This is a genomic window from Alteromonas sp. ABH4_457, assembly GCF_056160625.1.
On record NZ_JBSWXN010000007.1, the window covers coordinates 1 to 57671 of the forward strand.

Genomic DNA, 57671 nt, shown 5'->3' on the forward strand with positions numbered 1-57671 from the left:
AAGACAAAATTTCTGTCCCCTTCGTCTAGAGGCCTAGGACACCGCCCTTTCACGGCGGTAACAGGGGTTCGAATCCCCTAGGGGACGCCATATAAGAAAGACCAGCAAATGTTGGTCTTTTTTTTGCCTTAAATTTACCTGCCTGAATTCTTCTGCGGAAACTGCACCGGTGATCCTGCCATCATCACAAATTGTTACTTTTTCACATACTTTCCATCCTTTAATCTTGCTAGTCTGATAGTTGATTAATAAAAGGAATTATCGCTATGCAAGGAACGCTTTTCATAAAACGTTTGTCGACGGTCGCGCTTTGTGTGAGTGCGCTTACTTTTCCGGTTATTGCCAGTGCAGACACCCTGATTTCCGATGATGCACTGGACGCCTGGTTTAAGGAAGGTAAGTACGGCCAGGTCATCGCGACGCTGAAAGATGAAAAGAATAAGTCGGCAGAGCGTTTTTCTACTTACATCTCTGCACTGATGAAAACCGATCTGGATGACGCAGAAGAGGCAGCGGAAGATTTTATCAGTGCCTATCCGGAAAATTACCGTGTGTACATGCTCCATGCGAGTGTGATGGGCGCACAGGCAGGAGAGAGTATTTTTTCAGCATTAGGCTATGCCAAAAAAGCCCGTAAGAGTCTGGAGAAAGCTATTGAAGTGGCACCTGACGAAATCCGCACTTATCAGGCTCTTTTCCAGTATCACCTTTTTGTTCCATCCATAGCCGGTGGCGATATGGACACGGCAAAATCACTGGTGGCTGATATAGCAGCACTCGACCCTGATGAAGGACAGATTGCTGAAGCAAAATATTTGCTGGCCGGTGATAAAAAAGAGGAAGGTATTTCGCTCCTTAAAACGCTGATGGAAAAACCTGAAACCCGGGTTTATGCCAGATACGTGCTGGGCGATCAATATATGAGTGATGAAGCTTACCCGCAGGCTTTTGATACCTTGCAGCCTTTGCTGACGCTACGCCTGGAGGCCGCTTCTGTAGAAGATGAGTCTGCATGGGAGGCATACAGCGAGGATCGGTTTAATCAGTTATACGGTCTTTATCGCCTGGGGCAAACAGCGGTGCAGTCTGGTGAATATACCGGTACCGGCATTCAGGCGCTGGAGACTTACCTGAGCGAATTGCCCGAAGCCGGTATCGATACAGATGGCTTGCCATCTCTGAACTGGGCGAATCTCCGTCTGGCTGAATTGTATCTGCATGATAATAATAAGGAGCAGGCAAAACTTACCCTTCAGCGTATCAGCGGCAAAGAAGATGAACGCTTCAGTAAACTGCTTAAGAAACTGCAGATAAAAGTCTGACTGTTATTTCAGGCTGACAGCCCGCCACAGGATGCGTGCCCGGTAATTCTCTTCCGGGCCGGATAACGTGATAAAGTGCATATTCATCTGAATCGCGATAACAGCAACTTTAAATGCCGTGATATCGTGTCAGTCAGAACATTGTTGTTAACAGAAACAAAGGTTGGATATGCAAGATTACCCTATTGGTACCCCCGGAACGCCCTGGTCAGACACAGAGAAAAAACAGTGGCTGGATGCCCAGTCTGTTAAACGTAGCTATAAAGAAGAAGTTATTGACCGGTTGCCCGCGGTACCTGAGAATTATGAAATCACACAGTATGGTGCATTACCTTACGACGAGTCCCGCTATCCGCTTTACGTCATCAAACCAAAGTTATTCGTTAAATCCCTGCCAACCGTACTTATTACTGGTGGTGTTCATGGTTATGAAACCAGCGGCGTACAGGGAGCACTGAAGTTTGCCACAGACCATCTGGCTGAGTGGCAGGACAAATGTAACTTCGTAATTGCACCTTGTGTCAGCCCATGGGGTTACGAAACGATTAACCGCTGGGATCCCCTGGCTGTTGATCCTAACCGCAGTTTCCGTGCGGATTCTCCGGCACCTGAAGCAGCCATGCTGAAAGCGATGGTTGATGCCATCGAAGAGCCGGTTCATATGCACATCGATTTACACGAAACCACTGATACCGATAACTCCGAGTTCCGGCCGGCCCTGGGGGCGCGGGATGGTATCACTCAGGACGTCTGGCAGATCCCGGATGGTTTTTATCTGGTTGCTGACAGCGGGAAGGTTGAGTTGGATTTTCAGAAAGCGGTCATCGAAAAAGTGCGGGGCGTTACACACATCGCACCTGCAGATGAAAATGATAAAATCATCGGGGCAGAGGTGCTTTACGACGGTGTGATCAGCTATGACAAGAAATCCCTGTTTTTGTGCGGAGGCCTGACCGATGCGCCATACGTTACGACAACCGAGGTTTATCCCGACAGTCCTTCAGCCTCTGATGAAATATGTAATGATGCTCAGGTTGCGGCCATCATAGGCGGTCTGGAATATATTCTGGCCGGTTAAGAACAAAATATTCTTTGTTTACACTTCTGGACGTTTGAAAGTATAGACGTCTAAATGTATAGTGTGCTTTCTGACTCAGCGAGGCACACTATGTATACTTTCAAAGCACTGATTTACGACGGAAACCGCCAGCGCATCGTATCTCACGATTGCGATACCAAAGCTGAGTTCGAACAGTACCTGACCCGTGAGTTCGGATGCTACGTGTGTTTGTGGATTGCTCAGGACGTTAAAAACATCGCCAGTTAACCGGCGAACCTCGCAGTATCATCACTTCATATTGTATTACCCCTTACTCAACGGCTTTCATTTCATCTGTGGCAGGATGATTCGCTGCCTTTTCTCTGCTAAACTTCGCGCCCGTTTCTAAACCATACCGGCACAGTGTAAACACATGAGAATCTTACTTGCTCCCATGGAAGGGGTCGTTGACCATCTGATGAGAGACATGCTTACCCGCGTGGGTGGCTTTGATTTGTGTGTGACCGAATTCGTGCGGGTGGTCGATCAAAAGTTACCGCATAAAACCTTCTATAAGCTTTGTCCTGAGTTGCGTAATGGCAGTGTGACACCGTCTGGAGTACCGGTAAGGGTTCAACTACTGGGCCAGCACCCTGAGTGGCTGGCAGAAAATGCGCAAACAGCAGTCGAGCTGGGTTCCCCCGGTGTGGATCTGAACTTCGGATGTCCGGCAAAAACCGTGAACAAAAGCAAGGGCGGGGCAGTGTTGCTGAAAGAAACGGAAACCCTTTACAACATCGTCAAAGCGGTACGGGACGCCGTGCCGGCAAATCAGCCTGTCACGGCGAAAATCCGGCTGGGTTTTGAAGATAAATCTCTGGCCATTGAAAATGCCATTGCTATTACAGAGGCAGGCGCGGACCAGCTTGTCGTGCATGCCCGCACTAAAACCGAGGGTTATAAGCCTCCTGCTTACTGGGACTGGATTGCTAAAATTCGCGCTCACACCAATATTCCGCTGGTTGCTAACGGTGAAATCTGGCATGCCGGTGATGCACTGCGCTGTCAGGAGCAATCCGGCTGTACTGATTTGATGCTGGGGCGCGGCGCACTGGCCATGCCGAATCTGGCGCGGACTATCCGCGGCGAGCAGGCGGTTATGCGCTGGGAAGAAGTGGCGGATTTATTGATTCATTATTCCGGTTATGAGATTTACGGCGATAAGGGACGGTACTATCCCAACCGTATTAAGCAATGGTGTGGTTATCTTAAGCGTCAGTATCCGCAAGCGGAAATCCTGTTCAATGATATCCGTAAATTGCAAAAAGCAGATGAAATTGTCGCTGTACTGCGTCGTCAGTCCTCGCATAGCAGCGTCGCTTAATCTCACCGTATATTGTTTGTTTTCCCGCAATTGTCTAGGTTATTAGTGGGGAGGGCTTTTCGACAGAAACAGCCGCAATACTCATACTAAAAACGTAAACAATAAAAAACGGAAAACATCATGAAACACACACCAACAAAGCTGGCCTTAGCGCTGGCTTGTCTGTGTTCCACTGTTTTAGTCGCTTGTTCCGATAAGCCGGCTGAAAAGGGAGAGCAGGCGCCTCATGTGTCAATCAATACCGATCCTTATCCCGGCACTTACACACCCATAGCCGGAAAGCCCACAGTCATTACCAACGTCACCATCCTCGATGGTGTGGGTAACCGCATTGAAAACGGCATGATTTATTTTGCTGACGGGAAAATTGTAGCGACAGGTGAAACTGTTGAATACCCCGCTGATACGGTTGTTATCGACGGTGACGGAAAGTGGGTTACTCCCGGCATTATCGACAACCACAGCCACCTTGGTGTTTATCCGTCTCCGTCGGTGGGTTCTACGTCTGACGGAAACGAAATGACGAAGCCGGTAACTCCCGGCGTATGGGCTGAGCATTCCGTATGGCCACAGGATCCCGGTTTCGGCCGCGCTCTGGCGGGTGGTGTCACCTCGCTGCAAATACTGCCCGGCTCAGCGAATTTATTTGGCGGCCGTTCAGTGGTACTGAAGAACGTACCAAGCCGGACTATGCAGGATATGAAATTTCCGGATGCCCCCTACGGGATGAAAATGGCCTGCGGTGAAAATCCGAAACGTGTGTATGGTCAGAAAGGCGGCCCGATGACCCGTATGGGCAATGTTAAAGGCTATCGTCAGGCGTGGTCTGACGCCCAGGCTTATATGCGTGAATGGGACAAATATGAAGCGGATTACGATGCAGGGAAAGATCCCAAGGCCCCGAAACGGGATCTGGATTTAGAAACCATGGCCGGCGTGCTTAATGGTGACATTCTTGTGCATATGCATTGCTATCGCGCTGATGAAATGACGGTCATGATGGACATGATGAAGGAATTTAACTATCAGATTTCCTCATTCCACCATGCTGTTGAAGGCTACAAAATTGCCGGCAAGCTGGCAGAAAACAATGTGTGTGCCTCCATGTGGGCCGACTGGTGGGGCTTCAAGCTGGAAGCTTATGACGGGATCCGTGAAAACATTCCGGTGGTACACGCTGCGAAAGCCTGTGCCATTGTACACAGTGACGACGAACTCGGCATTCAGCGCTTAAATCAGGAAGCGGCCAAAGCCTGGTCTGACGGTAAACGTGCCGGCATGGATATCTCTATGGCCGATGCGTGGCAATGGCTGAGCGCCAACCCGGCAAAATCACTGGGAATTTTTGATAAAACCGGCTCTCTGGAAGCAGGAAAAAATGCCGACCTTGTTTTATGGACAGGGAATCCTTTCTCGACTTACACCAAAGCTGAACAGGTCTATATCGACGGTGGTAAGGCTTACGATCTGAAGAGCCCGGACAGCTGGCCGTTAAGCGATTTTGAAGTGGGTCAGGTCGGTGAAGGAGATGTAAAATGAAGCGCTTATTATCACTTGCTGTTGCCGCAACACTCAGTACCGGTGTAATGGCTGAGAATATCGCCATTACAGGGGGGAAAGTACTTACCCAGACAGCACAGGGCACGGTTGAAAACGGCACTGTATTGATTAAAGACGGTAAAATTGAAAAAGTGACAGCCGGCGGCAACGTGCCGGCAGGCTATACCCGTGTGGATGCCAGCGGAAAAGTTGTTACGCCGGGTTTTGTCGGTGCGTTGACATCTCTTGGCCTTGTTGAAGTGTCGTCCTGGGCGGGCGAGGTGGATTCTTCTGCCGGAGCAACGCCTGTCAGCACAACCGGTGCGGCTCTGGATGTCACATACGCGATTAATCCTGACTCCACGCTTATCGACGTAAGCCGTATTGAAGGGGTAACCTCAGCGGCAACGACGGTACAGTACACTGACATGTTATTCCATGGCCAGGGTGCGGTGATCAGTCTTGACGACAACGCAGAGATATTAAAAAACAAAGCCTTTATGGTGGTGAACGTGGACGGTAATTCAGCCGACAGCCACGGCGGCTCAAGGGCTGCATTGTGGGTGACACTGGAAGCGCTGTTTGATGAAGTTAGCAGCACGAAGTCCGTGCCTTCACTGACCTCAAGCTGGGACGGTATTAACGCCCGCGCAGATATCAAAGCGCTCAAAGGTGTTGTCAGCGGTGATGTACCGTTATTCATCGAAGCCGACCGTGCAGCAGATATCCGCCAGGTGCTGGCGTTTAAAAAGCGTCACCCGGCCATGCATCTTGTGTTACTGCATGGAGTGGAAGCCTGGCGTGTTGCTGATGAACTGGCTGAAGCCGGCGTGCCGGTTATTCTTGACCCGCAGCTGAACTTACCGGGTAACTTTGAACAGTTAGGTGCAACGTTACATAACGCGGCAAGACTGGAAGAAGCCGGTGTGAAAGTCGCTATAGGTATGGAAACTCACAATATCCGTCTGGCTGCCCAGCATGCCGGGAATGCTGTTGCCAACGGCCTCAGTTATGAAGGTGGTATCGCCAGTCTTACTTCAGTCCCTGCCGCGATTCTGGGTGTGGACGGTCAGGTTGGTTCACTTGCTCCTGGCAAACGTGCCGATGTGGTGATCTGGAGTGGTGATCCCCTTGAAGTAACAGAAGTGGCAGAGCAGGTCTATATCGAAGGCGAAGCCATTGAAATGTCTTCCCGTCAAACCAAACTTCGTGACCGCTACATGAAACTGACAGAACAACCTGAAGGCGTGACTTCACATTATGTGAAGCCGTAAAGATGTAAAACAAAAAAGAGGATGCCGGGCATCCTCTTTTTTGAACTGGCGGGCTCAGCTCCTGTTCAGAATGAGCGGAGCGAGTTGCTGAGCCATAAACTGTGCAATCATTGGCTGGGCTTCTGCATTAGGATGAATGCCGTCGTTTTGCATCAGTGATTTATCCAGCGCTACCTGTTGCAGGAAAAACGGGATTAAATTTATGTCATTTTCTTCTGCCACCGCATCAAATGCATTGGCGAACATTTGTGTGTAACGACGCCCGTAATTGGTAGGAATTTCCATATCCTGTATGAATACAGTAGCCCCGGACGCTTTTGCCAGCTTAACCATTTTGTTCAGATTGGATTTCGTCTTTGTGACCGGATGACCTTGTAATCCGTCATTACCACCCAATTCTATAAGTACATGTGTTGGCTGATGTTGTTCCAGCAATCTGGGAAGTCTGGCCAGGCCGCCGTCTGTGGTTTCTCCGCTTATCGCGGCGTTTATTACATCGATCTGATGCTGTTCGTCATTCCAGATATTTTGTAACAAACTAACCCAGCCTTCCTGTTGCTTTAAACCATAGCCTGCACTTAGGCTATCACCCAGGACTAACAGTTTGAAATGCGGTGATGTTTGCTGATTTTCTGACGCAGCGTGCAGATGATCTGAAACCACCAACAGCTGTAAAAATAAAAGAGCCCATGCAAAAGCAAAGCGGCGGTATCGTTGTAACAAAAACACGGCAGTGACAACTCCTATGATTAGCACCCGAAATATTACGAAAACAGTATCTACGAGTGAAGGTGAGCTTCAGATCCTTCAACCAATTTCATTCGAAGTCAAGGCAGGTGAGTCTGTTGCCATTGTCGGCGCGTCTGGTTCCGGAAAATCCACTTTACTGAGTCTGCTGGCCGGGCTGGATGAAGTGAGCAGCGGAGAAATCCATCTCGACGGCGCTCCCCTTCATACCATGAACGAAGAGGCGCGGGCACAACTGAGGGGAGAGAAAGTCGGGTTTATTTTCCAGAGCTTTATGCTGGTGCAAAGTCTGACAGCCACCGAGAACGTCATGCTGCCTGCGGAGATTTCAGGGCTAAGTGATGCGAAAGGCCGCGCGAAGAATATTCTGGAGCAAGTGGGCTTGTCCCACCGAGCGCATCATTATCCTAATCAGTTGTCCGGCGGCGAGCAACAACGGGTTGCTATTGCAAGGGCGTTCATCGGCCAGCCGAAAATTCTGTTCGCTGATGAGCCTACTGGTAATCTCGATGCTGCCAACAGTGAAAAAATTGAGCAGCTTTTATTTCAGATGAACCGCGAACTGGGCACGACACTGGTGCTGGTTACCCATGATAATGAGCTGGCACTTCGTTGCTCCCGACAACTGACGATGCAGGCGGGGGATCTGACTGAAACCACGGTGTCAACCGGTCCTGTCGCTGAGGAAGCCTGATATGGGGATGGCATTTAATTTAGCGTGGCGTTTGTTTAAGCATGAGGCACGGCGGGGTGAACTTACCATTATCCTGCTCGCTATTGTGTTATCAGTGGCGTCGGTGTTGTCACTGTCGTTGTTCAGTGAGCGCCTTCAGGGTGCACTGACCGAGCGCTCCGCCAGCTTTATGGCTGCAGACAGTCAGTTACGCGCCTCTCAACCGGTGGAGCCTGCCTGGATTGCACAGGCGCAAACGGACGGACTGGGCACGGCTACACAGGTCGCCACCCGTTCTATGGCATTCGGTGAAGAGCAGATGTCACTGGTGGATTTGCGTGCCGTAGACGGACATTATCCGTTAAAGGGGGAGATTCTGGTGACGGACTCGCCTTTCGGAGAAGCGAAGCCGGCTACAGGTTTGCCCCAACCCGGCGAAGCGTGGATAGATTCACGGTTATTTCAACTGCTGGATGTTGAGCCCGGAGGAACCATTTATGTGGGCGATACCGCATTTACAGTAACGAATGTGCTCTCCGAAATTCCCGATGCCGGTTTCAGCATTTTCTCAACCGACCCCATCGTATTAATCCGTGAAGCCGATTTACCGGCTGCAAATATCACCGGCCCCGGCAGCCGCGTGACATACAAAGCCTATTTTACCGGTGATACGTCACAACTCGACACGTTCTATGAGTGGCTGCGTCCGCAGCTTGATGATGAAATTCACCGCTGGCAGTCTGTTGAAGATGATGAATCCCCGGTCGGTCGCTCGGTGAAGCGTGCCGAACGTTATTTTCTGCTCGCCAGTCTGCTTGCCATCATTCTGGCTGCGGTGTCGATTGCCGTTGCCGCCCAGCGATACAGTCAGCGTCATTTTGACCCTGTAGCCATTATGAAAACACTGGGCGCCAGCAAAACCACAATACGCCGCATTTACACTATGCAAATTTGTTTTATCACCCTGGTAGGCATCGTGATTGGTATTACTGCAGGCGTTATTATTCAGCAGATAGTGGTGACGGCGCTGGCTGATCAGGTAGATGTATCTCTGGATGTGTGGCACTGGCGACCGGTGCTGATTGCTGTATTTACCGGTGTGGTTTGTGCGCTCCTGTTTTCACTGTATCCCTTACTGCGCTTATTTTCAGTGCCTCCGCTGCGGGTACTGCGCCGCGATGTTGGCGCCGGAATGAGCTCAAAATCCCTGCAGTTTTTGGCTGCGGGTGGTGCAATTTTTTTACTGATGTGGACGTACAGCCAGGACTTGAAAATCAGTGCCATTCTGTTTGTATCCGGCATTGCGCTGGTCGCCGGTTTGCTGCTTGTTACGCTGGGTCTTATCCGTGTGGGGCGCAAACTGGGCAGCGGCAGCATGGGGCCGTGGCAGCTGGCGTGGGCCCGTATCCGCAGGCGCTCCATGGATAACAGTGTGCAACTTATCAGTTTCTCCGTGACCTTATTGTTGTTGCTGGTGGTGCTGGTCATGCGCAATGATATGGTCGCGCAATGGCGGGCACAGTTGCCAGAGGGCACGCCTAATTATTTTCTGATCAATATTACCCAAAGTCAGAAACCTCAGTTGCAATCGCATTTTGAGCAGGCGGATGTGGAAGCTTCTGACTTTTATCCCGTTGTACGCGGGCGGTTCGTTGCGGTGAATGATGACCGTGTGAATACGGAAGTCTCGAAAGAAGACAGGGAAGGTCCCCGTGAGGGCAGGGACGGTTTGGGCCGTGAAGCGAATCTGACATGGAGTAACACCCTGCAATTTGGCAATGAAATCGTTGCCGGTGAGTGGCAGGGTAATGCGACGTCTGCGCCGGAGGACGGGATTTATCCTGTATCTGTAGAAGAGGAAGTGGCTGGCAGGCTGGATATCCGGCTCAATGATGTGCTGACATTTAATATCGGCAGTGAAGAGGTGCAGGCGCGGGTAACCAGTTTACGAAAAGTCGACTGGCAAACTATGCAACCCAATTTCTTCTTTGTCTTGTCACCCGAAGCGATGGCGGCGTTTTCACCAACCTATATCACCAGTTTCTTCCTGCCACCGGAAAGAAAGCCGGAACTGACAGAGTTGCTGAAGCCATTCCCGTCCGCCACGTTGTTCGACGTGGATGCCCGTATCAATCAGTTGCGGGATATTGTTGACCAGGTCTCACTGGCCGTTGAGTTTATCCTGATTCTGGTGCTGGCTGCCGGCGCACTGGTGCTGATAGCACAGGTCCAGGCATCCATGGACGAGCGTCAGCAGGAACTGGCTATACTTCGTACTCTGGGAGCGAAAGGCTCGCTGATCCGCCTGAGCGTGGTATATGAATTTGTCATCATCGGCGTCGTGGCCGGGTTTATGGCCGCACTTGCCAATGAGCTCAGTCTCTATTTACTGCAAACACAAATTTTTCAGATGGAAGCATCGTTGCATCCGGAGTTTTGGGTGATTGCTCCGGTGACCGGAGCGATTGTTGTGGGCGTATTGGGGGCACTGGGCTGCTGGCGTTTGCTGTCATTAAATACCACAGCGTTGCTTCGTAAAATGGTGTAACGAGGCTATTGAATTTATTGCGGTACAAAATAGCTGTACCGGCGGTATAAACCGGTTCAGAGAAGAGTGTGTCACTCTCTGAACCGGCTCATTTCCTGATATTTTCCAGTGACTTTCCCGCCAGCTGGCAGGTTTCAGGTATTCATCTTTTCTGCACAGCGTTTTTTTATTTCGTTACAAAATTTACAACAACTCTTTACGTTGCCTGTGATAACTTACGCAATATCGCTGCCGGTCGTTCTGACAATCCGTTCTCCGGCCTGAAAATAATTGCTTCGCAGTGACCACAATCATTACTTTCAACAAAATAAAAATGACACCCAGCCTGACAAAGGATTTCATCTGACAATGAATAAATCATCTGTTTTCGCACTCCTGTTTATTCTTCTTATATGTGCATGGATGGTCTCCGGACTTTTTTCATCAGAGCCCGAAGAGCAAGATCAGACTCAAAGTGAGAGCCAGCCATTTTCTGTGGAAGTGACGGTTTCTGAAGCGCAGGTTACACCAGTTTCGCTGGTGGTTCAGGGGCAAACCGTGCCGGAACGCCTGCTGGAAATTAAAGCCCAGACTGCAGGGCGAATTGAGCAGATTTCGGTAACCGAAGGCGACTCTGTGCGAAAGGGTGATACCTTACTGACCATTGATATGGAAGACAGACTTATTCAGCTTGAGCAGCAGGAAGCCTTGTACGAAGCCCGTAAGAAAACCTATAAGCGTTTATCGCAACTGGCTGATAAGCAGTATCAAAGTGAATCAGAGCTCGACACCGCTCTGGCAAATGTAAAAGCGTCTGAAGCCGCCATTGCGAACATCCGTTCAGATATTAATTTTGTGCGTCCTGTGGCGCCTTTTGACGGCGAAGTCCAGAGCTTGTCTGCAGAAAGCGGAGATGTGGTAAGTATCGGTGATCCCATGCTGGAGCTGGTGGATAACTCGGTACTGGTGGTTGAGATCCAAATCGCACAACAACGGGTGAATGAAGTTAAAAAAGGGCTGCAGGCAGATATTAAGCTTGCCACCGGCGAGCAGGTATCAGGCAAAGTCCGCTTCATTGCGCCTTATGCCAGCAGTGAATCCCGTACCTATCTTGCTGAAATTGGCATACCCAATCCTGACGGAAAACTGAAATCCGGGTCCAGCGCCACAGTTACCCTGCATGTCAATGAAGTGAAGGCCCATTATGTATCTCCTGCAACCTTCACGCTGGATGCCGACGGACGGATTGGCGTGAAGTCGGTTAGTAATGACAACAAAGTGGCGTTTCATCAGGTCTCGTTGCTGCAATCTGACAATGAAGGGGCCTGGGTAACCGGCTTGCCTGATACAGTGCGTCTTATCACCACAGGGCAGGGATTTGTGGATGCCGGTAATGTGGTGAAGCCTGTTGAGAAGGCGGCCAGATAATGAATGCGATTATCGATGCGGCATTTGCCCGCACCCGTACCGTAGCGCTGGTATTCTTTGTGCTCACCATTGCCGGCGCCAGCGCCTATTTTGCTATTCCGAAAGAGTCTGAGCCGGACATCACGATTCCGTTTATTTATGTCTCGGTGGTGTACGACGGTATTGCACCGGAAGACAGCGAACGCCTGCTGGTGAGGCCGCTGGAGAAAGAGCTTCAATCCATTGAAGGCCTTAAAGAAATGAAAGGGACGGCCATTCAGGGCTTTGCCTCGGTGGTGATGGAGTTTGAAGCCGGCTTTGATGCTGACCAGGCGTTGCTTGATGTCAGGGAAAAAGTCGATCTGGCCAAAGCGGAGTTGCCTCCGGGCAGTGAAGAGCCCAGAGTTACCGAAGTGAACCTGTCACTTTTCCCGGTGCTGACTGTCATGTTGTCCGGCGACATTCCTGAACGCACTCTGGTGAACATTGCCCGCCGTCTGCAGGATGAAATTGAAGCTTTATCCGGTGTACTGGAAGTGGATATTGCCGGTGATAGGGAAGAATTACTTGAAGTCATTATCGACCCGGTTGCGCTGGAAACGTACAACCTGTCTTTTCCCGATGTGCTGAATTTTGTCAGTCAGAATAACCAGCTGGTGGCAGCCGGGGCCATTGATGCCAGTGCCGGCCGCATGGTGTTCAAAGTGCCGGGCGTGATTGAGACCATGCAGGACTTGGCTACCTTGCCGGTGAAAAAAGTCGGAAACACCATCGTCACTTTCGATGATGTCGCCACCATCCGCCGTACATTCAAAGATCCCACCAGTTTCGCCCGCTTGCGGGGTGAAAAAGCCATTGCTCTTGAAGTATCAAAGCGAAGCGGCGCAAATATTATCGAAACCATAGCGGACGTACGCAATCTTGTGGAGCTGGCAAGAACGCAGTGGCCGGATACCATCAAAGTAGACTATCTGCAGGACAAATCCGGTGAAATTAAGAGCATGCTGGGTGATCTCGAAAACAACGTGCTGACCGCCATTATTCTGGTGATGATAGTGATTGTTTTTGCCCTGGGTATACGGCCGAGCATCCTGGTTGGCATGGCTATTCCCGGTTCATTTCTGGCGGCCATGACGGTGATATTCTTCTTCGGCATGACCATGAATATGATTGTGCTGTTCAGCCTGATTCTGGTGGTGGGTATGCTGGTTGACGGTGCCATTGTTACCATCGAGCTGGCAGACCGGAAAATTGCTGAAGGTGAGCCACCGAAAACCGCCTTCGCAACGGCTTCCAAACGTATGGCGTGGCCTATCATTGCTTCAACCATCACCACGTTGACCGTATTCTTCCCGCTACTGGTGTGGCCTGGCCTGGTGGGAGAGTTTATGAGCTTCCTGCCGCTGACCGTCATCATTACCTTAACCGCCTCGTTATTTATGGCGCTGATATTTATCCCCGTACTTGGCGGTGTGATTACCCGTAAAGTTAGCGTCGATACCCAGTCTGATACCGTAAAATTTATCCGCATGGCGGAGAAGGGCAACCTGGATGACATTCAGGGCTGGCTGGGCCGTTATCTGCGATTTTTAAAGAACATTGTAAATCATCCCGGCAAGTCCACACTGGCAGCACTGGGTATTATGTTCATGACCTTTGTGCTTTACGGTTTCTTTGGCCGTGGCGTGTTGTTCTTCCCGGACATTGAACCTGAATATCTGCAAATTCAGGTGCAGGCACGGGGTGATTTATCTATTTATGAACGCGACAAACTGGTTAAGAAAGTCGAGACGTTTTTGTTGCAGCAGGACAATCTCGACTCGGTGTACGCCCGCACAATTGGCGGCGGTGGTGGCAACGAGTCGGAAATGCCGGAAGATGTTATCGGCGTTATCCAGCTTGAATTAAGCGACTGGGAAACCCGTCCGCCGGCGTCAGAAATCATGGCTGATATCCGTGAATATGTTGAAACCATCCCCGGCATCAAAGTACAGGTACGGTTGCCCGACATGGGGCCGTCCTCCGGTAAACCGGTGGAAATTGTCCTCAGCGGGATCAGTAATGACAGTCTGATTGAAGGCACGGAACATATTCTTGCCCTAATGGAAGAAACGGGTGGTTTTGTTGATGTTGAAGACTCCCGGCCTCTGCCCAGTGTGGAGTGGCGTTTAAACGTGGACAGAGAGCTGGCAGCCCAGTACAACGTGGATGTCACCCTGCTGGGGAATGTGGTGAAGTTAATCACCAATGGTGCCATGCTGGCGGAATACCGCCCGGATGATGCCGAGGAAGAAGTCGAAATTCGTCTGCGCTTCCCGGAAACCTTCCGCAATATTGAACAGCTCTATCAACTTCGTATTCCTTCTGCCAACGGCTCTGTACCCATTGGTAACTTCGTGACTATTGAGCCTGCACCCAAAACCGGGCGGATAAACCGTCTTGATGGTGCACGAACATATACAATTAAAGCTGAAATTGCGGAAGGTGAGTTGCTGGATCAGAAGCTGAAGCAGATGCGTGAAAAGCTTATCGAATCGCCGTTACCTGCTGACGTTATGTTGTCGTTTAAGGGCGAGGATGAAGACACCCAGGAGTCAATGACATTCCTGAGTAATGCTTTTATCGGATCGATTTTCCTGATGCTGATCATTCTGGTGACCCAGTTCAACAGCTTCTATCAGGCCTTTGTGGTCTTGAGCGCAATTATCTTTTCAACAGCAGGCGTGTTAATTGGCCTGATGGTCACGTCGCAACCCTTCGTGGTGGTTATGAGTGGTATCGGCACCATTGCCCTTGCAGGCATAGTGGTAAACAACAACATCGTTTTAATCGACACCTATAATGCGCTCAAGAGTGAGGGCATGGACGCCAAGGAAGCCATTTTACGCACGGCAGCGCAGCGTGCCAGACCGGTACTGCTGACGTCCGTTACCACTATTCTGGGGTTATTGCCCATGGTGTTTGCGCTGACTATCGATATCGTCGGTCGGAACATTTCTGTGGGAGCACCATCAGCGCAGTGGTGGACAGTGTTGTCGAGTACCATCGCCGGTGGTCTGACATTTGCGACCCTGCTCACACTGCTGCTGACACCGGCACTGTTAATGTTGGGAGAGAAAATAAAATCCCTGACCTCAGCCAGGGATTAGAGCAGCGCCGTTACCAGAACTTTTCGAGGATGTTCTGAACAATGTTCAGGCTCATAACGTGTGCAGCAAAGGCCTGCACACGTACCTGCATTCTGTGAACCGGATAACCGCGAAACACCCACCACTTGCGGGTCGCATTATAGCGGGTCAGAAATTGCTTTTTATGCGCCGGCAGCGGTGTAGTTCCGTAACGCTCCCAGGCTTTATATGCCCCGGTGATATCTGCATAACGCATAAATTTCTGCAACCATAACGGGAAACGTTGCCAACGCAAGCTCGACTGAAAATCAATAATGGCGGGCTTTCCCTGCTCATCAATAAGAATGTTCCCCATGTTCCGTAAGTCCAGATGAACCCGTCCGGCCTCATGCATCCGGTGAATAATTTTTTCCAGTTCGAGGCAAAATGCCGGTGACAGACGGTTTCCCTCAGCACCGAAATCTTTCAGTGTTTGCCCGGCAATATGGCTGTAAGCAATGGTACATTCTCCCGGCCGGAAGCAGAGCGGTGTAATGCCCGGTATGTGTTGTAATGCTGTAATGGCATTGAACTCCTGGCGAACTGATAAACGGCCTATGGTTTTTCTGATAAGCCAGTGCCGCGAAGAAAAGTCTTTGATGATGAGTTGATAATGTTCGTCCTGATATAAATAAACGATAGCGTTAGCAAAGCGTCCTTCATGCAAAACGGACAGGCTGCCGGCAGAAAATGTGTGGCCGGGTATGTGTGCTGACAGAGCACGAAGAATTGCCTGAATCATGTTGAGTGTGTGTTTTTGGTTGACCAGGCAAGTATTTTATCGCTTGTGGTTGCCCGGGCAACTAAATAGAGATTGTAAGCGGATAAGTGCGATAACTGTCAGTTAGTGACACAAATTATGCTGACAACGGGTGAGCATGCTGAAAAATTGCTCCCTTTCAGATTCTGAAAAATCTTTCAGTGCGACATCGTAAATGGCATTAATTTTAGGCGTAGTAAGCGGGAACAGCTGTTCGCCTTTTGCGGTGAGGGCCAGTTTAAATGCGCGGCCGTCGTGAGGGCAGGGTTTACGGCGGATAAGCGCCTTTTCTTCCATACGGCTTAAAATCCGGCTCATCGCACCTTTATCATGATGCATCGCTTCACAGAGTTTTGCCAGCGTATCGGCTCTGCCTTCAGCGATCAGCTTGATAACAGCAAATTGTGAACCGGTAAGGTCAAATTCTTTCAGAGCCTCGTCCAGTCTGCTCATCATCTGATTTCTGACCAGTGCGATTTGTTTGCCGAATTCACCCGCAGCCACAGCCGTTACTCCGTTATGTAAAATACTAAAGACACCGGCAGACTAAACAGGTTCACATCGGGGTGCAAGGCTTTTGATTTTTATACAAAAGCCTTTCGCTGGCCGGTGGCAATATTCCGGCGGATCAGATGCTGCTCTCAGCTTCAGCCATCTTTGTAGTGATAGCTGTAGCCGTTCAGGGCAGGGGCACCGCCAAGGTGAGCATAAAGTACCTTTGAGCCTTCAGGGAAGAAACCTTTTTTAGTCAGGTCGATTAGTCCCTGCATCGATTTTCCTTCATATACCGGGTCGGTGATCATGGCTTCGGTTTTAGCTGCCAGACGTATTGCTTCATTGGTTTCTTCTGACGGAACACCGTAAGCGGGATAGGCATAGTCAGGGTTGATAACAATTTCGTCTTCACGTACTTTGCGGCCAAGGCCCACCAGATCAGCCGTTTTATTAACAATGCTGGTTACCTGATCCCGTGTCTGCTGCAGAGTGCCTGAAGCATCGATGCCAATTACGGTATCTGCACGGTCATGATTGGCAAAGCCTACAATCATGCCGCCCTGGGTAGAACCGGTCACCACACACACCACAATATAATCGAACTTAAAGCCCAGCTCTTTTTCCTGAGCAATCACCTCTTCGGCAAAGCCGATATAGCCTAAAGCACCGTATTTATGTACTGATGCACCGGCCGGAATTGCATAGGGTTTGCCGCCTGCATCTTTTACTGACTGAATCGCTTTATTCCAGCTGTCACGAATGCCGATATCAAAGCCCTCGTCCACAAGGCGGCTGTCAGCCCCCATCAGGCGGGTCATCTGAATATTACCCACGCGGTCATAAACGGCATCGTAGTGGGGCACCCATTTCTCCTGCACAACCACGCACTTCATGCCGATTTTGGCAGCCGTCGCAGCAACCATACGGGTATGGTTAGATTGCACACCACCAATTGAAACCAGCGTATCAGCACCGCTTGCAATGGCGTCCGGAACAATATATTCCAGTTTTCTTAGCTTATTACCACCCATTGCCAGACCTGAATTACAGTCTTCCCGTTTAGCATAGATATCTACTTTTCCTCCCAGGGCTTCAGTCAGCCTGGGCAAATACTCGATTGGCGTTACGCCGAATGTCAGCGGGTAGCGCTCAAAATTACTGATCAATGATTTCATAATCCGGTTTCCTGTTCTTACCGGTAGCCGTTTTAATTCTACGGGCAACCCGGCAGGTGGTTTGTCAGGACAAGCAACAGACTTTGTCCTTTTTGTGCGTTATACTGCACAACATAAAACAAACATAACACCGTGCGCTATAGCGCACAAATAGTTTTTTGCTATGGCCGAACAAGAATTTAAGCAACATATCGCGTTACACCTTAAAACTCTGCGAAAGGACAGAGGACTCAGTCTGGATGCTCTGGCAAAGTTGTCCGGAGTCTCTAAGGCGATGCTGGGACAAATTGAACGTCAGGAATCCAGTCCCACCATTTCAACTCTCTGGAAGATTGCCAGCGGCCTGGATGCATCGTTTTCCGCCTTTTTTGCTTCCGGACCGGATGACAGAGAAAATAGTGATAACTTTCCCCGTGATCCGGACATGAAAGTGAAAGCCATTTTTCCTTATTCAGCAGATACGCGGATAGAAGTCATGGAAGTATGTTTGCTGAATTTTCATGAACAACAGTCTGATCCCCATGCGCCCGGGGTAATTGAACACGTTTATGTAACAGAAGGGGCGTTATCGTTGCATGTGGACGGGGCATGGCATGATTTAAAATGTGGTGGCAGCTTGCGTTTTCATGCCGATCAGCCGCACGTTTATAAGTCCACGGCGCAAACAACCCGTTTTCAAAATATTATCTGCTATCAGGCAGGTAAATCGTCCGGCAAAGACTAAGCTGAGTAACGTCTTTGCCGGGCGGGAGTGCTGGATCAGTTATTTTGCTCTTTATCTTCAGATGCCTCTGCTTCATCCAGATCCGTCACTTCAACACGACCCATGCTGACTTCATGTTTGGTACGCAGTTTCTGCAGAATTTCCAGTTGTGCTTCTGAAAAACGGAAGTTAACCGGCGTTTTCATTATGTTGTCTTCAGCGAGGTAGTTTTGAATTGCTACCGTGTCGCCAAAGGCCTCGCCGGGTTGAGTCGCTACTACGGCATCCAGCATGGCCGCCCCGTTGGTTGCAGCCGACCGGCCGTATTTTCTGCCTTCGCCAATCAGCGCTGCCAGAGTCCAGTCTTCCATTTCGAATTCGACGTCGTCGCGGTTTGCGTATTCATCGAACATGTCACCTTGCAGATAGTCCATTAAATGGCTGATCAGTTTGGCCTGATCGTTGTCAAAGAAAGACATATTGCGCTCGTATAATGCCGACACTTCGCCGTCAAAATACGTACCACGGTTTGAATTAATAAATTCACCGGCATTGTCTTCCAGTTTCCGCCACACTGTTTTGCCGGTGTAAGCAGTACTTCTCAGGCTCGGGCCACCAATATTACCCTGCCAGAGACCATAAATAATCAGCGGATTCCCAAAGTATTTTTCTTTGAGGATCGTAAACTGAATGTCGTCCAGGCTTAACGGAACACCGGCGACGTTGAGTAGTTTTTGCGCCATGATTGAGTCGTCATCACCGTAGTCGAGCACCCGCAGTAAATTGTGCTTCGGATACACTTTCATCATTTCATCGAGCAGGGTGAAATTGTAAAGGTTCAGCCAGTAAGCCAGCTGTTCATTTTTGTTCAGCAGACGTAATGGCACTTCAGCGGGCAGCATTTCAAGGCTTGCGCGAATGTCAGAGATAAATTCAGCTATCAGATCTTTTTCACTTGCGCCTTTGAAGTAGAACCTGTTGCCTTCCAGCGCCGTCAGTCTGTTGATGCGGGTTTTTAACCTGGTACCGACGCCTGCATCCGGACGTGGCGCTTTTTCCCTTGTGGACCAGCCACTTACTGTTACATAAGATGAGAGCAGCGCATTCAAATCATCATAGGCCACTTCCAGAGTAGAATTGGGATCGTCGCCGCGAAATGGCTCAGGAATATTCTCTTCACCGGCGACAGACAGGGTAGAAGTGCCTGCGAGCAGCAAAATCAGCAAGGTGTTGATTGTTTTTTTCATAGTTACATCCTTTTTACTAATTTGGAGTGATAACTATTTACCTCTGAGGCCGGACTGTCAATGCAGTTGTGCGATTAATAACCGGATGTGTGTCACGAAGATGTGACAAAATGTGAATGGCACCAGTCAGCATAATTGCCAGTGACGGGCGCCGGACTCCATGGTTAAGTTTCAGGCGTATATTTGTTGCAAAGCTGCCGGCAGGGCCGGATAGCGAAAATGGAAACCACTTTCCTGCAAACGCTCAGGGATCACATGCTGGCCGGTGATGACCATATCTGCAGCTTCTCCCATCAGTATTTTTAGTACGAATGCCGGGACAATGAAGAAATCCGGCCGGTGAAGCGTTTCCGCCAGAATCCGTGTGAAGACCGCATTGGTCTCCGGTTCCGGAGCAGTAAGATTATAAGGCCCTGAGCAGCGGTGATTTTCGAGGAGGTGTTCAATGGCTGTTACCATGTCATCAATGTGGATCCATGACAGGATTTGTTTGCCGCTCGCAATTTTTCCTCCCACACCTAACTTAACCGGCATTGCCATTTTGGGTAATGCTCCCCGGTCCTTATCGAGCACGACACCGGTGCGTAACAAACACACACGGGTTGCGTCAGAGGCAGCCTGCATGGCGATTTGTTCCCAGCGCTGACAAACCTGATGGGTAAATTCATCATGTACGGTATGGTTATTCTCGGAAACCGGTTTATTTCCCTGACGGCCATAATAGCCGATGGCTGAGCCGGAAATAAAAACAGACGGCGGATGTTCACAGGCTTTCATGCGGGTAACAAGCTGCTGTGTCAGATCCCAGCGACTATGGCAAATACGTTGTTTTTGTAACGGCGTCCAGCGTTTATCTGCAATAGGCTCACCGGCCAGATTCACAACGCCGTCAAACAGACAAAAATCTGCAATATCATGCAAACCTGCAATTACCTCAACATTGTCCGGCAATTGTTTGCGGGCCTGCTCCGGCGACCGGCTTAACACGGTGAATTGATATTTACCTGCTGTTTTATGAATAAACCGGCTGCCAACCAGCCCGGTACCGCCTGTGACAAGTATTTTCACTAATACCTCTTTAAGGTTTGGTGCACGACAACGTCAGAGAGACTGAATCGGCGAAGCGCAGCGCGTGAGGCTTATCCACTTCCACTTCTGCAAACGTTACCCACGGGTGCTCTGCTGCAACGGCAAGCACATCTGAAGTAAGTTTCTCAAGCAGAGAGAAACGGTTGTCTTCCACCAGTTTTATAATCGCTTTCGTCACTGTTTTATAATTCAGAGCATCATCCATGTTGTCAGTATTGGTGGCGTTTATTGCATCGTAATGAATCTTCGCGTTGACCACGACATCCTGTTTATTTTTTATCTCGTCGTCGTTAATACCAATATAGGTGCGCAGGCGCAGGTTTTTGATCCGGATAGTTGCCTGATTCAGCGTCATGATCTCTCTCGTTATTCTGGTTATATCTATCAGCAGTATAATTTGTTAATTTGATAACAGGAATTATCTTTAAAAGACCACTATGGAACTCAAATCTCCCACAGCCAAAGCGATGATAGTACTCGCTTGTCTGGTCGTTGTACTGGCCGGTATCAAGGCCGCCAGCGCCATCATGGTACCTTTCTTCCTGTCGGTATTTATCGCCATTGCATGCAGCCCGCTTATAAATTGGGCCAGTGCTCACCGCATTCCGCGCTGGGCATCCATTACTTTAGTAATACTGATTATTCTGGTTTTCGGATTCCTGCTGGCAGGGCTGGTTGGCCAATCATTAACAGATTTTAAGGAAAACCTGCCCGGTTACCGTAAACAGCTGGACAGCGAGTTTGCCTGGATCATTGACCGGCTGGCTACAATGAACATTCATATTAACCGTGAGCTGTTCACTCAGCACTTTGATCCCGGTACGGCGATGTCTGTGGCAACGAATTTTCTCAGCGGTATGGGAGGCGCATTGTCTAATATGTTCCTTATCCTGCTGACGGTTATTTTTATGCTTTTCGAAGCTGACAGTATGCCTTCACGTTTACATACGGCGCTGGCAGATCCGGAAATGAAGATGAAACATGTGGACCGGTTTATAAAATCGGTGAACAGCTATCTGGCGATTAAAACCGTGGTAAGTCTGGCAACCGGGCTGATCATTGGTATCTGGTTATATATTCTGGATATCGACCACTTTCTTCTCTGGGGTGTGCTAGCTTTTCTGCTCAATTATATCCCGAATATCGGCTCAATTATCGCTGCCATTCCGGCGGTGCTGATTGCACTGGTGCAATACGGGGCGGGCACTGCAGGGCTGGTTGCACTGGCATTCGTGGCGGTAAATACCGTGATGGGAAATATCGTGGAGCCCAGATTGATGGGGCGGGGGATGGGACTGTCTACGCTGGTGGTGTTCCTGTCTCTGGTATTCTGGGGATGGCTGCTGGGCAGTGTCGGAATGTTGTTATCCGTTCCGCTGACCATGGTTGTGAAAATTGCGCTGGAATCCCGTGAGGAAAGCCAGTGGCTGGCATTACTGCTGTCCAGCAACGCAGAGAGGGATGCCAGACAGCTTTAATCAGTGAAATTACCTTTATCAGGCGATTACATTGACCGGTATAATGATGACCGGTACCGCTTTTGAGGTCGGGGTGGCACTTTGCTGCCCCACACTGTTGAAGGGCACCAGCGGGTTCGCTTCCGGATAGTAGGCCGCAACGTTCCCCTGAGGAATGTCGTAGCTGACTGCTTTAAAGCGTGAGATTTTACGGGAGACATCGTCATCCCACACGGTCTCAACATCTATCAGACTGCCTTCACGTATATTCAGCCTGGCTAAATCCTGCGGGTTAATGAACACAATATTACGTTCACCGAAAATGCCTCTGTAACGGTCGTTCATGCCGTAAATCGTGGTGTTGTACTGGTCGTGGCTGCGCAATGTCTGCATGGTGAAAACAGGCGTATCACTGGCTGCGATTTTTGCCATCACGCCTTCGCTGAACAAATTCTCAGGTAAGGCATTGTGGTTAAACAGGGCTTTACCCTCTTTATTCCGCCATTCCCGGTTTGCTGCAGCGTTGTACAAATGAAAGCCGCCTGGTTCGGCTATCTTATCATTCATATTCTCAAACCCGGGGATAACCTTCGCGATAAGGTCGCGGATCAGGCTGTAATCGTCTTTCAACGACAGCCAGTCTGCCGGCGTGTTCTCACCCAGAGTTGCAGCGGCGATACGGCAAATGATCTCTGTTTCCGATTTAAGGTTGTTACTTTGCGGTGGTGTGCTGCCGCTGGAACCGTGAACCATACTGAATGTGTCTTCTACGGTAATCACCTGATTGCCCGTGGCCTGCATATCTATTTCTGTTCTGCCTAAACAGGGCAGCAGCAGGGCGTCCTGTTTAGCGGTAACGTGAGTGCGGTTAAGTTTGGTCGCAATATTCACCAGCAGTTCAGCGTTGCCGGCTGCAGCGGCGGTAAAGGGCGTATCTGCTGCGGCAGCCACCAGGTTTCCGCCAAGACAAATAAGTACTTTGCTGCGCTTTTCATGCAGGGCGCTGAGCATATCAAACACACGGTGTCCGGGTTTTTCCGGCGGATTGAAGCCAAAAGTCTCTTTCATGCGCTGATTAAAATCGGCTTTCGGTGCTTCAAGGATCCCCATCGTACGGTTACCCTGCACATTGCTGTGACCACGCACCGGACTCAGTCCTGCACCGGGTAACCCGAGGGCACCGGTGAGCAGATGCAGAGAAACAATTTCTTTGATGGTATCTACTGAGTAAAGATGCTGGGTAATACCCATCGCCCAGGTAGAAATGGTTTTGCGTGAAGCAGAAAACAGTGCTGCCAGTTCTTCGATTGTACTTTGCGACAGGCCACTTTGTTTTTCTATGCTCTGCCAGCTTGTTGCTTCAACAGCAGTTGCATACGCGTCGTAACCTGAAGTGTGGGAAGTCATAAACTCATGGTCGAGCCTGTCTTTGTGGTGCATCAGAATGGCCTTCGCCATACCTCTGGCAACGGCATAATCTCCGCCAAGTTTCGGTGAAACGTACTTACTGCTTATTTGCACAGTTTCAAGGCCGAGTAACTCTGCGGGTTTTTGCGGGCTGGCAAATTTCTGTAAGCCGACTTCTTTTAAGTTGTTCACCGAAACAATGGTCGCACCCCGTTTTGACGCCGCACGTAAGGCGTTCAGCATGCGCGGATGATTGGTACCGGGGTTTTGTCCGAACACAAACAGGGTGTCAGCTTTTTCAAAATCTTTCAGGACCACCGTGCCTTTGCCTACACCTACCGACTGGTTCAGCGCAATGCCGCTGGCTTCGTGGCACATATTGGAGCAATCGGGAAAATTATTCGTGCCGAATGCACGTCCGAATAATTGATAGACAAAGGAGGCTTCATTACTGGCACGGCCGGATGTATACAACTCAAGTTCATCAGGGCTGCTTAACCCGTTGAGTTTAGCTGCAATGATGTGAAAAGCATCATCCCAGCTTACCGGTTCATAATGGTCTGTTGCTGCATTGTAACGCAGCGGTTCTGTCAGCCGACCCTGACTTTCCAGCCAGTGATCGGATTGTTTATTAAGATACGTCACACTATGTTGTCTGAAAAACTCAGCACCAATGGTCATCTCTGTCGATTCCCATGCCACCGCTTTTGCACCGTTTTCGCAAAATCTGAACGTACCGTCTTTTTCGTCTCCCCAGGCGCATCCCGGGCAGTCAAATCCTTTATGCTTGTTCACCTTGTACAGGTTCAGCATGTTCTGACGAACCTGCTTACTTTTAATCAGTTCGTTCACGGTGGATTTAATTGACGGTAAACCGCCTGCCTTAGTGGATTTAACTGCCATGTTGAACCTCGCGGGAAAAAAATACAGGCTGGTTGTTTCGTGGCAAAAACACCAGATTCAATTTGTGTTGCCTGGCGAAAGACACTGCCAGTGACGTGGGAGAAGAAAAGCTTATCAGTGTGGTAAACCCTGCAATCACAGCTTTCTGGACCAGTTCCACACCACAGCGGCTGGTCACAACAAGATAACCTTCTTCATGGTTTTTTATGCGTTTTCGTACAGCACCGATCACTTTATCTAATGCGTTGTGACGGCCAATATCTTCCCGTCCGAGTACGATGTCATTGCCTGAACCGTAAAGGGCGGCGTGCAGGGCGCCGGTCTTGCGGGCTTTTTCCTGCAGCTTGTCCATAGCATCTCTGAGTGAACCGAAGTCACAGGCCGGCACAGGAGCCCAGCTTGCCGCAGCTTCAAGTTGCGGAAATGCCTGTTCAAGGGCGGTGTGATTACAAATTCCGCAGCCTGCATTGACCCGTGTAAAACGCCGTGATTTTAGCAGGTGCTCCCGGCGGCCGGTAAGGCTGACATTAGCTTCGATGCCGGCTTCGTTGCGCCCGATATGAATATCTTTAATTTCAACCGGCGCAGTAATGATTTGTTCAGTCAGAAAGTAGCCGGTAATGAAGTCTTCGATATCGTCAGGAGAGATCATCATCACCACCAGACTGATGTCATTGACGGAAATCGCCAGCGGCACTTCTTCAACCAGCAGTGATTCATCGTCAGGCAGTCGATGGTTGTCAGCAGAAAGTAAATCCGGTTTCGTCATTAACGCATACAAAATGTTTAATCGGCTAAGATGAGCCATACTAGATGAAAATGCAGGACGGGCACAGTCGTATACTCAATTCGTCACCCTGTATGCATAGATAGCAAGTGTTCTGCAAGGGCTCAAGTCGGTTGCGGTCAAAACAGGGAAACTAACGTCAGGAGAAATTCGTGAAGCAAAAAGCGCTAATTCATGGCATAGCGATGTCAGCCAGTATTCTTATTCTTGCCGCATGTGACAATGGCGGGAAAGAGGAAACCATCGCCGGACACCCTTATCAGTATGACTGTGGCGATGCCGGTACGGTGATTTTTCAGGTGGACGGCAACAATACTGCCATTCTGCAGATTGGCGCAAATGCCATGGTGCTGACGCCCGGTATCAGTGCCTCGGGTGCGAAGTATACGGGTAACAGTGTGGTGTTTTGGAGCAAAGGTAAAGAAGCGACGCTCACCCTCAGTGATGAGGAATATCATTGTGCCCGGATTGAAGGGGAATGAATCAGGCAGTGTGATGACAAGAAAAAGTAGGCAATAAGTATTTAAATTTTCTCAATGCTGAAATAAATAAACCCGCTTTTCCAGGCAGGAACTTAATTAGCGGCTCATAATATTTACAACGTTTTTTCATTTTTTTTATAAAAAGACTGATTTAGTTGCATCTGATTAGCCAGCTCTCCCGTATGGCTAGATGTTCACTCACGAAAAAAGGTTAAATTATGTCCAAGTTTACGCCACTCACTCTTGCCGTCTCCGCGTCGCTGGTTGCCGGTCTTTCTGCCACAGCCCTGGCTTCGAGCCACCGCGAAGCTCCGGCTATTACCCGTGCCCCTACCGTCGATGCTACAGATTTTTATATGTTTAACAGTTACGAATCTGGCAGAGATGGGTATGTCACGTTGATAGCCAATTACATTCCGTTACAGGATGCGTACGGCGGGCCAAACTATTTTTCAATGGATCCGGATGCGGTATATGCAATTCACATTGATAATGATGGCGACGCGATGGAGGACATTACTCTCGCATTTCAGTTCAGTGCCATGCTAGCTGCAGATAATGAAGGCGTTGCTCTGCCGGTTGGTCCTGAAGGCGATCAGAAGATGATTAAAGTGCCTCTGAAAAATATCGGGCCGGTCAGTGCTGACGATCAAAGTAATGCTAACTTTTCTGAGCATTACACAATGACATGGGTGAGTGGTAACGCCCGCACCGGTGAAAGAACATCACTGACACCATCTTCAGCAGCAATGTTTTCTAAACCACTGGACTATATTGGTGATAAAACTTTCACCAGTTCAAGTGAATATGAGCGTTACGCCGGTCAGTATGTTTATGATTTCGCTGTACCGGGCTGCGACAACCCCGGCAAAGTCTTTGTTGGACAGAGAAAAGACCCGTTTGTTGTTAACCTGGGAGATACTTTTGACCTGGTGAATTATGTTCCTGTTGAAGGAGACAGTGCACCCGGTGCAGGTGACGGAGATGGTTTTCCGGGAGGAATCACTCAAAGCGAAGATAATGATGATCTCGCTGACAAGAACGTGACTTCTATCGCTGTTGAAATCCCGGCGGCTTGTATTACCGGAGACGGCAACGGAACAGTGGGCGCATGGACTACAGCCAGCTTGCCACAGGCCAGAATCCTGAACCCAAATGCAACGTTCGAAAAGCCATCAGCTGCTGGTGGAGCGATGACACAGGTATCACGGCTTGGTAGCCCGTTAGTCAATGAACTGGTAATAGGCCTTGGCGATAAAGACAAATTTAACAGTTCACATCCGTCTGCAGACGGACAATTTGCTGATTATGTGACCAATCCGGTATTACCTGAATTGCTTAATATCCTGTTCCGCGATGCAGTGAATAGTACCCTGGGCACAGATCTGGAAACTCTCGCGCCAACTAATTTTCCGCGTAATGATTTAGTCACTGCGTTCCTCACCGGCTTTCCGGGAGTAAATCAGCAAGCTACGGTAACAGCGTCGGAAATGCTGCGTCTGAATACGGGTATTCCGGCAACACCAGCCGGTGAACAGTCAGCCTTTGGCGTTGCCGGTGATGATCTTGCCGGTTTTCCAAACGGCCGGCGTCCGGGTGATGACGTAGTTGATATCGCACTTCGCGTGGTAATGGGGGCATTATGTTATCCCATTCCGGTGAATGGTGAGTCGACTGACTTAGGTCTTTGTACTTCAGAAGATGCAAGTGTTGGAAACGTACCCTTTACCGATGGTGCTCCGGTAGACGCTTCCATGACCATGTCTGGTTTTCCTTATCTTGCAACCCCAATCTCTGGCTCAGCGGAATAAAGGAATCATGATGAAACATCTATATTTAGTCGCAGTCACAGGCATCATCCTCAGCGGCTGCAGCGATGACGATGATACCAATTATGCTCCTGAGGTCATATCAGAAGACTTTACCACCACGGTGGATACATCATTTTCTGATACGCTCACAGCATCTGACGCTAACGGCGATACGCTCGTTTACTCGTTGGACGGATCACCGGCCAACGGTAGTGTGGAAGTCGCTGATAACGGTAGCTTTACATTCACTCCAGATGCTGAATTTACCGGTGAAGACAGTTTTACGTTTACTGTCAGTGACGGTGTCAATGACCCCGTGAGCGGTACAATTGGTATTATTGTTGAAGCGGAGAACGTGATGGTCTCTACCTATGTCCGTTCCGCATTCAGTCAGCCGGCAACCGGAACCCCGCTTCCTGTAAATGGCAGGGTGTTTGAAAACGATTCGGATGATCCCGCAGCGTTCGATGATCTATTGACGGATTACTGATAACCGCGAGGCCAGGGACGGCCTGTTGTCACGGGGAAAAATATTGAAAATCTTCTTTTGCACACTAGTTGCTACCTTTGTCGTTTGGGCGGGACAAACATCTGCAGTCCGCGCAGATATTTTCTATCCGGATGACAGTACTGTGATAGCAAGTTGGGAAGCCGGGCCGGAAGAAAAGCCAGAGCTATCTTCGTTAAAAAAATCACTGGATGAAGCGAGATCACTCAACGGTTCAGGATTAGCGCTTCGACGCATAATTCGTTTAACAAATGCAGTAATCAGCTCAGGAAACTTTGAGCCGGAAATGTTGTTGTTTAAGGCAAGATTACAGCAACACCAACATGCTTTCATTGATGCTGCTTCAACAATCAGGCAGTACACTGAGAAATACGGAAAAACACCTTCTGCGCAGTTATTACAAGCGACTATTGCAATCAATCTTGGAAAATCTGATGAGGCTGAAGCTGCCTGCCGGTCTCTTGCCGGAACCGGAGAACCTGCCTTGTCTGCAATTTGTTTACTGGATATACGCTCGCAGCAATCTCCCGATTTAGATGATTACAAAAAGCTTGAACAGTTACATCAATATTCCGGTGTGGCCACATCCGCACCACTTGATGGTTGGCTCAGAGAAATTCTGGCTTCTTTGGCGCTTGAACTTAACCGCCCGGAAGAGGCCAGTGCATGGCTTGATAATGTCGATTTTAATCAGGTTCCGTTGAGTCGTGTTGCGCTTTGGGCTGATATTCAGCTTGCCCTGGGTCAACCGGATAGAGTTCTCAACACGCTATCACCCATTATTAATGATCCGGATAATGTAGATGATGCAATTATGCTCAGACTTGCGCAGGCAGAAAAACTAAGTAAACACGGAACGCTGTGGACGCAAGCTATGGCACATCGTGTGGCTATGCGCGCCTGGCGTGACGATGGCGTTCATGCGGCGCAACTTGCACAATATTATCTTGATATACAACCTGATCCCCTGAAAGCTCTGAAGTATGCGCGTCTGAATTGGGAGCTCGGGAAAACCCGGGCCGATAAGATACTATTGGAACGCGCCGTTGACAGCCAGATTGAATCAGAAGAAAAATAACCGGAGCAGGCATGTTTTTGTTGTCGTTTTATCGCGTTAGTGATTTTGTTACCAACCGTGCATTCGGGTTGATGATTTTGTCATTCCTGATGATAACCGTTCCGGAGGGGGGGAAAGCCCATGAACTCAGCAACGGATATATTACTTTGAACGGAGATAATACACAGAAGTTTAGCGGGCGACTTTCTCTTATGCCATTTGATCTCGAGATTGAGATGAAACTGGATGAGAATTTTGATGGCAAACTCGTCTGGCATGAAGTAAAAGAAGCTCAACCTGATCTGCATGCCTACGCAGCTGCTGTTTTGCAATTTACTCAGGGTAGTGCAGCCTGTTCGCCGGTATTTCATGAAGTAGCAATGGAATTAATATCTGGCGAAGCCCTGATAGCTATTCCATTCACAATCGACTGCCCCTACGACACCGATGTTTCAGTGGATTATCAGGGGATATTTGAGCAGGATGACACTCATCAAACATTGTTCAGTGCGGCTATAGGTGGAGAAAGTCATACTGATGTGTTTACGAATGAACACAGGCAAGTGACACTGTCAGCTGCGTCCGGCGCTTCCGTGTGGCAAACCATCACTACTTTTGTGTATCAGGGCATTATTCATATCTGGATTGGTATTGACCATATTTTGTTTCTGTTAGCTACTTTGCTGACTGTCAATCTGGTAAGAAAAAACAATCGATGGCAGGGCGAATTGAGTAAAGTTATAGTACTTAAATCTACGTTCTGGCTTGTAACTGCATTTACCGTTGCCCATTCTGTTACGTTGACAACGACTGCCCTTGGCTGGTATCACCCTCCCGGTCGCTGGGTGGAATTTGGTATTGCAATATCAGTGATGCTGACGGCAATCAATAACATCTGGCCTGTTATACACCGGCTGACCATTGTTACTTTCGCTTTCGGGTTAATTCACGGGATGGGCTTCGCAAGTGTGTTCGGGGAACTGCAAGCTGATGCACAGAGTCCTTTGCTAGCTATTGCTTCATTTAATATTGGTGTAGAGCTCGGTCAACTCGTCGTCGTATTATTACTGCTGCCATTGCTTCTGGCATTAAGACATATGCGATTGTATGCCTCTGCTGTCATGCCTTTAGCTTCATCAGCTATTGCTCTGATTGCGCTCAACTGGGCAGTTCAGCGGTTTTGAGTTTTGTTAATACCTGTCACTCCCGCATCCTGAAAAAAAGCCCCGACAAAGTCAGGGCTTCTTAACTGGCTTAAGAACCGTTAGTTAAACGTTCTTAACCGCTACGTCTGCTTCAAACTTAGGCTTAACAGCCAGGTCTTCTGAAGGCGGAGCAAACTTGGTCAGGTCGATGCCTGCAACAGCCTGCTTGTACTCTTCAGTAGTCGGGAAGCGACCCAGTACTGTAGATAGCACTACCAGCGGCGTTGAGCCCAGCAGTGATTCGCCTTTCTTCTCGCTTGTATCAGCAACAACACGGCCCTGGAACAAACGGGTAGATGTAGCAATTACAGTGTCACCAGGTTCCGCTTTTTCCTGGTTACCCATACACAGGTTACATCCCGGACGCTCAAGGTACAGAATGTTTTCGTACATAGTACGTGCTGCTTCTTTTGGCTTGGCATCGTCGAATTCGAAACCGGCGTATTTCGCCAGGATTTCCCAGTCGCCTTCTGCTTTCAGCTCATCAACAATGTTGTACGTTGGCGGAGCAACAACCAGCGGTGCTTTAAAGCTCACAGAGCCGTTCAGCTTCTCCAGGTTACGCAGCATTTGTGCAATGATTTGCATGTCGCCTTTGTGAACCATACAGGAACCTACGAAGCCCAGATCAACTGGCTTGCCGTCGTAGTAAGAAACCGGACGGATAACGTCGTGGGTGTAACGCTTAGACACGTCTTCGTTGTTTACGTCCGGGTCAGCGATCATTGGCTCATCGATTTGGTCCAGGTCAACAACGACTTCTGCGTAGTACTTAGCATTGTCATCCGGTGCCAGTGCAGGCTCTTCGCCAGACTTGATTTCAGCAATACGCTTGTCTGCCAGGTCGATAAGACCTTGCAGCATATTCGCTTCGTTATCCATGCCCTTGTTGATCATGATCTGGATACGGCTCTTCGCCAGTTCCAGTGATGCAATCATAGTCTCGTTGTCAGAGATACAGATTGAAGCTTTCGCCTTCATCTCAGCAGTCCAGTCAGTGAACGTAAATGCCTGGTCAGCCAGCAGGGTACCGATTTGAACCTCGATAACACGGCCCTGGAACACGTTTTCACCGGAGAATTGCTTCAGCATTTGCGCCTGAGTAGCGTGAACCACATCACGGAAGTCCATGTGTTCTTTCATGCTACCTTTAAAGGTTACTTTTACAGACTGTGGAATTGGCATTGCTGCTTCACCCGTTGCCAGTGCCAGTGCAACAGTACCTGAGTCAGCACCGAAAGCGACACCTTTGGACATACGGGTATGTGAGTCACCACCAATGATGATTGCGCGGTCGTCTACAGTGATGTCGTTAAGCACTTTGTGAATAACGTCAGTCATTGAGTGGTAAACGCCTTTAGGGTCGCGGGCTGTGATAACACCAAAGTTGTTCATGAAAGACATCAGCTTAGGAATGTTAGCCTGAGCTTTCTTATCCCATACTGATGCAGTGTGACAGCCAGATTGATACGCACCGTCAACCAGCGGAGAAATCGTTGATGCAGCCATCGATTCCAGTTCCTGACAGGTCATCGGGCCTGTGGTGTCCTGCGAACCAACGATGTTAACTTTTACACGTACATCTGAACCGGCATGCAGAGGAGAATCTGAATTCACACCTACCGCGTTACGGTTAAAGATTTTCTCAACAGCAGTCAGACCCTGACCTTCATGAGAGATTTCTTTTGCAGCTGCATAGACTTCCGGTGCTTTAACACCCAGCGTTTCTGCCGCGAAAGTTTGTAACTTCTTACCAAATACAACCGCGTAAGAACCACCGGCTTTCATGAACTCCATTTTTTGAGGAGTGAATGAAGCAGAAACGTCAGCCAGTTCTTCAGAACCGTTGTACAGTTTCTTCGCTTTGGTATCGATGGTCAGTACAGTACCGGTCGCAACAGAATATGCTTCTTCCAGCACAGGGTCGCCATTTGCGTCACGAACCACTTCGCCGTTTTCGTCAGTTTTCTTAACCCAGTTTTTAAGGTCAAGACCGATACCACCGGTTACGTCAACGGTAGTCAGGAAGATAGGTGCAATACCGTTAGTACCTGCAACGATTGGTGCTTTGTTGACGAAAGGAATGTAAGGGCTGGTAGGCTCACCGGCCCACAGAGCCACGTTGTTAACACCGGACATACGTGAAGAACCTACACCCATGGTGCCTTTTTCAGCAATCAACATGACTTTAGCGTTAGGGTGCTTTTTACCCAGCTCAACGATTTCCTGTTGTGCTTCAGGCGTAATCATACACTGGCCGTGCAGTTCACGGTCGGCACGGGAGTGCGCCTGGTTACCCGGAGAAAGCAGGTCAGTAGAGATATCACCTTCAGCAGCGATGTAGGTAACAACTTCAATTTTTTCCGGTACATCAGGAAGCTTGGTGAAAAATTCTGCTTTCGCGTAGCTTTCCAGAATCTCTTTAACGATTGGGTTGCCTGCTTTATAAGCCGCTTCAAGACGCCCGGTGTCTGCGTCGTACATATAAACCTGTGTTTTCAGCACTTCTGCTGCTGGTTTGGCAACTGATTCGTCATCAGATAACGCCAGGTCCAGTAATACTTCTACAGAAGGACCACCTTTCATGTGAGAAAGCAGTTCAAGTGCAAACTCAGGTGTGATTTCTTCTACTTTTTCTTCGCCAAGAACAATTTCTTTCAGGAATTGTGCTTTAACACCAGCCGCGCTTGTGGTGCCGGGCAGGGTGTTATAGATAAAGAATTTTAAAGAGTCTTCACGGTGCTCATTTGCTGTGTCTTTGATTTGAGCAATGATTTCTGACAGCAGATCAGCACTGTCTATTGGCTTCGGGTTAAGACCTAGTTCCGTTTTACGGGTTTCGATCTCTGCCAGATATTCTGAATACAAACTCATAATTTTCTCTCGGTCTTGGTTCACTCGGGCGTAGAATTAAGACGGTCTTAGCTATACGCGTATAAAAATGAGGGACATATTAACTGATTTTTAGTGATTACGTAATGACAGAAAGTGACCAGGGGGTGTCATGCAACATGCTTATGTAAAACAGATGTTGCATGTCGATTTTTGGTTTCTTTGTTTATGATTTGCGATTTATAAATTAATTATAAAAATCATTGGTTTATAGAATTCAGATAAATGTGATTTACGGTGACGCGTCAGATTGGTTTTACCATTGAGGATAAATTATAGTGTTGCATTTATGGTAAGCATTCATGAGGGTTATGGTTGTACCAGATTAAAAAGTAAACATAACGCACAACAAACTGTAATTACACAGGAAATGACAATGTTACCGCTGCGCCGCCAAGCGTACTGTCTGCAATATCCAGTCTCCCTTCATAAATAGCAACGAGATCGGCAACGACAGCCATGCCAATCCCCTGGCCTTCCGAATAGGTGTCCAGACGCTCGCCCCGTTCAAGCAGCGCGTCTTTCTGATCCGGGGGGATGCCAGGCCCGTCATCTTCTATACAGATATGACTCCAGCCCTCTTCCTGCTCAAGGGTGAGAAGTACCGTTGTGCTGGCTGCTTTACAGGCGTTATCCAAAAGGTTGCCCATCATTTCCATCAGGTCGGTTTCATCGCCCTTGAACTGACAACCTTTATCACCTGCCATGTTTATGTTAAGTGAACGGTCACGATGCACTTTTTCCATTGCATTAAGAAGTTTTTGTGCCAGCGGTGCTACCGTGACACTGGCTTGCCAGCCGGCTTTGGCTGCTGCGGCCCGTTTCAGCTGGCGTTGGATGATATTGTTGATTTGCGTAAGTGAGTCATGGGCATCATCGGGAAGATTATTGGTGCCCATAGCAACAGCCAGCGGCGTTTTCAGGCTGTGAGCCAAATCACCGAGACTATTCTTATAGCGACTGCGTTGCTGGGCTTCTGCTTCAAGCAGCCGGTTAATGCTGTTTTTCAGCGGGGTAAACTCTTTAGGATAACGGCGGGTGAGTGCACCCTGGCGTCCGCTGGCTGTCAGCCGTATTTCATTAATCAGTTCCCGCACAGGATTCAGCACGAAAGTAATGCCCGCGATAATCAATGCAAGGAGTCCGGCAGCGAGCAGGAGCAACCATTTCCACAATGTACCGGTGAATGCGTCACGCTCAAGATTGAATTCCTGACGGCTGTTCATAATGTAAAAATGAACCGGTTCGAAGCTGTCGGCGGCCGCGAATTCTGCTGTAAACGCATAGCTGAAATAGCTGCCGGTGTTACTGAGTGCCCCCCGGTCTTCGGTGATAAATTCTTCATCGCCGGTTGCGGGAGCGGGCAGGGTAGCGATCACCTCATTGTGCAACGCTGAAGCTGATTTCCAGACCACTTTATTGCGGAAAACGATAATGCCTATGTAGCCTGAATCCGGCAAATTAAGCTGCTCTTCGTACAATAGTTCCGGCATGTAAGGCACATCACCGTCCAGTTCAAAGGCAGAGACCAGTGCCAGGTTCATCAGCTTTAATTCGTTGTGCTTCGCCTGGGTGAGACTTTCCGTATAGGCTTTGTCCAGTGTCAGCACGGTCACCGGAATAAAAATAGCCAGCGCAAGCAGTGCCAGAAGAGCACTGCGAAGACGAAGAGACAGACGGGTCATAGATCTCTGTTCAGGCGGTAGCCGCGGCCACGAAGTGTTTCAATAGGTTTCAGTGTGCCGTCAGGATCAAGTTTCTTCCTCAGACGTCCTACAAATACCTCAATCACGTTACTGTCTAAATCGAAGTCCTGATCGTAAATGTGTTCTGTCAGTTCTGTTTTCGACACAATCTTCTGCGGATTCAGCATCAGGTATTCCATGACCTTGTACTCGTACGCCGTGAGGTCCAGGCGGACGTCGTTCAGAGTAATTTCTTCGGCAACTGTGTCCAGGCATACCGGACCAAACTGAATAGACGGATTTGCCTGACCGGAAGCGCGGCGGATCAAAGCTTTTACTCTGGCCAGTAATTCTTCATTGTGAAATGGCTTGGTGAGGTAGTCATCAGCACCTGCATCCAGACCTTCTACCTTTTCCTGCCAGCGGTCTCTGGCGGTCAGGATCAGCACCGGTGTACGAACATCATTCTGACGGGCTTTACGGATCACGTCGAATCCGTCAATACCCGGCAGTCCGATATCAATGACAGCTAAATCGTAATTATATTCCTGAAGCTGATATAAGGCGTTATTACCATTGTCTGCGAGGTCCACGCTGTAGCCGTTTTGCTGTAGCAAAGCATCTAACTGGGTTAGCAGACGACTGTCGTCTTCGGCAATTAATAAGCGCATTTGTCTTAATTATCCTTGTCCGTTGCCGGCTGAACTTTGCCGGTTTTCTTATCTACATCCACCGACACCACACGTCCATTTTTTTTCAGCACTTTTACACGGTATTTTGTACGGGTCTGCTCGACCCGCAACACACGACCTTTTTCATGTTGTTGTGCTTTTGTCGCGGCCTGACTGCGATCTATCTGTTGCGCCTGCTCCTGAACGGCAGCGGCCTGCTGCGATAGCGGAGCTATGAGCAGTAACACAGTCAGAAACAGGGTTTTAACGATATTCATACAGCCTCAGGATGGTGCTCAGGACACGGTGTCCGGCATTCTCTAATTTTCGTATCCTAGCATAACCGTTATAAATGAACATTGGCTGAATCGAATCTGACTTTTGTTAATTGCTGCAAATTCATTAATTTAAAATTTCTAAATCCCGCAATAAAAAAACGGGAGCCGCCGGCTCCCGTTTTTGTTGCCGTAACCGGTTACGGCAATACTTTCTTGTAGGGTTTTACCACTACGTTGTCATAGACGCCGGCTTCCACATACGGGTCGGCTTCAGCCCAGGCTTGCGCGGTTTCCAGAGAGTCAAATTCAGCGACAACCAGAGAACCGGTGAACCCGGCAGGACCGGGATCTTCACTGTCAATAGCAGGGAAGGGGCCGGCAATCAGCAAGCGGCCTTCGTCTTTTAACGCATTCAGACGTGCCAGGTGAGCAGGGCGGGCGGCCAGACGCTTTTCCAGACTGTTTTCCACGTCGGTTGCACAAATCATATAGAACATCGTATTTCTTCCCTTATTTTTCCGTAGCGGCTTTCATGCCGGTAACAAAGGCATCAAGTGCGCTGAGCATGGCCGGCACATCATCCAAATGTTTGGCGATGATGTTCACGGTGGCTGAACCACTGATTGCGCCCGCAGCGCCGGCTTTGATGGCTGTCGACACCTGCTCCGGTGTTGAAATACCAAAGCCAAGAATTGGCGGTGCACATGCATAATCCGATAATTTGGCAATTAATGACTCTGCCGGAATATCTGCGGCGGTTTCAACGCCGGTTACACCAGCACGGCCTAATAAGTAAGTGTAGCCGCGTGAGTGTTCACCAATCTGCGATAACGTTTCTTCTGTTGCATTAGGCGGCGCGATAAGAATTTGGGCAACGCCGGTTTCATTGGCTACAGATATAAAGGGTTTTGCTTCGCGAAGCGGTACATCCGCCACCAGAATTGAATCAACACCGGCATCGTGTGCCTGCTGATAAAAAGCTTTGATCCCTTTGGCCATCACCAGGTTGCTGTATAACAACAATCCCATGGGCACATCGGGATATTTTGCTCTTACGCGGGACAGCATCTCAAAGCAGGCATCCGGTGTAACGCCGTTGCCAAGTGCACGAATACTTGCAGCCTGAATGGTCGGGCCATCAGCAATGGGATCTGAGTAGGGAATACCCAGTTCAAGAGCGTCTGCGCCACTTTCAATCAACTGACAGATAATTTTTTCAGACGTGTCGATATCCGGATCGCCAATCATGACGAAAGGAACAAACGCACCGCGATTACCGGCGTTCAGCCGGCCAAACATATCACTATAGCGATCCATTAAAATCTTCTCCCAGAATCTTGATCACGTGTCCAAGGTCTTTGTCGCCGCGACCCGATAAATTCACCACGATAATGGTTTCTTCTTCTGCCTCGTCCGCCATGTTGAGCGCATGGGCCAGCGCGTGGGAAGACTCAAGCGCCGGTATGATACCTTCTTTGCGGGCTAGCAACTGGAAGGCATTCAGCGCTTCTTCATCAGTAACTGCAACATATTCAGCGCGGCCGGTATCCGCAAGATAGGCATGCTGAGGACCAACAGCAGGGTAGTCCAGACCGGCAGACACAGAGTAGCTTTCTTCAATCTGGCCTTGCTTGTCCTGCATAATAAACGTGTATGCACCGTGCAGAATGCCTTTCGAACCGGTACAAATGGTGGCACCGTGTTCTTTGGTGTGCAGGCCTTTACCTGCAGGCTCGACACCGATTAGCTTCACAGAAGGTTCGTCGATGAAGTCAGCAAACATGCCGATAGCATTCGAGCCGCCGCCAACACAGGCAACCACGGCATCCGGTAATCTGCCTTCTTTTTCCATGATCTGCGCACGGGTTTCTTCACCAATCATGCGGTGGAATTCACGTACGATATGGGGGAACGGGTGAGGGCCGGCCGCGGTACCCAGCAGGTAGTGCGCATTATCGTAATTGGCAGACCAGTCACGAAGTGCTTCGTTAACCGCATCTTTCAGTGTGCCTGAACCAGCATTCACTGGAATGACTTCCGCACCCATCAAACGCATACGGAACACGTTTGGTGCCTGACGCTCAACATCTTTCGCACCCATGTAAATGCGGCATTTCAGACCCAACAGTGCACAGGCAAGTGCTGTCGCCGTACCGTGCTGACCTGCACCGGTTTCGGCAATGACTTCGGTTTTGCCCATACGCTTAGTCAGCAATGCCTGACCCAGTACCTGGTTGGTTTTGTGCGCACCGCCATGCAGTAAATCTTCACGCTTCAGATACAGCTTAACCTTGGGATTTGTTACCAGATTGCGCGTCAGGGTCATCGCCGTAGGACGACCTGCATAATCTTTTAACAGTGCCGAAAACTCTTCCTGAAATGCCGGATCTTCTTTGGCATCAATAAATTCTTTCTCGAGTTGGTCTAGCGCGGGAATAAGCAACTCGGGCACGTACATGCCCCCGAAATCCCCGAATTTTGAATCAAGTTGGTTCATGAATAATCCTGTTGATCATCAATTAATAGCGTCGTGCTGTTGCGAACAGCGCCGCCAGCTTTTCAGCAGATTTTTGTGCCGGAGCATCTTCTACTCCGGAATTTACGTCTATGGTGCCCGCGCCGGTTCCGAGCGCAGCGACCAGGTTCCCGACATGAATGCCGCCGGCAACGATGAGTTTTTTCTTGTCTGTCACATTGTCCAGCAGTGACCAGTCAAACGACTGTCCTGTTCCGCCTTTTTCCGAACCTACCTGACAATCCAGCAGTACACGGTCAGTTTCGGTTTCGCCTGGCAAATCGCTGAGGTGCGGCGGTAAGTCGCCGGATATGCCAACCGCCTGCCAAATCTGGTATTCAGCAGGCAATGCCGCCCGTAATGTCTGGCGGAAAGCCGCATCTTCGCTGCCGTGTAACTGAACGGCAAACAGGTTAAGTGAACGGGCAGCGCTAACAATGTCATCCACAGGCTGGTCGACAAATACGCCCACATAACGGCCCGGCACTGTCTCAATAATCGTGCGCGCCTGTTCTGGTGTTACACAACGTTTAGACTTTTCTGCGAAGATAAGACCGCCATAGTTGGCGCCGCCGTCAAATGCAGCTTTAGCATCTTCTACACGGGACAGGCCGCATATTTTGATGTCGCCGTAAATGAGGGCACGCACCGCTTCGGGTAAATCTTTTTGAGCCATCAGCGCACTGCCGACCAGGAAGCCCTGGCATAGCGGCGCTAAGCGGCGTACATCCTGGTGGGTGTAAATGCCGGACTCAGAAATCACAACGAAATCATGAGTTGCCTTGTCCAGCATGGGGATCAGTTTTTCGCTGGTGGCGAGGTCGGTGGACAGATCCCGCAGATCACGGTTATTAATGCCGATGATTTTCGCTTCCAGCGCGATGGCGCGGTGCATTTCTTCTTCGTTACTGACTTCGGTAAGAATATCCAGCGCCAGGCTGTCAGCCAGGCTGGCGAGAGTGCGGTAAGTGTCGTCGTCCAGCACGCTCAGCATCAGCAAAATAGCATCAGCGTTATAATGACGGGCCAGATAAACCTGATACTCGTTCACAAAGAAATCTTTGTTCAGCACCGGTTGCGACACCCGCTCAGTCACATAAGCCAGATAGTCATAGCTGCCCTGAAAATACTTTTCATCAGTCAGCACTGAAATGCCTGCTGCGTAAGGTTTATAAGCGGCAAGAATTTCGTCGAGGTCGAATACAGGGCGAATGAGCCCTTTTGACGGCGATGCCTTTTTACATTCAAAAATAAAACCGGCATCCGGCTGACTTAATGCATCGAACAAGCTTTTATTTGATGGTGTCAGTGAATCTTTAAACGTGGTTAACGGCATTGCTGCCATACGTGCTTCTAACTCCACACGTTTATCGGCGACGATGCGTTCTAACACATTACTCATCGTTACTGCTCTCCTGATGACTGATTTTTGCCACGGCGTTAAGCGTGGTTAACGGTTTGCCCTGTTTCATGGCTTCCATGGCCATTTCCGCACCGTCTTTGAATGTGGTCACGGTGTCGGTAAGTTTCAACAGCGCGCCGCAATTCATTGCAATGGCGGCCCGGTGTGCTTCCTGACCTTCGCCGGCCAGAGCGGCTTCCACCATTTTGCGGTTTTCATCAGGTTCACCGCCGGCTATGGCCTCAAGAGGGTATGAAGGTAAACCGAAGTCTGAAGGCGTCACGGTCAGTGTGCGTAAATCACCATGCTCTAAGTCGATGATATGAGATTCGCCGTGCAGAGCCAGTTCGTCCAGTCCGTCGCCATGAACAATCATGGCCCGGTGCTGGCCGAGCAGCATCAACGTGCGGGCATACGGCTCAAGAAGCTCCGGAGAATATACACCGAATAAACCATGGGTAGGGCTGGCAGGGTTTGCCAGCGGACCCAGAATGTTGAAAATGGTGCGGGTTTTCAGTGCCGCGCGGATGGGCGCAGCGTGACGCATACCGGAATGATAAACCGGTGCGAACAAGAAGCAGAAGTTCGCATCGTCCAGACATTGTCTTGCTGTCTCCGGGCTGATTTCCAGATTAATACCGAACTGTCTGAATATATCCGCAGAGCCGGATTTACTGGAGACACTGCGGTTACCGTGTTTGGCGACTTTTACGCCGCAACTGGCGGCTACCACACCCGCCGCACTGGAAATATTAATGGTGTTATGTCCGTCACCACCGGTGCCGACGATATCCGCAAACGGATAGTCCGGCGTGGGGAAAGGCAGCGCGTTTGACACCATGGCACTGGCAGCTCCGGCGATTTCATTGGGTGATTCGCCGTTCAGCTTTAAGGCGGTAAGCACGGTTGCCAAAATCAGATCAGGTTGTTCGCCATGCATAATGCTGTTAAATAAAGCAAAAGACTGCGCCTGACTCAGATGCTCTTTAGCAAATAACAGGTCCAGCAGGGGAGAGGCATCATACATGTTCCAACTCCTTGTCGGTTAAATAGTGAATACTTTGCAGTAGTAAACGGCTTCCGTCTGCGGTGAGAATTGACTCCGGGTGAAACTGGAAACCAAGCATTTTGTCTTCGGGGTGATAGACCGCCATGGTGGTGTCACCAAAACTGGCAATGGTTTCTAACCCTGCCGGTAATGATGTAGCCACAAGAGAATGATAACGGGCCACATGCAGCGGGTTAGCCAGACCTGAAAACATGGCCTCGCCGGAGTGACTGATGGGCGATGATTTGCCGTGCATTACCTCTCTGGCCCGGTCGACCACGCCGCCGTAATGACTCACGATAGCCTGGTGACCTAAGCATATACCCAATACCGGAAAAACACCCTGTACCTTTTTAATCAGTGCGGGCATGCAACCGGCTTCATGGGGCGCGCCCGGACCCGGCGACAATAACAGCAATACCGGCGCTTTTTCTGCTTCCTGCTGCATGCGGGAGAACAACATGTCTGCATCTACCGTGTTACGGTACACAATGATGTGTAAATCCAGTGCCCGTAGCTCGTCAACCAGGTTATAGGTGAAGGAGTCTACATTATCGAGCAGAAAAACGGTGATTTTATCTTTCATGATCAGGCTCCCTGTTTCAAAGAGCGGCGAACCGCGTTGATGACAGCCTGCGCTTTGGTGCGGGTTTCATTGGCTTCAGACTGGGGATCTGAGTCGTAAACCACACCGGCGCCTGCCTGAATATAGGCACGGTCGTTTTTCACAAACGCTGAGCGGATAACAATACAGGTATCCATATCGCCGTTCCCGTTTAAGTAGCCCACAGCGCCGCCATAGCTTCCCCGACGTTTCTTCTCAACCTGGCGGATTAATTTGGCCGCACTGACCTTTGGTGCGCCGACCAGGGTGCCCATGTTCATGCAGGCCTGATAAGCATGCAGCGCATCCAGATCGGTTCGTAACTGACCCACGACCCGGGAAACCAGGTGCATCACGTGAGAGTAGCGGTCTACTTTCAGCAGGTCTTTCACAAAACGCGTGCCCGGACGGCTTACTTTCGCCACATCGTTACGGGCCAGGTCGACTAACATAATGTGTTCGGCTTTCTCTTTGTCATCTTCACGCAAATTCAGTTCAATGCGGCTGTCCAAATCCGGATCGATTTCACCATTCGCCCGTTTGCCTCTGGGGCGGGTACCGGCGATGGGGTAAATTTCCACCTGATTCGATGATTTCTCGTATTTGATTGCCGACTCAGGTGACGCGCCGAATATAGTAAAGTCTGCATCCTGCATATAAAACATATAAGGACTTGGATTACTGATTTTTAATTGAGCGTATGCGGTTAACGGGTCAGGACAAGGTAAGGAGAAAGTGCGGGAAGGTACAACCTGGAAAATGTCACCGGAAAGGATATTGGCTTTTAAGTCGACAACGTCCTGCTTATAGGTTTCATCGTCTTTGTCGACATCCACATCCATAGCATCCTGAGCCCCGGGCGGGATAGTGGCAGTACTCGCAGGTATATCTGTGAGTCTGGCCTGCAGCCGCTCCAGTCGCTGTGCCACATCAAAATAACTTTGCGCCACGTTAGGGCCGCTGAATACGCTGCCGATTAAACGGGTCTGGCGGGTTTGATGATCGACAGTGAGTAAGGTCTCTGCCAGATAGAATACATAGTCCGGACAGTCATTTTCGCCATCGGGTACATCAGGTAAGTTTTCGAATGTGGCCAGCAGATCATAAGCAAATACACCACCCAGAAAGACGGCGTGGGGATGCTGCCGGATTGGCGTGATTTTCTGAACCAGTAACCGCAGTGCGTCGAATACGCTGGCCGCTTTCAGCCGGCTGTCTTCATCCAGGGCATTATCCGCAGCGTGGCAGGTGAGCGTTACCGTTACTCCGTCTCTGACAACACTGGTATTGTCCGGGCGCTGTGCTTCAATCAGCGGTAATACAGATTCGCCGTTGGGGGTCAGTGCAGTGCAGATAACCTGATTACCTTTGCACACAAGGCGCATCGCGGCATCTACCATCAGCAGGCTTTGCAAGTCGTCCTTGCTGTCAATTTCTGCTGATTCTAACAACAGTGCATTTGATTTTCCGGCACAAAGGTGGGCAAAGGCGGCTAACGGATCGTTCAGGTAGGTACCTGACTGTTCGATTGTTTCCACTTTGCCGGGCTGGGTGCCCAGTTCAGCTAAACTCATTGTCGCATTTTCTCCAACTGCGATTAAAAAAAAAGGCCCGTTAAACGGGCCTTTATTGTGTTCTTTTACGCACTCACGCGTACACCGCCCGTTACTTCAGGGAGTGCCACCACCAAACTGCTTTTACTAAAGTGCTGATTGATAATTGATTACGCATGATTTCTCTGTCATAAACTTCGATAGGCATCGAAGGCGTTAGTACGTATAATATGCCCTATAGAAGAAAACAAAAACGAAGTTGTGTCAACCGTAAATTTGCATAAGACATTGAAAATCGATCTACATAGTCATACAAAATTTTCCGACGGCCATTTAACGCCGGAAGAGCTGGTGCTCCGCGCGCACACCATGCAGGTGGATGTGCTGGCCATTACCGACCATGATACCCTCGCCGGTTTACCGCTTGCCCAACAAACTCAGGCAAAGCAAAAGCGTGTGATGGCGATCATTAACGGCGTTGAAATCTCCACCGCCTGGCATGGGTTCGATATTCATATCGTCGGCTTAAATGTGGATGTGGAAGATGCATCACTCAACAGCTTTCTGGCTGAGCAAAGTACAATACGCAAGGAACGTGCGGTTAAAATTGGTGAAAAGCTGCAAAAATGCGGTTTTGACGGTGTGCTTGAAAAGGCGCTGAATCTTGCCGGTGTGGGGCAGGTGACCCGTGCACACTTCGCACGCGTATTAGTTAATGAATATGGTGTTGCGACCATGGATGCCGCCTTTAAAAAGTATCTTGGAAAAGGGAAACGGGCCGCCGTTAAGGCTGTGTGGCCCGGCATGGAGCAAGCCATATCTCATATTCGTGCTGCCGGTGGTCAGGCTGTACTTGCTCATCCCGCCCACTATGACATAACGGCAAAATGGTTGCGCCGTCTGGTCAATGATTTTGCACATCACGGTGGACAGGCCATCGAAACGGCTTTTCCCGGTATTAATCCTGACAAGCAAAAGCTTATCAACGAGCTTGCCAGCGAGCACAATCTTTTGGCTTCGGCGGGTTCTGATTTTCACTTCCCGTCCAGGTGGACAGAATTGGGGCGTAATTTAGGTATCGCTTCTCACCTCAAGCCAGTCTGGCATGACTGGGCACTGCCCGCCCATCAGTAACAGGACATTGTAATGAGTCAATTTTTCTATATTCATCCTGAAAATCCACAGCAGCGATTGTTAAATCAGGCTGTGGAGTTAATCCGGCAGGGCGAGGTAGTGGTGTATCCCACTGATTCCGGCTACGCCATTGGCTGCCAGATGGAAGACAAAAAAGCGTTGGAACGCCTTTGTCAGATAAGGCAAATCGAGCACGACCACAACTTCACTCTGATGTGCCGTGATATGTCCGAATTATCGTTTTATGCCAAAGTGGATAACACCGCCTTCCGGCAAATTAAAAACAACACACCGGGCCCGTATACCTTCATTTTCAAAGCCACCCGTGAGGTACCCCGCCGGTTACAAAACCCGAAGCGGAAGACCATCGGGATCCGTGTACCGGATAACGTGATTGCACTCAAGTTGCTGGAAACTCTTAATGAACCGCTGATGTCCACATCGCTGATCCTGCCGGGTAAAGAAATGGCAGAGTCTGATCCCGATGAAATCCGCGACAGGCTGGAAAAACAGGTAGGATTGATTATTCATGGCGGGTATCTTGGTGAAGATCCCACCACCATTGTCGATTTCTCTGAAGGCAATGCGGAAGTGATCAGGGAAGGCAGTGGCGACCCGTCACCGTTCCTGTAAAACAATCATAGCACGGACGAACAGCACGTAAGATGACAGACGAACAAACGCCGGCGGCAGTAAGCGACCCCGTTCAGCAACCTTTGCCACTGGCGTTTATCAATGGTGAAGCGGTCATTGAAAAGCCGTCAGATCTGTACATTCCCCCCGATGCACTGGAAGTCATTCTGGAAACCTTTGAAGGCCCGCTGGACCTTCTTTTGTACCTTATCCGCAAACAAAAATTCGAAATCGTAACCTTACCCGTGGCAGACATTACGGCGCAGTACATGGAATATGTGGAGGTTATGAAAACATTGAAGCTGGAATTAGCTGCCGAATATTTGCTGATGGCAGCGATTCTGGCTGAAATTAAATCCCGGTTACTGCTACCAAGGCGAAGCGATGAACCGGAAGATGAAGAAGACCCGCGAGCGGAGCTGATCCGCCGGTTAAGAGAATACGAAGCCGTTAAAGAAGCTGCACAATCATTGGATGAACAGCCCCGTATGGAGCGTGATGTGTTTGCAGTGAAGGCTGATGTGGCTCTGAGTGTGCAACCGGTGCGGATAGAGCCGGATGTGTCACTGCAGGAGCTTGTGCTGGCATTCAGCCATGCCATGAAGCGGGCTGCTGCATTTGAACATCATACAATTGAGCGGGAGGCGCTGAGTACCCGTGAGCGCATGAGCCAGATTCTGGCTATGGTAAACAGTGAGACCTACACACCGCTGGATGCGTTATTCACGCCGGAAGAAGGCAGAGCAGGTGTGGTGGTGTCTTTTCTGGCGATTCTGGAATTAGTAAAAGAACAGCTTTTATTGTGCGTTCAGACAGGACCATTTGCCAGAATTCATGTAAAATTGGGCCGTCATGAAGAAGATTAATAAAGTCCAGCTTAAGCAACTGGTCGAGGCCGCACTGTTTGTTGCCGATGCGCCAATGACTAAACTGGCACTGCGAGAGTCTGTGCTGGCTGAATTTACAGTCAGTGAACGGGCGCTGAACGAGGTGCTCAAAGAGCTGGTGCTGGACTATCAGCCCAGAGGGATTCAACTGGTTGAAGTGGCCAGCGGATATCGTTTTCAGTCACTGGACAGCTTAAGCCCCTGGCTGAGCCGCATGTGGCAGGAGAACGCGCCCCGTTATTCACGTGCAATGCTGGAAACACTGGCGTTAATTGCTTACCGTCAACCCATAACCCGCGGCGAAATTGAAGCGGTACGCGGGGTGGCAGTCAGCAGTAATATTATCCGTACCCTGACAGAAAGAGACTGGATCAAAGTGGTAGGGCACAAAGAAGTGCCGGGCAGACCGTCGTTATATGCCACTACCAGACAGTTTCTGGATTATTTTTCGTTAAAGTCGTTGGCCGATTTACCCGGATCTGAGGTTTTTGAAGGGCTTGAAGACAACGAACAGCCGCCTGCGACGGCTACACTAGAGGCACCGTCTGACGACGACCGTGCGATTGAAACCGCTGAACAAAAGCGAGAAGAAAATGAGTGAAAAGTTGCAAAAAGTCCTGGCTAACCAGGGACTGGGCTCCCGCCGTGAAATGGAACGGTGGATAGAAGCCGGAAGGGTATCGGTAGATGGCAAAATTGCGACACTGGGCGACCGTGTTGAACCCGGCCAGCAAATCCGTGTAGACGGTCATCTGTTATCCCGTCAGGCAGAAAAACCGGTATGCCGTGTATTAATGTATAACAAGCCGGAAGGTGAATTATGCAGCCGTCACGATCCTGAAGGCCGCCCCACAGTATTTGACCGTCTGCCAGCTATCCGCGTGGGACGCTGGATTGCCGTAGGACGGCTGGATATCAATACCAGTGGCCTGTTGTTATTCACCAATGACGGTGAACTGGCAAACCGCTTAATGCACCCTAAATGTGAAGTTGAACGTGAGTATGCTGTACGCGTATTCGGTGAAGTGTCCGGTAAAACGCTGAACACGCTGACCAAAGGGGTTGAACTGGAAGATGGTCTGGCGCGGTTTACTGAAATCAAAGCCCGTTCTAAGCCTGCCGGTGAAGAAGAGAGTATGAACCGCTGGTACAACGTGACGTTGTCTGAAGGCCGTAACCGCGAGGTACGTCGCTTGTGGGAGTCTCAGGAAATGCAGGTCAGCCGTCTCGTTCGCGTGCGCTACGGACCGGTGGAGCTGCAAAAGCGTTTACCGCAGGGGGCCTGGGTAGAGTTGCCGCTGGAGCAGTTAAATGCCCTTCGTAAACTGGTGCAACTGGACGATGAAACACAAACGCTGGTGGATGTAAGACAGGGTAAACTTGATCATGCCCGCCTTACCCGTATGCGCCGCTCGGTGAAAAAACACCGTACACGGCAGTCTCATCAACGTAATCAGTCAGCCAGCTCTGACTGACTGGAAGGGCGTTTCTTTAAACAGGTACGCCCGTTATCAATACCGTGCCGGCGGGCAACCTGAGCAATCAGCCCGCGGTGCGTTTTGAGAAATTCATCTAATTTTTCCAGCATCGCCGGATACTGCTCACTGGAAATCCGCAGGCTCTCTTTCTTATCCTGAATATGTTCTGATGCCACAATGCGTTTACCTGACAGCTTCAGTGCTGCAGTTGCATCATTCAGCAGTTCGCTGTCTGTGATAATGGCATCAACCTCACCGTCAACCAGCGCCTTTACCAGGTGTGTCGGCTCAGAGAATGACACTATTTTTGTGTAGCCTTTACGTTCCTGTTCTAACCAGTCACTGGAAACCGGCTGATCTTCAATAATACCCAGTGCAGTCACGTCGGGGATTCGCATCCATTGATTCTCAGGCAACACACGGGTGATTTCACAAATACCGACCACAGGCTGGCTGTAAAATAGCGTGCCGTCTGTGGCAGACCAGCGGGGGTGATCCGGAAAGCGGAAATCAATCATGTTTTCTTTAAACCACTGATCGTAAGCGTCGCCCTGAAGGGGCACATATTCCAGTTCAAAGCCCTCTTCAAGAGCAAATGCTGTCATCACCGCATCGAGCACCGGGTGATATTTGCCACCGTTTACCGGGTGGACCTGTCTGCCTGAACTGTCTTCGACACCTACAAAGAAAGTATCTTTCGCCGCAAAAGCATGACCTGAAAGCAATACGGCAGCGAGAAGAGTGATAGCGCGTCGCATCGTATTCGTCCTGTTCACTTAAACTTTAGTCGTAACACAAGCCTATCAATGCAATTGCCTTTGCACGATAAGACCGTTGGCATGCAAGTATTAAAACCAATACCTGAAGAAAGTGAAGTAATCTGTATTCAATGTCTTAGCGTAGACAAGGTGAATTCATAATACAGGAGAAGATAATGCAATCGATGCCTCAATTAGGTGTAGGTACGTTTCGTTTAGAAGGAGAGGTAGCAAGAAAAACGGTTTCAGATGCGCTTTCCACCGGCTTCCGCCATATCGATACCGCCCAGTTTTATGGCAACGAAGAAGAAATCGGCAATGCAATTCAAACTGCCGGTCTTCCCCGTGAAGAACTGTTCGTGACCACCAAGGTATGGCACGACCATCTTGATAAGGGTCACTTCATTCCGTCTGTGCATGAAAGTCTGAACAAACTGAAAATGGCCTATGTTGACCTGCTGCTCATCCACTGGCCGTCACCCAATGATCATATTCCCATGGAGTCATATTTGGCGTCACTGAAGCAGGCTAAGGAAGAAGGTTTAACGCGCCATATCGGTGTGTCTAATTTCACCATGGCACAAATCGACAAAGCGGTTGAGATTCTGGGAGAGGGCGAGATACTCACTAACCAGATAGAGCTTCACCCGTTTATGCAAAACCGTCAGGTGGTTGAACATTGTATGCAGGCTGGTATTTCCACTACCGCCTATATGCCCTTCGCGGTGGGCGAAGTCATGAAAAATGATGAACTCAAAGCCATTGCTGACGCGCACGGAGCCAATCCTGCACAGGTTGTACTGGCGTGGATGGAAGTAAAAGGTATCCATGCCATCCCTTCATCAACGAATAAGGACCATTTGCAGGCGAACTTCGATTATACCGCTGTCAAGCTGTCAGAAGATGATGTGGCGCGCATTGATGAGCTGGACAACGGCGAACGTATCGTGGATCCGGATTTCGCGCCGCAGTGGGATTAATATCCTTTTACATTTAACCACCCGTAATTGTCATAAAGGGTTTGCCGGCTGCACTTTCATCACCATATAGTGGATAGGATGTATACGCCTGATGACGTGCAGTCAGGTAAGTAATGCAACATTAATACAAGGACAAACGTGCTACCGGATAATAAACAGCAGCAGCTCCGGCGTGCAAAACGCATCGCGCTTTTCTGGCTGGTGGGAGCTGCGTTTGTCTTTATTCTTGCGACGCTGGCAGAGTACCGGCAGTGGATAACGCCATGGCCCGCCTGGGCCGGGCTCATTAAGATGGCATCAGAAGCTGCGCTGGTTGGCGGGCTGGCTGACTGGTTTGCCGTCAGCGCATTGTTCAGGCCTATTCCGGCCAGATTTCCAATCCCTCACACGAATATCGTAGCGAATAACAAAGCGGCGGTTGCCGGTAATTTGTCCCGCTTTGTGAAGGAAAAATTCTTCAATGAAGTCGCTATCGAAAAACTGGTCAATGATGCCCGTCCTGCTCAGGGAATGGCAAGATGGTTGCGTGAGCCTCAAAACGCAGACCGTCTGAGTCGCTTCGCCGCGCGCTCGCTGGTGGGGATCATTAACACGCTGGATGATAAACCCGTTCAGGACATGATGGTAAGCGGAGTGAAGCGGGCTCTGCTGAAAATGGATCTTTCGCCTCTCGCGGCCGGCACGTTACGGGTTCTGACCCGTGATAAGCGCCATCAGGAGGTGCTGGATCAATTGCTTTATAAAATCGCAGAGCTTGCTCACCGGCCTGACAGTCAGATGTTTATTGCTGAAAAGCTGCATAGCTGGCTGAAAACAGAGTACCGGCGACTGGAGAAAATACTGCCAACCACCTGGTTGAGCGAGCAGGGCGCTGACATCGCTTCCAAAGCCATTGTGAGCATTCTGGCGGATATTGCCAACGACAGCGAACACCCGGTACGCAAGAGTTTCGACCGCCAGCTGGAGGACTTCACGGCGAGGATGGAAACCGACCCTGCAATGACAGAGAAGCTGGAAAATATCCGTACCCAATTGCTGAATAACGATACCCTTCAGCAGTACCTGTTTCAGGTGTGGGGCGACGTGAAACGCTGGTTAATCGATGATGTTGCAGCCACAGACGGCAAGTTCACAGACCGTTTATCCCATGCACTGCAGGAAGCAGGTAAATCGGTGGCAAACGATGAGCAACTGGCCAACGCTATCGATGTACACATCGCAGAAGCAGCCAGAGCGATGGCGCCGGAGCTCGCAGATTTTCTTACTGACCATATCCGTAAAACCATTCTGGCATGGGATGACAACCAGATGGCGGAACAAATTGAACTGAACATCGGTAAAGATCTGCAAAAAGTGCGTATTAACGGTACGTTGGTGGGCGGGCTGATTGGTGCCTGTCTGTTTTTAATTGAACATGCTATCAGTCTTTTATAACCGGTACGTAGCCGTCTTCCTTTTGAATTTTGTGTACTATCGTGTGACACTTTTTCTTCTCCATTTCTATTTATAAAAAACGAAAACAACATGAGAAAACGAATTCTTCCGGCGTTACTGCTGGTGTTGCCGCTTATGCATGTCAGCGCAGACGCAGAGCAGGTCAGAGCCCGTGATCTTGGCATCGCGCCTGGTGTACTTGCGACCGGAAAACTGAACAGTATTACCGATGTCGCAGGCGTACGGGTGGGGCAGGTAACCCTTCATAACGGAAAAGACGTTCACACCGGTGTGACAGCCATTATTCCGGCAGAGGGTAATTTACGGCAACGTAAGGTACCGGCTGCGGTATACGTGGGTAATGGTTACGGCAAAATGACCGGGATCAGTCAAATCCGGGAATTGGGAGAAATTGAAACACCCGTTGTGCTTACCAATACACTGAATGTGGCTGAAGGTATTGCTGGTGTAGTGGAATGGACGCTGGCACAACCGGGGAATGAAGACGTGGCATCGGTGAATGCTGTCGTAGGTGAAACAAACGACGGATTTCTTAACGACATCCGCCGCAGAACCGTAACGAAAGCTGATGTGATTCAGGCTATCAATACAGCGCAAAGTGGCCCGGTTGCAGAGGGAAATAATGGTGCCGGTAGCGGTACCCGCGCCTTCGGGTGGAAAGGCGGAATTGGTACAAGCAGCCGTTTGCTGCCTGCATCACTGGGGGGATACACGGTCGGTGTGCTGGTACAGAGTAACTTTGGCGGCATCCTGAATATTGACGGCCTGAAAGCCGGGGAAGCGCTAAATCAGCACTACCTGTATAAAGAAATGAATAACGATACCGCTGCTGACGGCTCTATCATGATAGTGGTTGCAACAGACGCACCGCTGGACGACCGCAATCTGGAAAGGCTGGCAAAGCGGGCCATGGCCGGTGTTGCGCGAACCGGTGCCAGCCTGACAAACGGCTCCGGCGATTATGTTATAGCCTTTTCTAACGCAGATGCATTACGTCGTGACGAGCAGTCGCCGGCGCATTCATCCACCGTGATGGCGAACAGTCAGTTGTCACCTTTATTCGAGGCGGTGATTGAAGCAACGCAGGAAGCCATTTATAACAGTCTGCTGATGGCTGAGGACGTGGAGGGTTTTCACGGGAGTGTAAAAGCCCTGCCGGTAGACAAAATCCGCTCTATGTTACCGGCCGAACACGGGAGAACAGAGTCATCTGATACGTTGAGAGTGGCTACTTTTAACGTAAGTATGGAGTCGACGAATTACCCTTCTTCAGGGCTTCCGCCCGGTGATGACGTGCTTAAAAAGGTGTTGTCAGATGGCAATAATCCGCAGGTCAAAAATATTGCTGAGATCATTCAGCGCACCGCGCCGGATATTATTTTGCTTAATGAGTTTGATTACATCAAATCGCAGAGCGATGGTGTGCGGGCTTTTATTCAAAATTATCTGAATGTCAGTCAGCACGGGCAATCTGCTATCGATTACCCGTACGTTTATCTCGCGCCGGTGAACACCGGTGAGCCGTCTCCTTTCGATCTGGATAACGATGGTAAAGCCACCGGAACAGGCGGTGATGCGTGGGGATTTGGCTTGTATCCCGGTCAGTACGGCATGGTTGTATTGTCGAAATATCCCGTCGTGCATGATCAGGTGCACAGCTTGCAGACATTTAAGTGGAAAGATATGCCCGGTGCTCAGAAGCCCGTTGACCCGGCCACAGATACTCCCTGGTATAACCAAGAGGAATGGGCTGAGTTCCGTTTAAGCTCCAAGTCTCACTGGGATATACCCGTTAACGTTAATGGCCGCATTGTGCATGTACTTGCTATGCATCCCACACCGCCTAATTTCGATGGTGATGAGGATCGTAACGGTAAGCGGAACCATGATGAAATCAGGCTGATGGCTGACTATCTGTCTCCGGATAAAGGCGAATATATTACTGATGATGAGGGTAAACAATCCGGCCTGCCGGAAAACACCCGTTTCGTACTGGCGGGCGATTTCAACGCTGCCGATGCGGGTGGTAAACACCGGCCCGGCGTCATAGAACAGCTTATTGATAACCGGTATGTGAACGGCAATGTTATCCCGGAAAGTGAGGGTGGCCGTGAACATTCAACAGAGCCTTACAGCCGCAGGTTCACTGCACACTGGGGGGCAAGGGCAGATTACGTTTTACCGTCAAGATATGGTTTTGAAGTGACCGGTAGCGGTGTTTTCTGGCCCGAAAAAGCCAGCCCGTTGTACCGTCTGGTGAAAGATCGTGAAGCGAGTTCTGATCACCGCCTGGTCTGGCTGGACGTGACGTTAACCGGTAAGTGATTAAGCAGGCCGGACAGTTGTATTTCTGTCCGGCCTGCAATGATTAGCTGCGGTTGCTGTTGTTACGTCTAATTACTTTGCTTTCCAGCGCAGGATTAGCAAGCTCAAGTACAACGGCGCGCTCTAAAATGATATTGCCGTTAACAACCACATCTTCCGTGATTGAAAGCACCGGTTGTTCGGATTTTTTCTTCATCCAGCCATTTTCAGTTTCTTCAAATACGATGTCGCCGTAGATACGGGTATTGCCTGACAAGGTGACATTACCATTTTGCGTTGTGACTGAGCCTTTTATCTCGCCATCCGGCACCGTAATATCGCCATTCACTGTTTCCAAATCGCCTTCCACCAGACTATTCACAGAAAGCCCGATATTGCCATTTACCGTAGACATATCACCAAACACATTCAGGTTTTTACCGGCATTAATATCGCCGTTAACCGTACTCGCTTCATTGATTGCAGCGTTATCTGCAATACTGATATTGCCGTTCACCGTACTGACATCTTCAGCAACAGTAAATGTTTGCAAAGTCACGTCTCCGTTAACGGAAGACACATCGCCTGCATGACGGCCTTCATAGATGGTTACCGATCCCAGTACACTGCTTACATCGCCGCCATCGTGATAATCACCGTTCCCACCGACATTGATTACACAGCCTGATAGCGTGACAGCACATAAAAGTGATAAAGCAATAATTGAGCGATTCCTGTTTAGCATTCTATTTTCCGTTTTGTAGTGATGTGTGTCCGGTATGGCGTTAATACTCCCGTTTTTTGCCGGGAAGCATTCACTTAACAATGAGCAATAACCGCACACGAATGAGTGTAAAAAGTATGACAAGTTCAGCAATTGCTGAGCCAAAAGTGATTATGTATTTAAAATCAGTGGGTTATGGATTTTTGGCGTGCAGGGGAAGGGGAGAGCGTATCCGGGAGTAGTACGGAACACCACATTTTGGTGTTCCGGACCAAAAATGCTTACTGATCGAGCGGGGTATTAAAATCTTCTGACAGTTCGAAGTCACCTTCTACGGTGGTTAGCACATTACCGTCGAAATTAAGTACCAGTTGCTTCTGGAAATCTTCACCGCGTTTGGACATACCGCGCTTCATATCGTACACGTAATACCATGTGCTCTTATCAAAAGAGTCTTCAACAACAGGGTGGCCAAGAACATAAACAACCTGCTCTTTGGTCATGCCAACACGCAGCTTTTTAACGTCACGTTCGTCCAGAAAGTTGCCCTGTGGCACATCAATCCGGTAGATCCAGTTGTTACAGGCAGTGGTGAAAAATACAGCGGTTAACAAAATAGCGATTTGATACAACTTCATGCGTGAGCTTGTCCAGTTATGCTTTGATTATAGTGACAGGCATTACCTTTGCCGGCAAACCAGTGTCAGAATGCGGCTGTCGCAAAATAATGCGCGACAGCATGCTACCCAATCACCTATGACCAATCAACCGCTTATTAGTTCGATTCTGCACTTTCTAACAGTTCTCTGGCATTTGCCAGTGCTGATTCGGTTACCTTATCACCGGCAAGTAACCGGGCCAGTTCGTCTATCCGGTCCTGCTTCGTTAATGGCAACATCTGTGTTTCTGTTGTACTACCATCACTGAACTTGGTCACAAACAACTGGTTATGGGCCTGTGCAGCAACCTGAGGTAAGTGCGTAACACACATGACCTGACTCACTTTACCCAGCCGGCGTAACAAACCACCTACAATGGCGGCGGTAGGGCCGCTGATCCCTGTATCGACCTCATCAAAAATCATGGTCGGTGTTGCGTGTTTGTCGCTGGTCAATACCTGAATGGCAAGCCCGATACGCGACAGCTCACCGCCCGACACCACTTTTTCCAGTTTATCTGCCGGTTGGCCGGGGTTTGTGGACACCAGGAAAGTCACATCATCCAGACCTGACGCTACAGGCGTTTTGTCTTCCTGATAATCGACAGCAATATCGATGACCGCATGAGGCATATTCATCTGACGGATTTGCCCCTGAATCGCTTCTGCCAGCTTAACCGAAGCAACATGCCTTGATGCCGAAAGTGCCTCACAGGCCTGACGGTAAGCGTCTTTAGCTTCAACGACCTCATGCTGCAAATCTTCCAGACGATTCTCATCCTGCTCCAAACCGGCAAATTCTGCCGCCAGTGCCTGGTGATGCCCGAACAGTTCTTCAGGCATCACGGCATGCTTTCGTGCCAGCTCCATGGCTTTACTGTAACGGGATTCCACCTGTTGCAGCCGCAGAGGATCTATTTCAAGGTCATCGCAATAGCTGCGTAATTCTCTGGCCGCTTCTTCTACCTGAATAGAGGCATCGTTCAGCAAGGCAATAATCGGCGTCAGGGCGCTGTCGTGTTCTTCCAGCTCAGACAGACGGTCAAGACCATTTTGGATAATGGATAACGCGTTACCCTCATCATTCTCATACAGGTTATAAAAACTCGTTTGCGCCTGTTCCAGCAATGTCTGGCCGTTACTCAACCTGCGGTGCTCAATTTCCAGTTCGGTAAATTCGCCGTCTTCAATAGCAAACTCATCCAGTTCCTGTACCTGATAGGCCAGCAGTTGCTGACGGTCAGCACGTTGTTGTGCCTGTGTTTCCAGGTTTTTCAGTTCCGACTGTTTTTGTTTCCACAAGCGGTAGTTATCTGACACGGCGCTCAGCAAGGCAGGATGCGCGGCATACTGATCAACTAGTTTTCGCTGATAATCGTCTTTCAAAAGCTGAAGATGAGTATTCTGGCCATGGATAGCAATGAGGTACTGGCCGAACTGTTTCAGCTGTTGCAGCGATACCGGTGTGCCGTTAATGAACGCTTTCGATCTGCCTTCGCGGGAAATGACACGGCGTACAAAGCAGCTGTCGTCATCTTCATCCAGCAATTCCTGCTCATCCAGCCAGGCCAGTGCAGCTTTATGGCCTTTCAGATTAAAATGGGCAACGATTTCTGCTTTAGGCGCGTCTTTACGCACCGCGCCGGCATCGGCCCGCTCACCCAGACAAAGGCTGAGTGCATCAATAGCAATAGATTTACCCGCACCGGTTTCACCGGTGATGGCCGTCATACCAGACTCAAGATTGACAGATAATTGCTTAACAACAGCGAAATTTTTGATCGACAGATTAACCAGCATGTGTTCACCGCAGTATGTTTATACAGTATGTGTAAATATATACAGTATTTTGGCTGTGTAAAGTAAAGTTTTTTCTACGTTGAAAACGCCCGGGTAAATTGCTTTATTATAATTTTTATTAAAAACCTGCGCACAAGGCATTACAGGCTGGCAAACTCAAACAATGGAAGCAAGAAACGGATTACCGCAAACGTTCGCTGGCTGAGAGGGCCATGTGGCGATATAAATCCCTGACCGGTGACAAGCTTCGTTTGCGGGATTATGACGCGCAGGTGGGTGAAGTCATGGCCCGGGTGGCAGTGTTGAATAAAATGGCCTCGTTAGGGATGTCCTTGAGCCAGATGATCCGCTCAGTGAACTGGGGTTAAGGGGAAATCTGTCCTAAATAACTGTTCTTAAGTGTAGATCACCCCATAGGGGGAACTCAGTGTGATTTCTGCGATCAGATCAATCGCCAAAAAGAAATTATCGAGAACCACACTGAGCATGAACAGAATATCATTGATTGACCGGGCTGAGCGACGCCGTTTAGAAAAAATCGTCCAATGCAGTAAGGATAAACGCTTTAGTCGTCGGGCAAATGCGGTGCTTTTGGTACACAAGGGCCAATCCCGTAAGCGTGTTGCGTTATTACTGAGTGCTGCACGTTCATCAGTCAGTCGCTGGTGTAAGTGGTATGAAGAATCAGGAATAGAAGGTTTAAAAGATGCTGAGCATGGCAAACCGGCTTATTTGCCTGGTGACGCGATAGTCAAACTCTTGTTTCTGTTGATTCACTGGACACCTCAGGAGCTGGGCTATCAGCGTAGCCGTTGGAGTTCGGAATTGCTGGCTAAAGTGATTTACGAAAATACTGGCATTCGTATACATAGCTCGACGTTGAGACGGTGGATGCCAGAACTTGGCATCGTTTGGCGCAGAGCAGCCCCGACTTTACGGATCCGCGATCCACACAAGGAAGAGAAACTTGCTGCGATTAAAGCAGCGCTTGATAAGTGTTCTGCTGAGCACCCTGTGTTTTATGAAGATGAAGTGGATATTCACCTGAATCCGAAGATAGGTGCTGACTGGGGATTTAGAGGACAACAGCGGTTAGTCCCAACGCCAGGACAAAATGAGAAATATTATCTGGCCGGTGCGCTTAACGCGGGTACAGGTAAAGTGCTTTATGTTGGTCGTCATTCAAAATGTTCAGAGATATTTATCCGCCTAATGAGGCACCTAAGAAGAACATACAGAAAGGCGAAGACAATAACGCTGATCGTGGACAATTACATCATTCACAAAAGTAAGAAAACACAGGCATGGCTGAAGCAAAATCCCAAGTTTATTCTGTTGTTCCAGCCAGTCTACAGCCCCTGGGTTAATAAGATTGAAAAGTTGTGGCATGCCTTGCATGAAACTATCACTCGCAATCATAAGTGCACGGAAATGTGGCAACTACTCAAAAGGGTACGGCGGTTTATGGAGACCGCATCACCATTCCCTGGCAATGACCACGGGATGGCAAAGGTGTAGCAGACTTCGGATCAGTTATTTAGAAGATGATTTGATCAACAAGGCTAGGGTTGAAAGCCCTAGCCTTGTTTCTCATTTGCACTCTGCTGTAGTGATTTTGGCTCAACCGGAGCAGTAATATTCAGTTTCAACTCAATTTCTTCAAGCGACAGCTGTTTGGTTTCCGGTACTTTTCGCCAAATGAAGATAAACCCGAGTAAACAAATAATGCCATAAATCAAAAAGCTCCCTTGTGCTTCAAAAGTATGATTAATCAATGGAAAAGTGTAAGTTAAAACAAACGAAGCAAACCAAAGAGTAAAAGTACCGATAGCCATAGCTACGCCACGAACCCGATTAGGAAAAAGCTCAGCTAGTAATACCCAGGTAACAGGTGCCAATGTCATCGCATATATTGCAATTGCACACAGTACCAGCAGCAGAACAGGCAAACCTAAAGTGCCTGTTTGATAAGCCAGTGCAATCAAGGCATAAATAATCGTCAAACCAATTGAACCGAATAACATGAGTTTACGTCGCCCTAGACGGT

General features: G+C 49.4%; 52 protein-coding genes and 1 tRNA gene (1 of these 53 running past the window's edge). 28 read left to right on the top strand and 25 right to left on the bottom strand.

The window, feature by feature from the left end:
- Positions 1-14 precede the first annotated feature (14 nt).
- From ACXAGR_RS17810 to ACXAGR_RS17840, 7 genes are all read left to right on the top strand, one after another.
- Positions 15-90 (top strand) — tRNA-Glu (locus tag ACXAGR_RS17810).
- 176 nt (positions 91-266) lie between these two features.
- Positions 267-1322: a tetratricopeptide repeat protein gene (locus ACXAGR_RS17815; protein ID WP_474851662.1), complete on the top strand. Its 1056-nt coding sequence runs from the start codon at positions 267-269 to the stop codon at positions 1320-1322.
- A gap of 169 nt (positions 1323-1491) precedes the next feature.
- A complete protein-coding gene (locus ACXAGR_RS17820) occupies positions 1492-2400 on the top strand; it encodes a M14 family metallopeptidase (RefSeq protein WP_474851664.1) in 909 nt (302 codons plus the stop codon).
- Between the two features lie 90 nt (positions 2401-2490).
- Positions 2491-2649, top strand: coding sequence for a hypothetical protein (locus ACXAGR_RS17825; protein WP_161599130.1), 159 nt, complete (start codon positions 2491-2493; stop codon positions 2647-2649).
- Positions 2650-2794: 145 nt separating this feature from the next.
- A complete protein-coding gene (dusC, locus tag ACXAGR_RS17830; protein ID WP_474851666.1) occupies positions 2795-3745 on the top strand; it encodes a tRNA dihydrouridine(16) synthase DusC in 951 nt (316 codons plus the stop codon).
- Positions 3746-3862: 117 nt separating this feature from the next.
- Positions 3863-5284, top strand: coding sequence for an amidohydrolase (locus tag ACXAGR_RS17835; protein ID WP_474852134.1), 1422 nt, complete (start codon positions 3863-3865; stop codon positions 5282-5284).
- Positions 5281-6558, top strand: coding sequence for an amidohydrolase family protein (locus tag ACXAGR_RS17840; RefSeq protein WP_474851667.1), 1278 nt, complete (start codon positions 5281-5283; stop codon positions 6556-6558). Before ACXAGR_RS17835 ends, ACXAGR_RS17840 begins: the two co-directional genes overlap by 4 nt.
- A gap of 54 nt (positions 6559-6612) precedes the next feature.
- Here ACXAGR_RS17840 and ACXAGR_RS17845 read toward each other — a convergent pair whose 3' ends face one another.
- Positions 6613-7281 (bottom strand): arylesterase, encoded by a 669-nt coding sequence (locus tag ACXAGR_RS17845; RefSeq protein ID WP_474852136.1) that lies wholly within the window; start codon positions 7279-7281, stop codon positions 6613-6615.
- 22 nt (positions 7282-7303) lie between these two features.
- Between ACXAGR_RS17845 and ACXAGR_RS17850 the strand changes: the two genes are divergently transcribed.
- From ACXAGR_RS17850 to ACXAGR_RS17865, 4 genes are all read left to right on the top strand, one after another.
- Positions 7304-7999, top strand: a complete 696-nt coding sequence (locus ACXAGR_RS17850; RefSeq protein ID WP_474851669.1) for an ABC transporter ATP-binding protein — start codon at positions 7304-7306, stop codon at positions 7997-7999.
- 1 nt (position 8000) lies between these two features.
- Positions 8001-10526 (top strand): ABC transporter permease, encoded by a 2526-nt coding sequence (locus tag ACXAGR_RS17855; protein WP_474851671.1) that lies wholly within the window; start codon positions 8001-8003, stop codon positions 10524-10526.
- A gap of 348 nt (positions 10527-10874) precedes the next feature.
- Complete coding sequence (locus ACXAGR_RS17860) at positions 10875-11933, top strand: efflux RND transporter periplasmic adaptor subunit (RefSeq protein ID WP_474851673.1); 1059 nt, start codon at positions 10875-10877, stop codon at positions 11931-11933.
- A complete protein-coding gene (locus ACXAGR_RS17865; RefSeq protein ID WP_474851675.1) occupies positions 11933-15061 on the top strand; it encodes an efflux RND transporter permease subunit in 3129 nt (1042 codons plus the stop codon). The genes ACXAGR_RS17860 and ACXAGR_RS17865 overlap by 1 nt, the downstream gene beginning before the upstream one ends.
- A gap of 10 nt (positions 15062-15071) precedes the next feature.
- Here ACXAGR_RS17865 and ACXAGR_RS17870 read toward each other — a convergent pair whose 3' ends face one another.
- The 3 genes from ACXAGR_RS17870 to ACXAGR_RS17880 all read right to left on the bottom strand — a co-directional run bounded on the left by ACXAGR_RS17870 (position 15072) and on the right by ACXAGR_RS17880 (position 17509).
- The gene (locus ACXAGR_RS17870) at positions 15072-15821 is read right to left on the bottom strand and encodes a BUD32 family EKC/KEOPS complex subunit (RefSeq protein ID WP_474851676.1); all 750 of its coding nucleotides are present in this window, start codon (positions 15819-15821) and stop codon (positions 15072-15074) included.
- Between the two features lie 102 nt (positions 15822-15923).
- The gene (locus ACXAGR_RS17875; protein ID WP_474845403.1) at positions 15924-16343 is read right to left on the bottom strand and encodes a MarR family winged helix-turn-helix transcriptional regulator; all 420 of its coding nucleotides are present in this window, start codon (positions 16341-16343) and stop codon (positions 15924-15926) included.
- 143 nt (positions 16344-16486) lie between these two features.
- Positions 16487-17509 carry a 1-aminocyclopropane-1-carboxylate deaminase gene (locus ACXAGR_RS17880; protein WP_474851678.1) on the bottom strand — a complete coding sequence of 341 codons (1023 nt, stop codon included), beginning with the start codon at positions 17507-17509 and terminating at the stop codon, positions 16487-16489.
- 163 nt (positions 17510-17672) lie between these two features.
- Between ACXAGR_RS17880 and ACXAGR_RS17885 the strand changes: the two genes are divergently transcribed.
- Complete coding sequence (locus tag ACXAGR_RS17885) at positions 17673-18233, top strand: helix-turn-helix domain-containing protein (protein ID WP_474845405.1); 561 nt, start codon at positions 17673-17675, stop codon at positions 18231-18233.
- Positions 18234-18268: 35 nt separating this feature from the next.
- Here ACXAGR_RS17885 and ACXAGR_RS17890 read toward each other — a convergent pair whose 3' ends face one another.
- The 3 genes from ACXAGR_RS17890 to folX form a co-directional block, all read right to left on the bottom strand.
- The gene (locus ACXAGR_RS17890; RefSeq protein WP_474845407.1) at positions 18269-19459 is read right to left on the bottom strand and encodes a DUF547 domain-containing protein; all 1191 of its coding nucleotides are present in this window, start codon (positions 19457-19459) and stop codon (positions 18269-18271) included.
- 171 nt (positions 19460-19630) lie between these two features.
- Positions 19631-20527 carry a TIGR01777 family oxidoreductase gene (locus ACXAGR_RS17895; RefSeq protein ID WP_474851680.1) on the bottom strand — a complete coding sequence of 299 codons (897 nt, stop codon included), beginning with the start codon at positions 20525-20527 and terminating at the stop codon, positions 19631-19633.
- A 10-nt stretch (positions 20528-20537) separates the two neighbouring features.
- Entirely contained in the window at positions 20538-20903 is a 366-nt protein-coding gene (gene folX / locus ACXAGR_RS17900) for a dihydroneopterin triphosphate 2'-epimerase (RefSeq protein ID WP_119500882.1), read from the bottom strand.
- An 82-nt stretch (positions 20904-20985) separates the two neighbouring features.
- On the opposite strand from folX, the gene ACXAGR_RS17905 reads away from it, so the two are divergent.
- Positions 20986-22026 carry an AI-2E family transporter gene (locus ACXAGR_RS17905; protein ID WP_474851682.1) on the top strand — a complete coding sequence of 347 codons (1041 nt, stop codon included), beginning with the start codon at positions 20986-20988 and terminating at the stop codon, positions 22024-22026.
- Positions 22027-22044: 18 nt separating this feature from the next.
- Here the strand turns inward: ACXAGR_RS17905 and ACXAGR_RS17910 are convergent, their stop codons facing one another.
- Together ACXAGR_RS17910 and fdhD are read right to left on the bottom strand one after the other, a co-directional pair.
- Positions 22045-24315: an FdhF/YdeP family oxidoreductase gene (locus tag ACXAGR_RS17910; protein ID WP_474851684.1), complete on the bottom strand. Its 2271-nt coding sequence runs from the start codon at positions 24313-24315 to the stop codon at positions 22045-22047.
- Positions 24305-25084 (bottom strand): formate dehydrogenase accessory sulfurtransferase FdhD, encoded by a 780-nt coding sequence (gene fdhD, locus ACXAGR_RS17915; RefSeq protein WP_474851686.1) that lies wholly within the window; start codon positions 25082-25084, stop codon positions 24305-24307. Before fdhD ends, ACXAGR_RS17910 begins: the two co-directional genes overlap by 11 nt.
- 170 nt (positions 25085-25254) lie before the next feature.
- On the opposite strand from fdhD, the gene ACXAGR_RS17920 reads away from it, so the two are divergent.
- The 5 genes from ACXAGR_RS17920 (at position 25255) to ACXAGR_RS17940 (ending at position 30144) form a co-directional block, all read left to right on the top strand.
- Positions 25255-25584, top strand: a complete 330-nt coding sequence (locus ACXAGR_RS17920) for an MliC family protein (RefSeq protein ID WP_474851688.1) — start codon at positions 25255-25257, stop codon at positions 25582-25584.
- A gap of 218 nt (positions 25585-25802) precedes the next feature.
- Positions 25803-27395: a DUF4331 domain-containing protein gene (locus ACXAGR_RS17925; protein WP_474851690.1), complete on the top strand. Its 1593-nt coding sequence runs from the start codon at positions 25803-25805 to the stop codon at positions 27393-27395.
- Between the two features lie 7 nt (positions 27396-27402).
- Positions 27403-27885, top strand: a complete 483-nt coding sequence (locus ACXAGR_RS17930; protein ID WP_474851692.1) for an Ig-like domain-containing protein — start codon at positions 27403-27405, stop codon at positions 27883-27885.
- A gap of 43 nt (positions 27886-27928) precedes the next feature.
- A complete protein-coding gene (locus tag ACXAGR_RS17935; protein ID WP_474851694.1) occupies positions 27929-28981 on the top strand; it encodes a hypothetical protein in 1053 nt (350 codons plus the stop codon).
- 11 nt (positions 28982-28992) lie between these two features.
- Positions 28993-30144, top strand: a complete 1152-nt coding sequence (locus ACXAGR_RS17940) for a HupE/UreJ family protein (RefSeq protein ID WP_474851696.1) — start codon at positions 28993-28995, stop codon at positions 30142-30144.
- Positions 30145-30228: 84 nt separating this feature from the next.
- Here the strand turns inward: ACXAGR_RS17940 and ACXAGR_RS17945 are convergent, their stop codons facing one another.
- The 11 genes from ACXAGR_RS17945 to ACXAGR_RS17995 all read right to left on the bottom strand — a co-directional run bounded on the left by ACXAGR_RS17945 (position 30229) and on the right by ACXAGR_RS17995 (position 42834).
- Positions 30229-33039, bottom strand: a complete 2811-nt coding sequence (locus ACXAGR_RS17945; RefSeq protein ID WP_474851698.1) for a bifunctional aconitate hydratase 2/2-methylisocitrate dehydratase — start codon at positions 33037-33039, stop codon at positions 30229-30231.
- Between the two features lie 377 nt (positions 33040-33416).
- Positions 33417-34742, bottom strand: coding sequence for an ATP-binding protein (locus tag ACXAGR_RS17950; RefSeq protein WP_474851700.1), 1326 nt, complete (start codon positions 34740-34742; stop codon positions 33417-33419).
- A complete protein-coding gene (locus ACXAGR_RS17955) occupies positions 34739-35413 on the bottom strand; it encodes a response regulator transcription factor (RefSeq protein ID WP_303574633.1) in 675 nt (224 codons plus the stop codon). The genes ACXAGR_RS17950 and ACXAGR_RS17955 overlap by 4 nt, the downstream gene beginning before the upstream one ends.
- A gap of 5 nt (positions 35414-35418) precedes the next feature.
- A complete protein-coding gene (locus ACXAGR_RS17960; RefSeq protein ID WP_474851702.1) occupies positions 35419-35691 on the bottom strand; it encodes a PepSY domain-containing protein in 273 nt (90 codons plus the stop codon).
- A gap of 197 nt (positions 35692-35888) precedes the next feature.
- Positions 35889-36188 (bottom strand): YciI family protein, encoded by a 300-nt coding sequence (locus tag ACXAGR_RS17965; RefSeq protein ID WP_474851704.1) that lies wholly within the window; start codon positions 36186-36188, stop codon positions 35889-35891.
- A 13-nt stretch (positions 36189-36201) separates the two neighbouring features.
- Positions 36202-37008, bottom strand: a complete 807-nt coding sequence (trpA, locus tag ACXAGR_RS17970; RefSeq protein ID WP_474851705.1) for a tryptophan synthase subunit alpha — start codon at positions 37006-37008, stop codon at positions 36202-36204.
- On the bottom strand, positions 36995-38188 hold the full coding sequence (trpB, locus tag ACXAGR_RS17975; protein WP_474851707.1) for a tryptophan synthase subunit beta: 1194 nt from the start codon (positions 38186-38188) through the stop codon (positions 36995-36997). Before trpB ends, trpA begins: the two co-directional genes overlap by 14 nt.
- A 22-nt stretch (positions 38189-38210) precedes the next feature.
- On the bottom strand, positions 38211-39608 hold the full coding sequence (gene trpCF, locus ACXAGR_RS17980; RefSeq protein ID WP_474851709.1) for a bifunctional indole-3-glycerol-phosphate synthase TrpC/phosphoribosylanthranilate isomerase TrpF: 1398 nt from the start codon (positions 39606-39608) through the stop codon (positions 38211-38213).
- Positions 39601-40635 carry an anthranilate phosphoribosyltransferase gene (gene trpD / locus ACXAGR_RS17985; protein ID WP_474851711.1) on the bottom strand — a complete coding sequence of 345 codons (1035 nt, stop codon included), beginning with the start codon at positions 40633-40635 and terminating at the stop codon, positions 39601-39603. The genes trpCF and trpD overlap by 8 nt, the downstream gene beginning before the upstream one ends.
- Positions 40628-41242, bottom strand: coding sequence for an aminodeoxychorismate/anthranilate synthase component II (locus ACXAGR_RS17990; protein ID WP_119500897.1), 615 nt, complete (start codon positions 41240-41242; stop codon positions 40628-40630). The genes trpD and ACXAGR_RS17990 overlap by 8 nt, the downstream gene beginning before the upstream one ends.
- A 2-nt stretch (positions 41243-41244) precedes the next feature.
- A complete protein-coding gene (locus tag ACXAGR_RS17995) occupies positions 41245-42834 on the bottom strand; it encodes an anthranilate synthase component 1 (RefSeq protein ID WP_474851713.1) in 1590 nt (529 codons plus the stop codon).
- A 267-nt stretch (positions 42835-43101) separates the two neighbouring features.
- On the opposite strand from ACXAGR_RS17995, the gene ACXAGR_RS18000 reads away from it, so the two are divergent.
- Genes ACXAGR_RS18000 through rluB form a run of 5 tightly spaced genes read left to right on the top strand, consistent with a single transcriptional unit; the run spans position 43102 to position 46942 of the window.
- Complete coding sequence (locus ACXAGR_RS18000) at positions 43102-43947, top strand: PHP domain-containing protein (RefSeq protein WP_474851715.1); 846 nt, start codon at positions 43102-43104, stop codon at positions 43945-43947.
- A gap of 12 nt (positions 43948-43959) precedes the next feature.
- The gene (locus tag ACXAGR_RS18005) at positions 43960-44580 is read left to right on the top strand and encodes an L-threonylcarbamoyladenylate synthase (protein WP_303574622.1); all 621 of its coding nucleotides are present in this window, start codon (positions 43960-43962) and stop codon (positions 44578-44580) included.
- 32 nt (positions 44581-44612) lie between these two features.
- Complete coding sequence (locus tag ACXAGR_RS18010; RefSeq protein ID WP_303574621.1) at positions 44613-45446, top strand: segregation and condensation protein A; 834 nt, start codon at positions 44613-44615, stop codon at positions 45444-45446.
- Positions 45433-46068, top strand: a complete 636-nt coding sequence (gene scpB, locus ACXAGR_RS18015) for an SMC-Scp complex subunit ScpB (RefSeq protein ID WP_119500901.1) — start codon at positions 45433-45435, stop codon at positions 46066-46068. Before ACXAGR_RS18010 ends, scpB begins: the two co-directional genes overlap by 14 nt.
- Positions 46061-46942 (top strand): 23S rRNA pseudouridine(2605) synthase RluB, encoded by an 882-nt coding sequence (gene rluB / locus ACXAGR_RS18020; protein ID WP_474845441.1) that lies wholly within the window; start codon positions 46061-46063, stop codon positions 46940-46942. The genes scpB and rluB overlap by 8 nt, the downstream gene beginning before the upstream one ends.
- On the opposite strand, the gene ACXAGR_RS18025 is transcribed toward rluB, so the two are convergent.
- Positions 46921-47703, bottom strand: a complete 783-nt coding sequence (locus ACXAGR_RS18025) for a type 2 periplasmic-binding domain-containing protein (protein ID WP_474851717.1) — start codon at positions 47701-47703, stop codon at positions 46921-46923. The two genes, rluB and ACXAGR_RS18025, sit on opposite strands and share 22 nt — an antisense overlap.
- Before the next feature lie 176 nt (positions 47704-47879).
- On the opposite strand from ACXAGR_RS18025, the gene dkgB reads away from it, so the two are divergent.
- From dkgB to ACXAGR_RS18040, 3 genes are all read left to right on the top strand, one after another.
- Complete coding sequence (dkgB, locus tag ACXAGR_RS18030; RefSeq protein ID WP_474851719.1) at positions 47880-48683, top strand: 2,5-didehydrogluconate reductase DkgB; 804 nt, start codon at positions 47880-47882, stop codon at positions 48681-48683.
- A 138-nt stretch (positions 48684-48821) separates the two neighbouring features.
- Positions 48822-50117, top strand: coding sequence for a DUF445 domain-containing protein (locus tag ACXAGR_RS18035; protein ID WP_474851721.1), 1296 nt, complete (start codon positions 48822-48824; stop codon positions 50115-50117).
- A gap of 90 nt (positions 50118-50207) precedes the next feature.
- On the top strand, positions 50208-52463 hold the full coding sequence (locus ACXAGR_RS18040; protein ID WP_474851723.1) for a P1 family peptidase: 2256 nt from the start codon (positions 50208-50210) through the stop codon (positions 52461-52463).
- A gap of 43 nt (positions 52464-52506) precedes the next feature.
- Here the strand turns inward: ACXAGR_RS18040 and ACXAGR_RS18045 are convergent, their stop codons facing one another.
- The 3 genes from ACXAGR_RS18045 to recN all read right to left on the bottom strand — a co-directional run bounded on the left by ACXAGR_RS18045 (position 52507) and on the right by recN (position 55624).
- Entirely contained in the window at positions 52507-53187 is a 681-nt protein-coding gene (locus tag ACXAGR_RS18045) for a DUF4097 family beta strand repeat-containing protein (RefSeq protein WP_474851725.1), read from the bottom strand.
- 260 nt (positions 53188-53447) lie between these two features.
- Positions 53448-53804, bottom strand: coding sequence for an outer membrane protein assembly factor BamE (locus ACXAGR_RS18050; protein WP_119500908.1), 357 nt, complete (start codon positions 53802-53804; stop codon positions 53448-53450).
- 137 nt (positions 53805-53941) lie between these two features.
- Positions 53942-55624, bottom strand: coding sequence for a DNA repair protein RecN (gene recN, locus ACXAGR_RS18055; protein ID WP_474851727.1), 1683 nt, complete (start codon positions 55622-55624; stop codon positions 53942-53944).
- Between the two features lie 212 nt (positions 55625-55836).
- Here recN and ACXAGR_RS18060 point away from each other — a divergent pair, with 212 nt between their 5' ends.
- Positions 55837-55992, top strand: a complete 156-nt coding sequence (locus tag ACXAGR_RS18060) for a hypothetical protein (RefSeq protein WP_474851729.1) — start codon at positions 55837-55839, stop codon at positions 55990-55992.
- A gap of 118 nt (positions 55993-56110) precedes the next feature.
- A complete protein-coding gene (locus tag ACXAGR_RS18065) occupies positions 56111-57142 on the top strand; it encodes an IS630 family transposase (RefSeq protein ID WP_474852137.1) in 1032 nt (343 codons plus the stop codon).
- A 59-nt stretch (positions 57143-57201) separates the two neighbouring features.
- Here ACXAGR_RS18065 and ACXAGR_RS18070 read toward each other — a convergent pair whose 3' ends face one another.
- A protein-coding gene (locus tag ACXAGR_RS18070; protein WP_474851731.1) for a sugar porter family MFS transporter crosses the window boundary here: on the bottom strand, positions 57202-57671 show its end. The gene runs 970 nt beyond the window's last position; only the last 470 of its 1440 coding nucleotides appear in the window; the start codon falls outside the window, past its right edge — the gene reads right to left on this strand; the stop codon is at positions 57202-57204.

What these genes read in the sequence shown, in the direction of transcription:
- ACXAGR_RS17815 (WP_474851662.1), top strand. Translation starts at nt 267, where the DNA reads ATGCAAGGAACGCTTTTCATAAAACGTTTGTCGACGGTCGCGCTTTGT.
- ACXAGR_RS17820 (WP_474851664.1), top strand. Translation starts at nt 1,492, where the DNA reads ATGCAAGATTACCCTATTGGTACCCCCGGAACGCCCTGGTCAGACACA.
- ACXAGR_RS17825 (WP_161599130.1), top strand. Translation starts at nt 2,491, where the DNA reads ATGTATACTTTCAAAGCACTGATTTACGACGGAAACCGCCAGCGCATC.
- dusC (WP_474851666.1), top strand. Translation starts at nt 2,795, where the DNA reads ATGAGAATCTTACTTGCTCCCATGGAAGGGGTCGTTGACCATCTGATG.
- ACXAGR_RS17840 (WP_474851667.1), top strand. Translation starts at nt 5,281, where the DNA reads ATGAAGCGCTTATTATCACTTGCTGTTGCCGCAACACTCAGTACCGGT.
- ACXAGR_RS17850 (WP_474851669.1), top strand. Translation starts at nt 7,304, where the DNA reads ATGATTAGCACCCGAAATATTACGAAAACAGTATCTACGAGTGAAGGT.
- ACXAGR_RS17855 (WP_474851671.1), top strand. Translation starts at nt 8,001, where the DNA reads ATGGGGATGGCATTTAATTTAGCGTGGCGTTTGTTTAAGCATGAGGCA.
- ACXAGR_RS17860 (WP_474851673.1), top strand. Translation starts at nt 10,875, where the DNA reads ATGAATAAATCATCTGTTTTCGCACTCCTGTTTATTCTTCTTATATGT.
- ACXAGR_RS17865 (WP_474851675.1), top strand. Translation starts at nt 11,933, where the DNA reads ATGAATGCGATTATCGATGCGGCATTTGCCCGCACCCGTACCGTAGCG.
- ACXAGR_RS17870 (WP_474851676.1), bottom strand. Translation starts at nt 15,821, where the DNA reads ATGATTCAGGCAATTCTTCGTGCTCTGTCAGCACACATACCCGGCCAC.
- ACXAGR_RS17880 (WP_474851678.1), bottom strand. Translation starts at nt 17,509, where the DNA reads ATGAAATCATTGATCAGTAATTTTGAGCGCTACCCGCTGACATTCGGC.
- ACXAGR_RS17885 (WP_474845405.1), top strand. Translation starts at nt 17,673, where the DNA reads ATGGCCGAACAAGAATTTAAGCAACATATCGCGTTACACCTTAAAACT.
- ACXAGR_RS17890 (WP_474845407.1), bottom strand. Translation starts at nt 19,459, where the DNA reads ATGAAAAAAACAATCAACACCTTGCTGATTTTGCTGCTCGCAGGCACT.
- folX (WP_119500882.1), bottom strand. Translation starts at nt 20,903, where the DNA reads ATGACGCTGAATCAGGCAACTATCCGGATCAAAAACCTGCGCCTGCGC.
- ACXAGR_RS17905 (WP_474851682.1), top strand. Translation starts at nt 20,986, where the DNA reads ATGGAACTCAAATCTCCCACAGCCAAAGCGATGATAGTACTCGCTTGT.
- ACXAGR_RS17910 (WP_474851684.1), bottom strand. Translation starts at nt 24,315, where the DNA reads ATGGCAGTTAAATCCACTAAGGCAGGCGGTTTACCGTCAATTAAATCC.
- fdhD (WP_474851686.1), bottom strand. Translation starts at nt 25,084, where the DNA reads ATGACGAAACCGGATTTACTTTCTGCTGACAACCATCGACTGCCTGAC.
- ACXAGR_RS17925 (WP_474851690.1), top strand. Translation starts at nt 25,803, where the DNA reads ATGTCCAAGTTTACGCCACTCACTCTTGCCGTCTCCGCGTCGCTGGTT.
- ACXAGR_RS17930 (WP_474851692.1), top strand. Translation starts at nt 27,403, where the DNA reads ATGATGAAACATCTATATTTAGTCGCAGTCACAGGCATCATCCTCAGC.
- ACXAGR_RS17940 (WP_474851696.1), top strand. Translation starts at nt 28,993, where the DNA reads ATGTTTTTGTTGTCGTTTTATCGCGTTAGTGATTTTGTTACCAACCGT.
- ACXAGR_RS17945 (WP_474851698.1), bottom strand. Translation starts at nt 33,039, where the DNA reads ATGAGTTTGTATTCAGAATATCTGGCAGAGATCGAAACCCGTAAAACG.
- ACXAGR_RS17950 (WP_474851700.1), bottom strand. Translation starts at nt 34,742, where the DNA reads ATGACCCGTCTGTCTCTTCGTCTTCGCAGTGCTCTTCTGGCACTGCTT.
- ACXAGR_RS17955 (WP_303574633.1), bottom strand. Translation starts at nt 35,413, where the DNA reads ATGCGCTTATTAATTGCCGAAGACGACAGTCGTCTGCTAACCCAGTTA.
- ACXAGR_RS17960 (WP_474851702.1), bottom strand. Translation starts at nt 35,691, where the DNA reads ATGAATATCGTTAAAACCCTGTTTCTGACTGTGTTACTGCTCATAGCT.
- ACXAGR_RS17965 (WP_474851704.1), bottom strand. Translation starts at nt 36,188, where the DNA reads ATGTTCTATATGATTTGTGCAACCGACGTGGAAAACAGTCTGGAAAAG.
- trpA (WP_474851705.1), bottom strand. Translation starts at nt 37,008, where the DNA reads ATGGATCGCTATAGTGATATGTTTGGCCGGCTGAACGCCGGTAATCGC.
- trpB (WP_474851707.1), bottom strand. Translation starts at nt 38,188, where the DNA reads ATGAACCAACTTGATTCAAAATTCGGGGATTTCGGGGGCATGTACGTG.
- trpCF (WP_474851709.1), bottom strand. Translation starts at nt 39,608, where the DNA reads ATGAGTAATGTGTTAGAACGCATCGTCGCCGATAAACGTGTGGAGTTA.
- trpD (WP_474851711.1), bottom strand. Translation starts at nt 40,635, where the DNA reads ATGTATGATGCCTCTCCCCTGCTGGACCTGTTATTTGCTAAAGAGCAT.
- ACXAGR_RS17990 (WP_119500897.1), bottom strand. Translation starts at nt 41,242, where the DNA reads ATGAAAGATAAAATCACCGTTTTTCTGCTCGATAATGTAGACTCCTTC.
- ACXAGR_RS17995 (WP_474851713.1), bottom strand. Translation starts at nt 42,834, where the DNA reads ATGAGTTTAGCTGAACTGGGCACCCAGCCCGGCAAAGTGGAAACAATC.
- ACXAGR_RS18005 (WP_303574622.1), top strand. Translation starts at nt 43,960, where the DNA reads ATGAGTCAATTTTTCTATATTCATCCTGAAAATCCACAGCAGCGATTG.
- ACXAGR_RS18010 (WP_303574621.1), top strand. Translation starts at nt 44,613, where the DNA reads ATGACAGACGAACAAACGCCGGCGGCAGTAAGCGACCCCGTTCAGCAA.
- scpB (WP_119500901.1), top strand. Translation starts at nt 45,433, where the DNA reads ATGAAGAAGATTAATAAAGTCCAGCTTAAGCAACTGGTCGAGGCCGCA.
- rluB (WP_474845441.1), top strand. Translation starts at nt 46,061, where the DNA reads ATGAGTGAAAAGTTGCAAAAAGTCCTGGCTAACCAGGGACTGGGCTCC.
- ACXAGR_RS18025 (WP_474851717.1), bottom strand. Translation starts at nt 47,703, where the DNA reads ATGCGACGCGCTATCACTCTTCTCGCTGCCGTATTGCTTTCAGGTCAT.
- dkgB (WP_474851719.1), top strand. Translation starts at nt 47,880, where the DNA reads ATGCAATCGATGCCTCAATTAGGTGTAGGTACGTTTCGTTTAGAAGGA.
- ACXAGR_RS18040 (WP_474851723.1), top strand. Translation starts at nt 50,208, where the DNA reads ATGAGAAAACGAATTCTTCCGGCGTTACTGCTGGTGTTGCCGCTTATG.
- ACXAGR_RS18045 (WP_474851725.1), bottom strand. Translation starts at nt 53,187, where the DNA reads ATGCTAAACAGGAATCGCTCAATTATTGCTTTATCACTTTTATGTGCT.
- ACXAGR_RS18050 (WP_119500908.1), bottom strand. Translation starts at nt 53,804, where the DNA reads ATGAAGTTGTATCAAATCGCTATTTTGTTAACCGCTGTATTTTTCACC.
- recN (WP_474851727.1), bottom strand. Translation starts at nt 55,624, where the DNA reads ATGCTGGTTAATCTGTCGATCAAAAATTTCGCTGTTGTTAAGCAATTA.
- ACXAGR_RS18060 (WP_474851729.1), top strand. Translation starts at nt 55,837, where the DNA reads ATGTGGCGATATAAATCCCTGACCGGTGACAAGCTTCGTTTGCGGGAT.
- ACXAGR_RS18065 (WP_474852137.1), top strand. Translation starts at nt 56,111, where the DNA reads ATGAACAGAATATCATTGATTGACCGGGCTGAGCGACGCCGTTTAGAA.